Source organism: Geodermatophilus sabuli (genome assembly GCF_010686765.1).
Classification (GTDB): Bacteria; Actinomycetota; Actinomycetes; order Mycobacteriales; family Geodermatophilaceae; genus Geodermatophilus; species Geodermatophilus sabuli_A.
This window is the reverse complement of record NZ_JAAGWF010000005.1, coordinates 1-56,710: the sequence shown is the minus strand read 5'-3', so window position 1 is coordinate 56,710 and position 56,710 is coordinate 1. Positions and strand designations below refer to the sequence as shown.

Sequence of the window (56,710 nt, the reverse complement as noted above, 5' to 3'; positions counted from 1 at the left end):
CACCCGTCGGCGGCGACACGCTCCCGCACCAGGTCGGAGATCGCCTGCGACGTCGTCCGGGGCTCGATGCCGAGTCGACGCAGCGCGTCGGGTCCGACACCGTCGTCCTCCTCGTCGGCGGTCAGGGCCATGCCGAGGATCGAGGCGAGCTCCGGCTTGGCCCGCCGCAGCGCCCGGCTCCCTGCCGCCAGCGCCGGCCGCGGCACGCGGATCCGCCGGAACCGGGTGCCCGTCTCCCTCTCGAAGCCGTCGACCACCTGATGCCGGGTGAGCGCCTCCGACCCGCCGACCTCCACGGTCGACGGCGGATCGCCGGCGAGCGCCAGCCGGACGCAGGCCTCGGCGACGTCGCCGACGGCGACCAATCGCTCCGGCGTCCGGCCGCGCCCGTAGACCACGGCGAGCCGCCGGTCCGGGTGGATGCCGGTCCGCGGGGACAGCCACGTCTCCTGGAACCGGCTCGGCCGGACGACCACCGACGGCATCGGGGAGGCGGCCAGGGCCCGCTCCGTCTGCCGCTTGGCCGCGGCGAAGGGCGAGCGGGCGACCATGGCGGCGCTCAGCCCGGACATCGACACGAACACGAACCGCTCGACGCCGGCTGTCTCCGCCGCGCGCACCAGCGCGAGGTTGCCGACGCGGTCGACGGCGTCGAGGGTCAGGCCGCGCGCCCGCCCGGCGAGCAGCCGCCCGATGGCGTTGGCGGTCGAGACGACCGTGCCCGCATCGGTCACCGCCCGGTCCAGGCTCGCCGGGTCGGTCAGGTCGCCGGTCACGATCTCGGCGCCGAGCGCTCGCAGGGCGCTCTCGTCGCTCCCCGCACGGACCATCACCCGCACACGCACTCCGCGCCCGGCCAGCAGCGTGGCGATCCGCCCGCCGAGGACGCCGGTGCCACCGCACAGCAGCAGCGTGCCCATCGCGCATCTCCCGCTCCGGCCCCGTGCCCGGCCGACGCTAGCCCGCCCCGGGCCCCCACGCCGGGCCGGATGTCCTCAGTCGCCCTTGACGTTGACCACCTGGCGCAGCGTGTGCCGGATCTCCACGAGGTCGGCGGCGTCGGCCATCACGGTGTCGATCGGTTTGTACGCATCCGGGTGCTCGTCGAGGAAGGCGTCCGAGCGGCCCCAGGCGATGCCCGTCATCCGCTTGTCGAGGTCGGCGCGGGAGAACAGCCGCCGAGCCGCGTTCCGCGAGTGGTTGCGGCCCGCGCCGTGCGGCGCCGACATCAGGGCGTCGGCGTTGCCCTTGCCGGCGACGACGTAGGACGCCGCCCCCATCGACCCCGGGATCAGGCCCTCCTGCCCCGCGCGGGCCGAGATCGCGCCCTTGCGGGACAGCCACACCGACCGTCCGGCGTGCGTCTCGCGCTCGGTGTAGTTGTGGTGGCAGCTGATCTCGGTGACCCGCTCCACCTCGGTGCCGAGGAACCGTGAGACCTGCTCGGCGACGCGGTCCATCATCTCCTCGCGGTTGAGGGCGGCGAACCGCTGGGCCCAGCGCAGCGCCTCGATGTAGGCGTCGAACTCCGGCGTCCCTTCCTCCAGGTAGGCGAGGTCGCGGTCGGGCAGGTCGATCCCGCGGCAGCGCTCCTGCGCGATCCGGATGTGCGTGGACGCCAGCCGGTTGCCCACCCCGCGCGAGCCGGAGTGCAGGAACAGCCACACCCGGTCGGCCTCGTCCAGCGAGACCTCGATGAAGTGGTTGCCCGACCCGAGCGAGCCCAGCTGCAGCGGCCAGTTCGAGCTGACGCCGTCGGCCTGGTCCGCGCCGGGCAGCCCGCGCAGCTCGGCGACCCGCGCCGCGGCGGTGTCGCGGACCTTCTTGTTGTACCGGCCGGCCGACAGCGGGACCGCCCGGGAGATCTGCTCGTGCAGCACCGCCAGGTTCCGGCCGCGCAGGTCGGCCGCGGTGAACTGGGTGCGGACGGCGTTCATCCCGCAGCCGATGTCCACCCCGACCGCCGCTGGGATGATCGCGCCGTCGGTCGGGATGACCGAGCCGACGGTGGCGCCCATGCCCAGGTGCGCGTCGGGCATCAGCGCCAGGTGCGGGTGGATGAACGGCATCGACGCGGTGCGCTCGGCCTGCAGGCGGGTGGTCGGCTCGAGGATCGACGCCCAGTTCAGCAGCCGCTCGTTGATGGTCTCCACGGTCGGCCCATACCCCGTCGGGAGGGCGGACACGGCCGTTCCCGCCCCGCGGTCAGTCGCGGCCGCGGCCTCGATCGCGCTCCCGGTCCTCGCGTTCCTCGGCCCGCTCGCGGCGCCGCTCCTCCCGGTCCCCGTCGTCCCCGTCCCCCTCGCCCGCGGTGTCCGGCACCGGCGGGGCGACGACCACGGGCGGGGGCGGCGGAGGCGGGGGAGGGGGTGGCGCGACGGCGTGGGTGACGGTGACCGTGGTGCCGACGGGCACGTCACCCACCGGTTCCAGCGCCGTCACCGCACCCGCCGGCACGTCGGTGGTCTCGACCGCCCGCAGGACGACGACGAGGTCCAGCCCGGTGAGCTCGGCCTGGACCCGGTCCACCGGCCGGCCGACGTGCTCCGCGGCGACCAGCCGGACGCGCGGCACGAGCGGCGCCGGCGGCGCGGCGGCCACCGACGAGGGCGAGGGCGTCGGCACCGCCGACGGCCCGCTGGTCGCTGCCGGGTCGCCGCTCGACCCCAGGAGCAGCCCGGTCGCCACCGCCGCGACCGCCAGCAGCGCGACGACCAGCGGCACGAGCACGCGGGCCCCCCACCGGCGGGAGCCGGAGGCCTCGTCGAGGACGTCGTCGTCCGGCAGCCCGGCACGGTCCTGGGGCGCACCACCGACGTCCCCGAGCGGCACGGCCATGGCACGGGTCTCCGGCTCGGTGCGCACCGCGGGCATCACCAGGGTGTCGAACCGGGCGGGCCCGTCCGGGGCGACCACCTCGTCGATCGCGGCCAGCAGCGCCGCGCCGTCGGCGATCCGGCCGGCCGGGTCCTTGACCAGCGTCCGGTCGACCAGCCGCCGCACCGGCTCGGGGACGTCGTCCGGCAGCGGGGCCGGGGTCTCCCGCAGCTGGAGCACCGCCACGTCGACCGGGTTGTCCCCGTCGAACGCACGCCGGCCGGCCAGGCACTCGTAGGCGACCATGCCCCAGGAGTAGACGTCGCTGGCGGCGGTGGCCTTCGCGCCCTCCACCTGCTCGGGCGCGAGGTACTGGGCGGTGCCGACGACGTGGCCGGTGCGGGTGACCGCCGCGTTCGCCGCCGACCAGGCGATCCCGAAATCGGTGATCTTGACGGTGCCGTCGTCGCCGACCAGGACGTTGCCCGGCTTGACGTCCCGGTGCACGACCCCGGCCGCGTGCGCCGCGGCCAGCCCGGCGGCGGCCTGGCGCAGCACGTCGAGGGCCCGGGTCGGAGACAGCCGCCGCTCCCGCTGCAGCACCGTCGACAGCGGCTCGCCCTCGACGAGCTCCATCACCAGGTAGACCAGCCGGTCCCCGCCGGCGTCCACCTCGCCGTAGTCGTGCAGCACGGCGACGTTGGGGTGCACGAGCCCCGCGGAGAGCCGGGCCTCGGTCCGGAAGCGGGTCAGGAAGACCGCGTCGCCGGTGTACTCGCTGCGCAGCACCTTGACCGCGACCTGCCGGCCGAGGACGAGGTCACGGGCGCGCCACACCTGCCCCATCCCGCCCGTGGCGAGGAGGAGTTGCAGCTCGTACCGGTCCTCGAGGACGCTGCCCGCCTTCTGCATCGGCGCGACGGTCAGACCGGGTCGACCAGGCGCAGCGGCGGGTGCAGGACCAGCCGCTTCTCCAGGGTGACCCGGTGCCGGCCGTCGGGCTCGTGCACGAAGCTCAACCGGTCCACCAGCGCCTGCATGAGCAGCAGCCCGCGGCCGTCGTCCAGCGGGGAGCGCTCCTCGCCGGCGGGCAGCGCGTCGACGTCGAACCCGTCGCCGCCGTCGAACACGCTGATCCGGCAGGTCCCGTCGACGATGTCGACCTGGACCTCGTAGTCCACGTCCCCCGCCGCGTGCTGGACCACGTTGGCGCACGCCTCGGTCAGCGCCAGCGCGACCTCGTCGACCACGGGCGGGTCGACCTGCAGGTGCTCCAGCGCCTGGCGGCAGAGCCCCCGGACGAACGGGACGCTGGTCGAGTCCACCGGCAGACGGACGGTGAACGAGATGTCCACGGGCGGATCACCCTTCGCGGTCGGCGGCAACTACCCTGCGGAGGAGCCAGTGCACACCGACGAGGGGACCGACCCGTGCTGTTCGAGATCGAGCGGACGACGGTGCTCGGACGCCCTGCGGTGAGGGTACGCGGCGAGCTCGACATCGCGACGGCGCCACGGCTGGCCGAGGCGGTCGACGCGCAGCTGGCCACGTCCCCGAGTTCGATGGTCATCGACCTCACGGAGACGACGTTCATGGACTCCTCCGGCGCCCGGCAACTGGCGCGCTCCGCCCGCGCTGCCACCGGCAGCGGCGTGCCCCTCCAGGTGGTCTGCCCGCAGGAGAACCGGCCGGTCCGCTTGGTCATCGACCTCCTGGAGCTGCAGGCGCTGGTCCCCGTCGTGGAGGCGGCCAGGGGCATCGACGGAGTGGTCGGCCCGTAGGGTCGCCGGCGATGACGTCGCCGCCGAGTTCCGCACCGACCGGTGTCCCGGCCCTCGGCGACGAGGCCCTGCAGCGCTGCGCGGACGAGCCGATCGCCGTCCCCGGCGCCATCCAGCCGCACGGCGCCCTGCTCGCGGTCACCGAGCCCGAGCTCGCCGTCGTCGTCGCCTCGGCCAACGCCGCGGAGCTGCTGGGCGAGGGGGACGACCTCTCCGCCGTCCTGGGGGACGCCGATCTCACCCGGCTGCGTGCCGGGCTGGCCGGTGACCTCGCGGAGCTCAACCCGCTGCGGGTGACCGTGCGCGGCGCCGAGTTCGACCTCGTCGTGTCCCGCGCCGACGGGCTGCTGCTCACCGAGTGGGAGCCGGTCGAGGGCGCCGAGGAGGCCGGGGCGGCCTGGCACCGCCGGCTGCCGGCGGTGCTCCAGCGGCTGTCGGCCACCACCGGTCTGGCCGGGCTCGCCGACACCCTCGCCCGCGACGTCCGCACGCTCACCGGGTTCGACCGCGTGATGGTCTACCGCTTCGACCCGGAGTGGAACGGCGAGGTGGTCGCCGAGGCCCGGCGTGCCGACCTCGCCCCCTTCCTCGGCCTGCGCTACCCCGCCAGCGACATCCCGGCCCAGGCCCGCGCGCTCTACACGACCAACTGGCTGCGGCTGATCCCCGACGCCACCTACCGCCCGGTGCCGTTGCGGCCGGCGACGGATCCGCGGACCGGGCGGCCGCTGGACCTCTCCGGGGCCGCGCTGCGCAGCGTCTCGCCGGTGCACCTGGAGTACCTCGCCAACATGGGCGTGATCTCCTCGATGTCGGTGTCGCTGATCGACCGCGGCCGGCTGTGGGGCCTCATCGCCTGCCACCACTACGCCGGCCCGCACCGGCCCTCGGTGGCCGACCGGACGGCGGCGGAGTTCCTCGGCCGCACGGCCTCGCTGCTGCTGCACACCACGGTCGAGGCCGGCGAGCGCGACGACGTCGTCGGGGTGGCCGAGCGCCAGGCGGCGCTGGTGGCGGCGCTGGGCCGCACGCCGCGCGCGCCGGCGCAGGCGCTCACCGAGGGGTCGCCGACCGTGCTCGACCTGCTGCCCGCGGGTGGCGCGGCGCTCCGCCTGGACGGGCGGCTGCACCTGATCGGGACGACGCCGCCCGCCGACCGGGTCGCCGCGCTGGTCCCGGCGTTGCTGGCCACCGGGGCGCCGGCCACCGACGCGCTGGCGCAGGTGCTGCCCGGGGCCGCCGACGTCGCCGCCACGGCCAGCGGCCTGCTCGCCGTCGAGGTCGGTGCCGGGGACTTCCTCGCCTGGTTCCGCCCGGAGACCGTCCGCGAGGTGACCTGGGGCGGCGACCCGCACACGTCGAAGACCGTCGACACCGGCGCCGGCCCGCGGCTGTCCCCCCGGCGGTCCTTCGCCGCCTGGAGCGAGACGGTCCGCGGAACGGCGCCGCCCTGGCGCCCGCACGAGATCGCCGCCGCCCGGGCACTGGCCGGGCACCTCACCGAGTCGGCCCTGCAGCGGGCCGGCGAGGACAACCGGCTGGCCGCCGCCCTGCAGCGCACGCTGCTGCTCGAGCAGCTGCCCGAGGTGCCCGGTCTGGAGCTGGCCGCCCGCTACCGGCCCAGCACGGCCGACGTGGTGGGCGGCGACTGGTACGACCTGGTGCCGCTGCCGAGCGGCCGGATCTCGATCGTGCTCGGCGACGTGGCCGGCCACGGGCTCGCGGCGGCGGCCATCACCGCGCAGCTTCGGCACGCGCTGCGCGCCCACCTGCTCCGCGACCGCGGCCCGGCCGCGGCGCTGCAGGCCCTCAACGAGGTGATCGCCGCGCTGCTGCCCGGCGAGCTCGCCACCGCCGTCATCGCCGAGGTCGACCCCGAGACCGGGGACGTCGCCGTGACCAACGCCGGGCACCTGCCGGCGCTGCACGTGACCGCCGCCGGGGTCTCGCTGCTGCGCGAGGGCCGCGGACCGGCCCTCGGCCTGCTCGACACCGTCGACTACCCCGAGGCCCGGACCCGGCTGGTCGACGCCGACCGGCTGCTGCTCTACAGCGACGGCCTGGTCGAGCGGCGCGACGTCCCGCTGCCCGACCGGCTGGACACCCTCCGCGCCGCCGCGGGGACGGCCGAGGCGGGCCCGGAGGCGCTGCTGGACGCCGTCCTCGCCGCCCTGGACCCCCCGGACGCCGACGACGTCACCCTGGTCGGCCTCGGCCGCACCTGAGCGGCGCCGGACCCGGTCAGCCCGGCACGCGGTCCAGCACGTAGGACCCGGGTGCCGCCTCGAGCGGCGGGTGGTTCCCGCTGCCCAGCTCGCGCGGCGCGGGCACCTCGTCGCCCGAGCGCTCGACCGTCCAGGGCGCCCAGCTCTCCCACCAGCTGCCGGTGTGCCGCTCGGCCGTGGCGCGCCACTCCTCGGGGTCGGGGCCGGTCGCGCTGCCGATCGACCAGTTCATCCGCGGGTTGCCCGGCGGGTTGACCAGGCTCTGGACGTGCCCGCTGGAGCTGAGGACGAACGTGCTCGGGCCCGAGAACAGCTGGGTGGTCCGGTAGCACCCGGTCCAGGGCGTGATGTGGTCGGTGACCGCGCCGGTGACGAACGTCGGCACGGTGATGGAGCCGAGGTCGACCGGGCTGCCGAGCACGGTCTCCGCGCCCGGCCGGACCAGCGTGTGCTCCTGGTAGATCCGCAGGAACTGCTCGTGCAGGGCGGCCGGCAGGTTGGTGCCGTCGGCGTTCCACGCGAGGACGTCGAACGCCGGGGGCGCCTGCCCCATGAGCCACTGGTCGACCAGGTAGTTGAAGATGAGGTCGTCGGGGCGCATCCAGGTGAAGACGCTGCCCATCGTCCGGGCGGGGATGACCCCGCGGGTCCGCGAGATGCGCTTGGACAGGCCGACCATCCGTCGGCCGGAGAAGGCGTTGATCGGTGCGGACCCGCTGAAGTCGAGCAGGGTGACGCCGAACGCGGCGCTGTGCACGCTGGTGTCCTCGACGGCGGCGAGGTGGTTGAGCAGCGTGGTCAGCACGATGCCCCCGGCGCAGAACCCCATCGTGTTGACGTCCGGGGAGCCGGTGACCTGGCGGGCCACGGCGATGGCCCGGCGGATCCGCTCCGCGTAGGTGTCGAGGTCCCAGTGCGCGTGCTGCCGCGACGGGTTGCGCCAGCTGATGAGGAAGACCTGCAGGCCCTGCGCGACCGCGTACTCGACGAAGCTGCGGCCCGGCCGCAGGTCGAGCATGTAGTAGCGGTTGATCATCGGCGGCACCAGGAGCAGCGGCCGCTCCCGGACACGCGCCGTCGTGGGCCGGTACTGGATCAGCTCGATGACCTCGTCCCGGTACACGACCGCGCCCGGGGTGACGGCGACGTCGCGGCCGACGACGAACGCCGAGCGGTCGGTCTGCTGGGGGAGGCCGCCGTTGTGCACCACGTCGGTCACGAGCGCCTTCGCGCCGCGGACGACGCTGCGCCCACCGGTCTCGACGGCCTTCTTCAGCGCGGCCGGGTTGCCGAGCAGGGTGTTCGTCGGTGCGGCCGCGCTGGTCAGTGCGCCGACGGCGAAGCGGGCCCGCTCGACGGCGCGCGGGTCGCCGCCTCCGGCCTGGTACCGGTCGACCAGCCGATCGAGGGCGGCGGACCAGGCGAGGTAGCCCTGCCCCAGCCGCCGGTAGGCCGGGTTGTCCCGCCAGGCCGGGTCGGCGAAGCGCCGGTCCTCCGGGGCCGGCGCGGTGCGGGCGGTGCCCGCCGTGATCGCCGCCAGGTCGCGGCCGAGACCCACCGTCTCGGCGACGACGGCCTTCGCTCCCGCGAGCGCCCCGGCGAGACCGCCCGGCGCGGCGTGGGCCGGCGCGGCGCCACCCTCCGGGACGTGGGGGCGGTCGGCCTCCTGCGAGGTGCGGGGCGGGGGGACGGTCACGGCATCGGACATCGGTGCTCCTCGCTGTGGGCCGGGGAGGTCCACGCTAGGGGCGGTCGCCCCTCCGGCGACCGGGCCCAAGGTCCCGGGTCGGGCGAGAGGCGCCGCACACCTCACACGAGGAAGCGGTAGGCCGTCGTCCCCGGGGCGAGGTGCTGGATCCGGAGCGGGCTGGCCTCGATCCGCGCCAGCAGCGCGGGGAGGGTGTCGGCGCGGCCCAGCTCGATGCCGGTCAGCGCGGCGCCGGTCTCCCGGTTGTCCCGCTTGACGTACTCGAACAGCACGATGTCGTCGTCGGGGCCGAGCACCTCGTCGAGGAAGCGCCGCAGCGCACCCGGCTCCTGCGGGAACTCCACCAGGAAGTAGTGCTTCAGGCCGCGGTGCACCAGCGAGCGCTCGATCACCTCGGCGTACCGGCTGACGTCGTTGTTGCCGCCCGAGAGCAGGCACACCACCGTCTGACCGGGCTCGACGCGGACCACCCCACCCGACAGCGCGGCCGCCGCCAGCGCCCCGGCGGGCTCGGCGATGATCCCGTCCACCTGGTACAGGTCCAGCATCTCGGTGCAGACCTGGCCCTCGGGCACCGGCAGCAGCTCCGCGCCGCAGTCGCGGACCAGCGGCGTGGTGACGCTCCCGGAGCGGCGGACGGCGGCGCCGTCGACGAAGGTGTCGATCTCCGGCAGCTCCACCGGCCGCCCCGCGGCCAGCGCCGCCGCCATGCTCGCGGCCCCGGCCGGCTCGACCCCGACGATCCGGGTGCCCGGGCTGTGCGCGCGCAGCCAGGTGCCGCAGCCGGCCAGCAGGCCTCCGCCGCCGACCGGCAGCACCACGACGTCGGGGGCCTGCGGCAGCTGCTCCAGCAGCTCGACGGCGACCGTCGCCTGCCCGATCACCGTCGACAGCGCGTCGAAGGCCGGCACCAGCGTGGCGCCGGTGGCCCGTGCCCGCGCCTCCGCGGCGGCGGCGGCGTCGTCGTAGGTGTCGCCGGCGACGACCAGCTCGACGGCGTCCCCGCCCAGTGCGGCGATCCGCTCCCGCTTCTGCCGCGGCGTCGTCCCCGGCACGAACACCGAGCCGTGCACCCCCAGCACCCGGCAGGCGTGCGCCACGCCCTGGCCGTGGTTGCCCGCGCTGGCGCACACCACCCCGGCGGCGCGCGCGCCGGCGTCCAGTCCGCTGATCGTGGTGTAGGCGCCGCGGACCTTGTAGGAGCGGCCGACCTGCAGGTCCTCGCGCTTGAGCCACACGTCGGCGCCGGTGGCGGCGGACAGCCGGTCGGCGCGCTGCAGCGGCGTCCGCAGCGCCACGCCGGCCAGCCGGTCGACGGCGGCGCGCACCCGCGCGGCGAACTCGGCGGGGTCGAGGCGCGGTTCCGCGGTCTCCAGGGGCTCTGCCGTCACCCCGCCATCCTCGCCGTCGGCCCGGGCGGGCCCGCGCGCGGGCTCAGCGGGTGCCGGGGCGGCGCCGGTGCCGGCGGGGCGGGCCGTCGTCGGGCTCGCCGCCCTGGCGCCGGGCGAAGGACTCGGCGAGCTCCCGCGGCCAGTCGTCGTCCACCAGGAGCAGCGCCAGCTGCCGGGTCAGGATGCCGTCCACGTCGGCGGCCGGCAGCTCCGCACCGAAGACCACCTCGCGCAGCGCCCAGCCGTTCCCCGCCGTGCCGCCGGTGGCCACGGCGACGGCGAGGCGCTCCACGCCGGCGACGTCCATCCGCAGCGCCGCCCAGCGCAGCACCGGGGGCAGCCCGGAGACCGGCACGGCGGACTCCAGCCGGGTCAGCCAGCCGACGTCGGCGACCAGCAGGTGCCCGAGCAGCGCCCGGTGCTCCTCCTCCCACGCCCCGCCGGCCGCGCGCCACTGGGCGGTGAGCTCGTCGCCGACCACCCGCCGCCGGGTCGCCAGCAGCGCCAGCTCCCACCGGTCGACGGTCAGGTCCAGCAGCGGCAGCGGGACGCCCAGGCTCAGCGTCTGCTCGACCAGCAGCCCGGCCGCCCGGTCCAGCCGGGCGATCCGCCGCCCGCCGGCCACCGCGTCGGCGAAGGCGGTGCACAGGTCGCCCTGGGTCAGGCCGGCCAGCTGCACGGCGGACTCGGCCGGGCCGGCGGCGCCGTCGAACACCTCGTCGAGCAGGGCGGCCAGCACCGCCAGCCGCAGCCGGTCGGCCGCGGCGGGCGACCGGCCGGCCGCCGCCTGCAGGGCGCCGGCGATCACCGCGTCGTCGGCGGCCAGGTCCAGGGCGGCGGCCGCGTTGCGCCCGCGCACCAGCCAGCCCGGCCCGGCGCCGGAGGCCAGCACGCACTCGACCTGGTCGGCGGTCAGCGCGTCGGCGTCCTGCTCGGCCCACGCGTCGGCGAACAGCCAGGCATCCATGCCGCGCAGGTCGGCGACGTCGTCGGGGGGCAGCTCCGCCTTGCTGGCCGCCTCGAGCAGCGTCCGGGCGCGGTCGGTGTCGGCCGGCCCCGCGGCCAGCCGCCGTCCGCCCGCCGACGCCCGCGCCGGGCCGGTGTCGGCCAGCTCGACGACGACGGCCGCGGTGTCCCCGTCGTCCTCCCGCGGGCCGGCGTGCAGCGTCACCGCGGCGGTCAGCGCGCGCGGCAGGACGTCGAAGACCACGTCGGCCACCTCCCGCCCCGACGGCGTCCGGCGGGGCAGCGCGACGACCCCCTCGCCCGCGGCCAGCGCGGCCAGCAGCAGCGCCACCGACGGGGTGAGCGCGTCCACCTCCTCGGGCGGCAGGGCCGGCGACGAGCGGGGAGCCGGCGGCACGCGCAGCGGCGGGGACTCGGCGGTCGGTGCGGCGTCGCCGGGCAGCGCGTCCAGGAACCGGCCGGCACGGCGCAGCGCCAGCAGGTCGCGCACGCCCAGCCTCCCACCGCCGTCCCACAGGAGGTGCACCAGGTAGTTGCCCGGACGGCCGAAGCCGTCGGCGCTGGCGGCCACCTTGCGGTAGAGCACCCGACCGGCGCCCCGTTGCAGCAGCCCGTAGGCCTCCCCGGCGTCCGGGCGGAACCCGACCAGCGCGCCCAGCGCCTTGCGGGTGCGGCCGACCTCCGCGGGCCAGTCGGCCGACAGCGCGAAGACGCCGAACCCGGGACCCTCGAGCGTCCGGCTGGCCGACGTGTACAGCGCCTGGGGGAAGGTCCGCCCGCTCATCCCGACCACTCGCCGCGCAGCGCCGAGCCGGTCTCCTCCGGGTCCAGCCCCTCCTCGGAGACGACGCCGTGCCGGGCCAGCAGCACCAGCAGCGGGTCCAGGCAGCCGACCGGGGAGATCTCGGGATAGCCGCCGTCCTTCGCGTCGACGCCGGTGGCCGACACGGCGTGCACGGTCGGCCGCGGCAGCCGGTTGAGCACCGCGGTCAGCAGGTTCGAGCCGCCGCTGAGCTCGAGGAAGTCGACCAGCCGGGAGCTGTTGCGGCGCACGTCCTCGAACCAGGAGGCCAGCGGGCGGGCGGCCAGGTCGGTGTCGCGCAGGACGTCGGCGGGGAAGTCGGGCACCGACCGCAGCTTGTCGGCCTTGCTGAGCACGACCGCGGTGGACACGTCGGCGAGGTGGCTGTCGGGGTGCACGTTGCGCGCCGTCCGCAGCAGGTTGGCCAGGTTGACCACCATCTGGGTGTGCCGGGCCAGGCCGATCGACTCCTCCCCGGCGTCGGCCAGGTGCCGCAGCCGCGGGAAGACGCCGGGGGAGAGGATCACCAGCAGCGACGTCGCCGCGTACAGGAAGCGGCCGTACTGGCCCATGTCCTCGCTCCGGTAGAGCTGCTCGCCCGAGGCGTCGAAGAAGACCAGGTTGACCGCCCGCTCGGTCCCGCCCCGGCCGGCGCCGCGCAGGACCAGCATGAACGGCTCCGGTGAGCTGCCCTCGCCGAGCAGCGGCAGGGTCAGCGGCAGCTGCCGCTTCTGCACCATCAGCCGGTAGCGGTGGTCGTCGAAGCGGGCGGCGCTCTCCTCGTCCATCTCCACCGAGATGCCCAGCGGCGCCAGCGCCCCCTCGTGCAGCAGGTCGACCAGCACCGTCAGGTAGGTGCTCTTCGACGCGCCGGTGAGCCCGACCAGCCCAACGACGACGGTCGGCCGGTCGAGGTAGTCCGGGGGCAGCCGGTGGCCGTTCGGGCAGGTGGGCGCCACGTTGGCCGCGGCGGCACCGGCGGCGTCCTTCGGGGTGGGCAGCGGCGCGGGCTCCATGCGCAGCGGGTCGAGCAGCTTCTGCCACCGGGTCCGGCGCTCCACCGGTGGGCGCTGCGGGACGCCGGTGGCGTCCCGCCACACCGGGGTGGTCAGGGGTTCCAGGCAGCGGGGGCAGACGCGGCGCCTCATCAGCGGACGAAGAGCGCGAAGAAGACGACGGCGGTCGCGCAGAACACCGCGAGCAGCACCCGCTGGCGCTCGCGGAACCGCTGGCGGCGCGCGTCGAGGCGCTGCTGGGCCAGGGCCCGCTCGTACATGCCAGACACGCAGGTCCCCTCTCAGACGACGACGTGGAAGAGGACGGCCAGCACCAGTCCCGCGACGATGCCCAGCAGCACGGCGACCGCGACCGCCGCGGCGAAGCCCGCCCGGGTGTCGGCGACGGCGCGCTCCAGGCGGGCCAGCTCGTACCGCCCGGCCTCGACGACCGCCCCGAGGGACTGCAGGTCGCGCATCGTCGTCCGCGGGTCGGGGATCTGCGACGTCCCGCCCAGCCAGCGGGTCCGCTGCTCGACCTGCCGGGCCAGCCGGGCCACCGTGGGACGCCGCTCGGGCGCAAACTTCAGCGCCTGGGTGACGCTGTCGAGCAGGTTCGGCGGCACGGGGGAGAGGTCCAGCCGCCCGGCCCGGAGTGCGAGGAAGTAGTCGGAGTCGGGCATGTCGTCGTCGGGGTCCACCGGGTGGACGGCGCCTGCGGCGTAGGCGATCACCAGGCCCCAGCTGTAGACGTCGCTGGCCTCGGTGAGCACCGCCCCCTGCAGCTGCTCGGGGCTGGCGAACAGCTTCGTGCCCAGCGCCGCAATGCCCGTCGTGGCGGTCCCCGACGGTGCCTCCGGGCCGATGTAGCGGCTGATGCCGAAGTCGACCAGCCAGACGTCGGTGCCCGAGATGATGATGTTGCCCGGCTTGACATCGCGGTGGACGACGCCCGCGGCGTGCACGTCGCGCAGCGCCCGCAGCAGGCCGATCGCGATCCGGCGCAGCTCCTCGGCGTTGAGGCCGGCGGAGCGGTGGGCGAGGAACTCGTCCAGCGGCGTCCCCTGCACGTACTCCTGCACGTAGTAGGGGGCGCCCGCGGTGAGGTCCTGGTCGACGATGCGCGCCACCCGTGAGCTCTTCACCCGGGAGGCGTTCTCGACCTCCTTGGCCAGCCGGCGGCGGGCGAGCTCGGGTGCCGCCTCGGGCAGCCGCTTGATGACCACCAGCGGGCCGTCCCCGCCGTCCGGGCCCTCCGGCGCGCGCCGGCCCACGAACACGTCGGCGCCCTGCCCACCGCGGGGCAGGCGGCACAGCAGCGCGTACGGGCCGATCCGGTCGGCGTCGCCGGGCTCCAGTGGGTCCACCTGCCGCGTGTCGGCCAGGTCGGCGACGGCCACGTCGAGAGCCTCGTCCACGGTGGGCGGTCCTCCCCGTCGTCGGCGGCTGGGCTCCGACGCTAGAGCGCGAACCTGTGAACCACCATGCACGTCACCCACATGTGATCTGCATGTATCGCAGCTATCATGCAATCATGCCGGTGTCCATGACCATCCGCGACGTGCCGGACGAGACCCGCGACGTCCTCGCCGCCCGTGCCGCCCGAGCCGGCCAGTCCCTGCAGGAGTACGTGCGAGCAGAACTGACCGCGCTGGCCGCGCGGCCCAGTCCCGACGACCTCTGGGACCGCGTCCGGAGCCGGGTGCGCGCCACCGGCACGCGGGTCCCCGCCGACGTCGTCCTCGAGGCCCGGGACGCCGACCGGCGATGACCGTGGTCGCCGACTCCTCGGCGGTGTTCGCGGCGCTCGTCGACGGGGGGCCGGACGGCGAGTGGGCAGCGCGGACGCTGGCCCGCCGGCCCCTCGCGGCTCCAGGGCACCTGCTCGTCGAGGTGTCCGCCGTCCTGCGGCGCGCCGTGCTGACCGGCCACCTGAGTCGCGACGTCGCCGCCCTGGCCCATCGGGACCTCACCGATCTCCGGGTGGGGACCTTCGCCTTCGAGCCGCTGGCGGACCGGGTGTGGGAGCTGCACCCCACCGTGACCGCCTACGACGCCGCCTACGTGGCCCTGGCCGAGGCGCTGGACGCCCCGCTGGTCACGCTCGACCGCCGGCTCGCCCGCGCGAGTGGCCCCACCTGCGCGTTCCTCCTGCCGGACTGAGGGAGCGGAACACAGAGGTCCGTCCGGGACGTTGGGGTCTCGGAGCACGTGCGGGCGAGATCTCTGGGGTGGCGGATGAGCGGGATGCGGACCGGGTCCCGGCCGCGCCATGCCGTGACTCCTCCGCCGCCCCGCCGGCCCAGGAACGGCCGGCCGGTGGTCCTCGCGGCCGCTGCCGTGGTCGGCCTGCTGGCGGCGCTGGTGCTGGTCGCCGTCGTCGTCCCCGGGGCGCGCCACCTGCTGCCCGGCGAGGCCGCGCCGACGACGTCGGAGGAGGCGAGCCCGACGCCCGAGGACACCACCGACCTGACCAATCCGGCCAAGCGCGACCGCGCGCTGCAGCTGGTCTCCAGCGCGGAGAACTCCACGCTCGACTGGCGGGCGCAGTACGGCTACATCGAGTGGGACGTCGAGGGCGTCCCGGAGGAGAACCGCGGCTACACCGCCGGCCTCATCGGCTTCTGCAGCGGCTGCGGCGACATGACCCGGCTGGTCGAGTACTACGCCAGCACCGCCCCCGGGAACCGGCTGGAGCGCTACCTCCCCGCCCTGCGCGAGCAGGAGGAGCTCGGCATGGGCAACGTGACGCAGGCGGGCCTGGGCCGGGCGTTCGTCGACGACTGGCGCGCCGCCGCCGATGACCCGCTGTTCCAGGCGGCGCAGGACCACGTCCTGGACCTCGTCTACTTCGACCCGGCCGTCGAGCAGGGCCGCGCCGACGGCGTGCACGCGCTCGGCCAGTTCATCTACTTCGACGCCCTGGTCATGCACGGGCCCGGGACGGACGCCCGGAGCTTCGGCGGCATCCGGGACGCCGCGCTGCAGGTGGCCTCCCCGCCCAGCCAGGGCGGCGACGAGGTCGAGTGGCTGGACGCCTTCCTCGACGCCCGCGTCGCGGCGATGCAGGCGGAGCGGGCGCACCGCGACACGAGCCGGGTCGACACCGGGCAGCGGCAGTTCCTGGAGCAGGGCAACCTGCACCTCAACCCCCCGCTGCGCTGGGCGACCTACGGCGACGCCTACCGCATCCCCTGACCAGGGCGCCCCGCGCCGGGCTCTGGACCTCTCCGCGCGGAGTCCTCCGGACTTTCGGCGCCGAGAGTCCGGACCCGGGCTCTGGCGCGGGGGAGTCCCCGGGTCAGACGGCGGTGAGCAGGCCGGACTCCTGGCGGGTGACCCGGCCGGCGCCGAGGACGCCGTCCAGGGCCACCTGCAGCAGCGGCAGCAGGGACGGCGTCCGGCGGCGGTAGCCGAAGACCTCCGCCGTCCGCAGGAACAGCTCGTCCTGCGTCATCCCCGCCCCGGTCCGGCACAGCGCCACCATCGCGTTGCCGACCTCGATCGGGGCCACGTGCTCCAGCGGGCGCTCGGCGCTGGCGGCCTGGCGGCGGAACCCCACCCAGCTGCCGCGGTCGGCGTCCTCGGCCCAGACGAACTCGCCGTCGAGGGTGGCCGGCGGCAGCAGCGCCAGCAGAGCGTCGCGCCGGGCCTCGGTCACCCGGGTCAGCCCGAACGCGGCGGCGGTCAGCCGGGTCAGGCGGTCGCGGTGCACCGGGCCCTCGGCCTTGACCCCGGCGAGCAGCACCCGCTTGACCGTGCGGGCCACCCGCGCGTCGGCCAGGGAGTCCAGGGCCTTGCGGTCGCCGGCGCTCTTGGGCGCCCACGGCACGAACGGTGCCTCGCCGTCCAGCTGCGGCGCCGCGGGCGCCTTGCGCGGCGCCCGCCGGGCCGGCTTCGGCGCGGCGGCGACGGGCTCCGGGTCGGCGACGACCGGCTCCACCACAGCCGGGACGGCGGCCCGCAGCGGCGCCACGACCACGACGTCCGGCTCGACCGGCGGGGCGGGAACGGCCGGCCCTGCCCCTGCGTCGGCCGGGGGCGCCACGAGGGCCGGCTCGTCGGCGGCCATCGTGGCCACGATGGCCGGGAGCGGGGACGGGGCGATCGCCTCGACGGCGGCGACGAGCCGGTCCAGGACGGCGGTGCGGTCGGCCAGCCAGGTCGGCAGCCACACCCGCTCGACGGCGGGCCAGCGCAGCATGCCCGACAGCACCTCGACGGGCAGGCCGTCGCGGTCGCCCACGGTGCGCCGGCCGGCCCAGGCCGGACCGTCGAGCAGCACCGCCATCACCAGCGTCTCGGGCGCGTCCGCCGGGGCCACCGACAGGTCGATCCGGAAGTCCGACAGGCCGACGTCGGTGCGCACGGCCAGCCCGCGCTCGCGCAGCGCGGCCGCGATCTCCTCGCGGTGCCGGTCGGGCACGCCCACCGGCCGGGCGTCCCGCGGCAGCGCGTCGGTGCCCAGCGCGGCCAGGTCGAGGTAGGCGCGCAGGTGCTTGATGCCCACCGACGAGGTCTGCTCGGCGCGCAGCTGGGCGGGCTCGAAGGAGGTGAAGACGACGACCTGCCGCCGGGCGCGGGTGACCGCCACGTTGAGCCGACGCTCGCCGCCCACCCGGTTGAGCGGGCCGAAGTTCAGCGGCAGGAAGCCGCGGTCGTTGACGCTGAAGCCGGTCGAGAAGAGGACGACGTCCCGCTCGTCGCCCTGCACGTTCTCCAGGTTCTTGACGAACAGGCCCTCGCCGTCGGTGCGCTCCAGCGCCTCGGTCAGCCGGTCGTCCCCGGCGTCGCGCAGCAGCCCCTCGATGTAGGCCCGCTGCTGGGCGTTGAAGGTCACCACACCGATGGAGGGCAGCGTGTCCGGCGAGGCGTCGAAGCGGCGGCGGATCTCCGCCACCACCGCCTTGGCCTCCATCGGGTTGGTGCGCAGCAGCCGGCCGGCGCCCGAGCGGTGGAAGGTGCCGTTGACGCGGACCAGCGAGATGCCGCGACCGTCGACGTCGGCCGAGGGGCGGCCGTGGGTCGGCGCCGGGAACGACGAGAGCCGGTTGTCGTAGTAGTTGGCGTTGCTGAACGCGATCAGCGACTCGTCCTGGCTCCGGTAGTGCCAGGACAGCCACTGCCGGGGCACCCGCGCCTGCACGCACTCGGAGAGGATCGACTCCTCGTCCTCGACCGCGGTGCCCAGCAGTTCCATCGCGTCGTCCTCGGCCGAGCCCGACGACGGCTCGGCGAACGAGGTCGGGGGCATCTGCCGGCTGTCGCCGACGACGACCGCCGCCTTCGCCCGGCCGAGCGCGCCCACCGCGTCGGCCACCCGGATCTGCGAGGCCTCGTCGAACACGACCAGGTCGAACAGGCCGGCCTCGGCGGGGAAGAACCGCGCCACCGAGTCCGGGCTGACCAGCACGCACGGCATGACGGCGGTGACCAGCTCGCCGTACCGGGCCAGCAGCCCGCGCACGCCCAGCCCGCGGCGGGACTTCGCCAGCTCCCGCTGCAGCGCGCCGAGCTGTCCCGCGCCGCCGGCCGGCTCGAGCGACCGGGCCGCCAGCACCGACGCCGGCAGCGCGCTGCGCAGGTGCGCGCGGACCGCCCGTGAGGCCGCGGCGAACCGGGCGATGGCCTTCTCGTGGACCTCGGCGTCGAAGGCCTCCAGGCCACTGGCGGCGCGCCGCTCCGGGAGCGAGGCCAGCGCCAGTCCGTGCTCGAAGGCGCGCAGGGCGTCGTCGGCGGGCAGCTCACCCCGGACCAGCCGCGCCCGGGCCTCCGCCAGTCCGGCGACGCGCAGCGGCTCCAGGGTGTCGATGAAGTCGGCCCACCGGCGCAGGGACATCAGCCCGGTGTGCTCCACGCCGCGCTCGGGGCGGGTCATCTGCCAGCGCAGGATCAGCCCGTCGTCCCCGCACCAGCGCGCCAGCTGCCGCGACCCGGTCCGGCACACCCGCGCCAGCGCGACCAGGGCGCCGCGCAGCCGGGCGACGGCGGCGCCGGCGGCGCGGTCGGGACCGGGCCCCTGGACGACGTACCGGCGCAGCGCGACGGCGAACCCGCTGGCGCTGTCGGCGGCGGCACCGGCGGTCGCCAGCCACTCCACCTGGCCGACGAGCAGTTCCGGGTCGAGCATCGGGTTCCACGTCGGGGGCACCGACAGGCCGGGGATCACCGAGGCGCGGGCCACGATGCCCTGGCCCGCGGTCTGCACCCGCCACAGCTGGGCGGTCAGCTCGGCGACGTCCCCCAGCTTGACCGTCACGCCGGGCCGCAGCACCGGCCGCAGCCGGTCGCGGACCGCCCGCAGCCCCGCCCGGCGGGCGAACCAGGTCGCCGCCTGCGCGGTCTGCGCGGCGACGTACAGCTCGGCCAGCGGCAGCTCCAGCGCCGCTGGGGTGGCCCGCTCCATCCCGGGGTGGACGCCGGTGCTGAAGGCGGCGACCTCGCCGAGCACGTCCGTCGTGGCCGTGGTCCAGCGCTGTGTCGGCACCTCGTCGAGCACGTCGAGCGTGGTCGCCGGCCCCGACAGCAGGTGGGCCAGCGCGTCGAGGTCCTCCGGGGTGCGCGCCTCCCGCAGCGCGCGGGCCAGGTGCGGCTCGGCGGGCAGGTCGCGGATGGCCTGGTCGACGGCGGCCGCGGTCTGCTGGGCGGCGACGAGGTCGACGTCGGCGGTCTCGACGAACGCCCAGGCGTGCCGGGGCGAGGGCCGCACCAGGTCGGCGATGTCGGGCAGCAGCGCCAGGGCACGGCGCACCGAGGTCAGCATCTCCTCGGGGACGGCGGCCGCGAACGCCGCGGGCACCGGCATCGAGGGGACGCCGTCGCGCACCGACAGCGTCGCGGTGCGTGCCGAGTAGTAGGACAGCCCGGCGGCGTTGGGCGCGTGCAGCCGGTCGGCGTAGCGGGCCAGGGTGCGCCGGGCCGAGTGCAGGTCCTCGCTGTCGGCGGCCAGCCCCTGCTCGTCGACGGCGACGGCGTGCTGCAGCGCGGCCGTGATCTGCGCCCGGACGACGGAGCTCTTGCTGCCCTTGTCGTGCAGGTCGAGGGCGAACGGGCTCATGCCGACGGCGTCGAGCCGGCGGGCCACCACGTCGAGCGCCGCCCGCTTCTCGGCGACGAAGAGCACCCGCTTGCCGTCGGCGACCGCGCGGGTGAGCAGGTTGGTGATCGTCTGGGACTTGCCGGTGCCGGGCGGGCCCTCGAGCACGAAGGTGCGTCCGGCGGCGGCCTCGGCCACGGCGCGCAGCTGCGAGGCGTCGGCGGGCACCGGGCACTGCGCGGCCAGCTCGTCGAGGTCGGTCCGGCCGGCCGGGTCGGGCGCCGGGTCGTGGAACGCCTCGGTGGGGGAGTGCACGAGGTGGGCCACGAGCGGGTTGGCGGTGAAGTCGGCCCAGTGCTCGTCGAGGTCCTTCCAGAGCCGGTACTTGGCGAACTGGAGGACGGCGAGGTCGGCGGTCGGCTCGACGCGGTAGGGGAGCGCGGCATCGGCCAGGGCCTGGCGCACGGCCTGCACCGCCCGGTCCACGTCGATGCCGGCGCCGCCCGCGTCGTCGTCCGCGGTGCCGGGCCCGGTCAGCCCCGGCACGGTCAGGCCGTGCAGCTGCCGCAGCTTCTCCAGCAGGCAGTGGTTCGGCGTGCTCGTGCCGGTGTCGTCGACGGTGAGCCGGTACACGCCGTTGCGGCTGGTGGCGGTCAGCACGACCGGGACCAGCACCAGCGGTGAGCGCAGCGGCCGGCCGTCGAGTTCCCACACCAGGCTGCCCAGCGCCAGGTGCAGGTTGTTGGCGCCGGTCTCCTCGAGGACGGTCTTGGCCTTGTAGGCGAGGTTGCGCAGCCGGGGCAGGTAGCCGCCCTCGGTGACGTCGGTGTGCACCGACCGGCGCTCGACCAGCAGCTCGGCCAGCTGGTCGGCCGGGAGCTCGACGGCCGACCGCAGCCCGCGCTCCTGCTGGACGGCCGCCAGCCGGTCGCTGGGGAGCAGGGACACCGCCGTCCCGGCGTGCAGCAGGCCGGCCAGCGTCGCCAGGTGCGTGCCCGGGACGGTCAGCGGCAGGCCGGCGCGCTCGGTGTAGTTGATCAGCCGGTTGCGCAGCGAGAGGTCGAGCAGGCTGTTCTTCCACTGCTGGATCCGCGCCGGCTCCTCCGGCCGGGTGCCGGCCGCCGCCGGGGCGACCCGCTCGACCGGCCGCGCCGCGACGCTGTGCACCGCCGGCCGGTACTCGGCGACCTGCACCGTGCCGTCGGCGCCGCGGGTCCGGGCCGGAAGCGGGACGATGCCGTCGCGCCGGGCGCGGTGGACGTCGGTCACACCGAGGACCCGGTCCAGGTCGCCGGCCAGCCAGGCCTCGTAGGCGGCGGCGTGCAGGTCGCCGTCCCCACCGCGGTTGGTCAGCATCGTGGTCTCGACCAGCCGCACCAGCCCGAGGTCGACCAGGTTGACCAGGGGTGCGACGTCGGTGGTGGCGGCGCTCTCGGCACCGCGCTCCTCCCGCCAGTAGCCGAGGAAGGCGTGCCCGTTCCCGGCCCCCTCGGCCAGCCACAGCAGCGGCCGGATGCCGGCCCGTTCCAGCGCGGCGGCGAGGACGACGACGGTGTCCAGGCACGTGCCCACGCGCCCGTCCAGGACGTCGCCGGGGGTGCGGACCTTCTGGCCGACGTCGGCCCAGCTGGCCGGCGGCTGGCTGTACCGCACGGCCCGCCGTCGCATGGCCTCGGCGAGGGCGGCGACGATCTCGTCCACCCGCTCGGGCCCGGACTGGTAGCCCTGCACCGCGCCACTGCCGGTGCGCTCCTCGAGCAGCGCGCCGGCCTCGTCGATGAGCGCGGTGACGGCCGGGTGGTGCGGGAGGACGTGCGCGGCGAGCATCTCCAGCGCCAGGGGGACGGGGGCGGCCAGCCACTGGTTGGCGGCCAGCACCTGCACGGGGACGGCGGTGCCGGCGACGTCCGCGCCGTCCACCAGCAGGTCGATCTCGATCGAGCCCGGCCGCTGCTCCTCGATCTGCAGCATCGCGGCGGGGTCCATGACCAGCCCGACGTCGCTGAGCACCGTCGTCTGGCCCGCGTCGAGGTCGACCAGCAGCTCGACGGCGGTGCCGATCGGGCCCTCCGCGTCGCACACGCCCAGTCGCACCGTCGCCCCGTGGACGGGACCGCCGTGGTTGGTGAACGCCAGCCGGGAGACCACCGGGACACGGTTGTGCGCCAGGGCGTAGCTGAGCACCGGGGTCGACGTCGCCGCGACCGCCACGGCCGGACGGGCGCCGGTGTCGCTCGCGCTCGGCCGCAGATCCGTGGTGGTGCCCATGGGTCCCTGTCTACCGGTCCGGACGGACCGGTCCGGTCAGGCGCGGGCGGCGGCTGGGACGGGTGGGGCGGGAGCGTCGGATCTGACCACGGAGGACCCCTGCGACGCCTCCGGAGGGTCACGACCCGGGCGTCGCGTGCCGATGGCCGGCCGCCGCTGGCGCGCGCGGCCGGAGGCCGTAACACGGCCGGAACGAAGAACTTCCACGGGGTTCACGAGAACCCCTTCCCCTGACCACGAGACAGCGCTACCTTCTGGATCCCGGACCTTGGATCCGGGATCCGAGACGTGAACGTGCAGGTCAGCGGCCCTATCGCGGAGGTGGCGTGTGCCCAGAACAGCCGAGATAGCCGGCGCCGGACTGTCCGGCCTCGTCCTCGCCACGCGGCTGGCGCAGCTCGGCTGGCAGGTGCGGCTGCACGAGCGCAACCCCGAGCTGCGGATGTTCGGGGCCGGCATCTGGATCTGGGAGAGCGGGCTCCGGACGCTCGAGACGATCGGCGCCTTCGACCAGGCGACGGCCCGGGCCCGGAGCATCGCCGAGTGGCGGATCGCCGACCGGGACGGCGGTGTCCTCATGTCCCGCCGCACGACTCCGGACGACCGGCTCCTGCTGCCGCCGCGGGCGGACCTCTACGAGGCGCTCATCGCGCAGGCACAGCACTTCGGGGTGCAGATCGAGACCTCGTCGCTCGCGGTCGGTGCGTCGCCGGAGGGCCGGCTGCAGATGGAGGACGGCCGGGAGTACGCGGCCGACCTGGTGGTCGCCGCCGACGGCGCCTACTCCCGGCTGCGCGAGTCGATCTTCTCGACCGCGTGGATGGACTTCGGCACCGAGGCCGGCATCCGGATGATGATCGAGCGCGACGAGGGCGATCCCGAGGACACCATCATCGAGTACTGGCACGGCCGGCGCCGGTTGCTCTACAACCCGTGCACCGACGGCCAGGACTACATCTTCCTGAGCGCACCGGTGTCCGACGAGCGGGCCAGCCGGATGCCCGTCGACCGGGACCTGTGGCGGACGGAGTTCCCGGCCGCGGCCCACCTGGTCGATCGGTTCGCCGAGGCCAGCCGCTGGGACCGCCTGGTCAACGTCCGCTGCCGCTACTGGTCGAAGGGGCACGTCGCCGTCGTCGGGGACGCCGCCCACGCCATGCCCCCCAACCTCGGTCAGGCCGCCAACACCGCGTTCATCAACGCGATGGCGCTGGCGATGACCCTCGAGCACGAGAAGGACGTCCCGACCGCGCTCGCCCAGTGGGAGCGCGAGAACCGGGCGCTGACCGACCACGTGCAGTGGTGGTCCTACCTCTACGGGTTCGTCGTCGCCAAGGTGCCCGAGCGGATGGACGGCGTGCGGGCACGCCTCCTGCGCTCGGTGTCCGGCACCCGGCCCTTCCAGAACGGTCTGAACAAGGGAGCCCGGCACGTGCCCGCCGGCGCCCGGACCACGTCGCTCTCGTCCGCCTGAACCCGGAACCGCCCCGTTGCCGTGCCCACGAACCTGGAGGCTCTCTCGTGAAGTACGTGTCGTTCCTCAGCGACACCGGTCCCGGCGTCGGGGTGGTGCTCGGTGAGAACGTGTTCCCCGTCCCGCACGGGTACGCGGTCAGCGCCGACGGCGATCCCCTCGGGCTGCTCGAGCTGATCCAGCGGGGAGCACCGCACTCGGTGCCCTGCTCGACCAGCCCGGTGCCGTTGACCGACGTCCACCTGCTGGCACCGATCCCGCGCCCGCCGCGCAACGTGATCTGCGTCGGCCAGAACTACCACCAGCACTCGCTGGAGTTCGACGCCTCGGGGTACAACTCGACCCCCAGCAACGGGGTCCCGGACCGCCCGGTGGTCTTCACCAAGGCGCCCAGCTCGGTCATCGGGCCCGGTGACGTCATCCCGCTGCACGACGCGCTGACCACCGAGCTGGACTACGAGGCCGAGCTCGCCGTCATCATCGGCCGCGGGGGGCGGGGCATCCCGGCCGAGGAGGCCCTCGACCACGTCTGGGGCTACACGATCGTCAACGACGTCACCGCCCGGGACGTGCAGCGCGACCACCGCCAGTGGTTCCTCGGCAAGTCGCTGGACGGGTCCTGCCCGATGGGACCGTTCGCGGTCACCGCCGACGAGGTGGACCTCACCGACCTGCTGGTCGAGACCCGCGTGAACGGGGAGCTGCGGCAGAGCGCGAAGACCTCCGACCTGATCTTCGACGTCCCCACGCTCATCGCCACGATCAGCGCCGGCATGACCCTGCAGGCCGGCGACGTCATCGCGACCGGCACTCCGGCGGGGGTCGGGATCGGGTTCGACCCGCCGCGGTTCCTGCGGTCGGGCGACACTGTCGAGATCAGCATCACCGGGCTGGGCACGCTGACCAACACGGTCGGCGGGGCCGCCGGGACCGACCACGGAGCGTCCGGATGAGCCCTGACCCCACAGCCGCCGGTGCCCTGGCCGGGTTCTCGCCCATCCAGCGCGGCACGATCCGCGACGCCACCCGCGACGCGCTCCGCGACCTGATCATCAGCGGCGGCGTCGAGGTCGACACCCCACTGCGCCAGGACGAGCTCGCCGCCCGGCTCGGCATCAGCCGGACCCCACTGCGCGAGGCGCTGCACGCCCTGGCCAGCGAGGGACTGGTCACCTTCGACGCGCACCGGGGCGCGGTGGTCACCCGCCCGTCGGTCGCGCAGCTGCTCGACCTCTACGAGATCCGCGAGCAGCTCGAGGTGCTGGCCGGCCGCAAGGTGGTCGCCGGCACCACGGACGCCCACATCCGCGCCGTGCACGACCTGCACGACTCGATGCAGGGCGTCACCGACCCGGTGGCCTGGGCGCAGCTCAACCAGCAGTTCCACGCCACGCTCTACGCGCCCTGTGAGAACCGGGAACTGATCGCGCTGATCAGCACGCTGTCGGCCCGGGCCAAGTTCTACGTCCGCATCCTCGTCTCCACGGGTCCCTCCGCGGCAGTGGCGCACGGCGAGCACGGGGAGATGCTCGCCGCGCTCACCCGGCGAGATCCCGACGCGATGGAGGCGGCGATCCGCTCGCACCTGCAGGGCACCGCCGCGCACGTCGCCCCCGCCCTCGCCGCCGACGGCGGCTGACCAGCACTCCACCACCGCACACGCACCACGACACCCCTCCACCCGGCGCCGGACGCCGGCGAGGAGGGCGTGCCGTGGTCCCGCACACCCTTCGACAGCCAGGAGAGGAGTCCCCGTGTACGAGGACTGGACCCTGATCACCGGTGGCACCGTCATCGACGCCACCGGCGCCGACCCCCGCCGCGACACCGACGTGGTCCTGCACGGCGACACGATCGTCGCCGTCGGTGAGGACAGCACCGGCATCCCCATGCCGCCCAAGGAGCAGATGCGGCGGATCGACGCCACCGGGCGGACGGTGATGCCCGGCCTCATCGACGTGCACTGCCACATGACCTACGGCGAGGCCCGGTACGAGGAGGAGATCGACCTCTACACCAGCGCGGAGATGCGCACGCTGATCGCGGCCGCCAACGCCCGCAAGGTGCTGCGGGCCGGCGTCACGAGCATCTCCCAGCCCGGCGGCAGCTACTACATCGGCGTCGGCATCCGCGAGGGCATCAAGGCCGGACTGGTGCAGGGGCCACGGATGAGCGCGGCCGGCCGCTACCTGACGACCAGCAACGGCCTGACCGACTGGTTCCCCGACTCCGTCGGCGTCCCGGACGGCAACATCGGCACGCTGACCAACACCGCCGACGCGATGAAGAACGAGATCCGGCACCAGGTCAAGAACGGCGTCGACCTCATCAAGCTGGCCGACAGCCCCTACGGCGACTACCAGGCCTTCACCAACGACGAGATGAAGCTCGTCGCCGACCTGGTGCACCAGCTGGGGAAGAAGGTCACCATCCACGCCCGCGGCCCGGGCGAGGTGCGGGCCGCCGCGGACGCCGGCTTCGACTGGATCATGCACGGCAACGTCATGACCGACGAGGGCATCGAGAAGCTCGTCGAGAACGACGTCACCCTGGTGCCCACGCTGCTCCTGCTGGCCAACCTCGGCGACTGGCCCGAGCTCACCGGCGCCCCCTACCCGCAGTACCACGGGGCCCGCCGGATGCTCGAGAAGAGCGTCGAGAGCCTGCACAAGGCGCACGCGGCCGGCGTCCAGTTCGCCATGGGGACCGACACCGGTTTCGCCGTCACCCCCTACGGCGAGTGGCACGCCCGCGAACTGGAGCTGCTGCGGGTCTACGCCGGCATGTCGAACATGGACTGCATCCTCGCGGCCACCGCCAACGGCGCGAAGATGCTGGACCTGGAGGGCAGGCTCGGCAAGCTGCTCCCCGGCTACCTCGCCGACGTCATCGTGGTGAAGGGCAACCCGGCCGACGACCTGCACGTCCTGGTGGACAAGCGCAACGTCGAGATCGTCATCAAGGACGGCGTCGTCCAGGAGTTCCCCGACGACCTGGACATGGTCCGGTACCACAACGACCGGGACCCGCTGATCTACAGCCAGACCGAGCTGACCTACGACATGGTCACCGGCGACAACCCGGACAAGCCCTACAGCGTGCTGCCGTGGTCGATGACCGACGGCCTCGAGATCGCCCACGAGATCGACCGCAGCCAGCAGGCCCTCGTCCCCGAGGACGGCGCCGTCCACGACTGACGGCCCCACCCCCCGCGCACCGACCGCCGGCCGTCGCCGGCCCACCGATCCCGCGCTGCCCGGACCCGGGCGGCCGACCGAAGGGAGCACCTCCGTGACCGTCAACCTGCACCGCAAGCCCAAGGGTCTCGGCGAGCCGCTGGGCCGCTACTCCCACGTGGCCGTCGTCGCCGACGGCGACCCCGTGCTGATCGCCGGGCAGGTCGGCATGACCGAGGACGGCGAGCTCTACGGCGACGGCAGCTTCGCCGACCAGGTCCGCGGTGCCTACGCCAACCTCGGCACCGCCCTCGCCGCCGTCGGGGGCACGTTCGCCGACATCGCCAAGATGACCACCTACCTGGTCGGCGGCGGCACCCACCTGCCGGAGTTCATGAGCGTGCGCGGCGAGGTCTTCGCCGACATCTACCCCGACGGGGGCTACCCGCCCAACACGCTGCTGTTCGTCGAGCGCCTGGTCGAGGAACCGCTGTTGATCGAGGTGGAGGCCATCGCCGCCGTCCCCGGCGCCGCCCAGGTGGGGGTCGACGATGCCTGAGGTGGTCATCAACGGCCACACCACCACCTGGTGGGAGGCCGGCACCGGCGAGCCGCTGCTGCTCATCATGGGCACCGGGATGAGCGGCCGGGCCTGGGCCCACGAGGTCGAGGAGCTGTCCGCCCGGTACCGCTGCATCACCTACGACATGCGCGGCGTCGGCACCGCCGACTGCACCGACTCGGACTACACCCCCGCGCTGCTCGCCGAGGACGCCGTCGCCCTGCTCGACGCGCTCGGCATCGACGCCGCGCACGTCATGGGCTTCAGCCTCGGCTCGTGCACCGCGCAGGAGCTGGTGCTGGCCCACCCCGATCGGGTGCGCTCGGTGGTGCTGCTGTCCACCTGGTCCAGGACGGCGGACGAGAACCACGTCCGGCGCCACTACGAGTCACGCCGGTACGCGCTGCAGCACGGGCCCATGGACGTGTTCGGCAAGTTCGCGTTCTGGATGTGGTCGCCGACGCTGCTGGAGGAGGAGCACGACCGCATCTGCGCGCTGGAGGCCGAGCTGCGGGGGTGGACCGGGTCGAAGGACGTCTCCGGTTTCATCGGGCACTTCACCGCCGACCTCGCGCACGACGCCATCGACCGGCTGCCGTCGATCTCGGTGCCGGTGCTCGTCGTGCACGGTGACGAGGACCGGATCACCCTCCCGCGCTACAACCGGCGGGTCGCCGCCGCGATCCCCGGCGCGGAGTACGTCGAGATCCCCCGCGCCGGGCACCTGGCGTTCCTCGAGCAGCCGGCCGCGCTGAACAAGGCCGTCGAGGAGTTCCTCAGCAGGTCGGCGGGCTGAGCGCCATGGCCGCGACCACGGGCGCGACGCGCTTCGGCGTCCGCGCCGCCGTCCACGACTACTCGGGGGTCGTCGTGCTCCGCGAGGTCGACTTCGAGCTGCGCGGCGGGGAGATCCATGCGCTGCTCGGGGAGAACGGCTCGGGGAAGAGCACGCTGATCAAGGTGCTCACCGGGGCGGTGCGGCCGACCGGCGGCACGCTCCTCCTCGACGGCGAGCCGATCCACCTCGCCACCCCCCAGCAGGCGCAGGCGGCCGGGGTCGCGGTCGTGCACCAGAACTACAACCTGTTCCCCGACCTCTCGGTCGAGAAGACCCTGCTCGCCAGTGCCGCGGACGTCCCACGGCGGGTCACCGGCCTCGGTGCCGTCGACCACCGCGCCTGGCGGCGCCGGGTGCGCGAGCTGCTGCACCGGCTCGGCGTCGACCTCGACCCCCGGGCGCTGGTCGGCACGCTCGGCCCCGCCGAGCGCAAGTTCGTCGAGATCGCCCGGGCGATGGTGACCGAGCCGCGGTTCCTGGTCCTCGACGAGCCGACCGCCTCGCTCGAGCCGGCCGCCGCCGACCGGGTGCTCACCCTCATGCGCACCCTGCGGACGCACGGCGTCGGGCTGGCCTTCGTCTCCCACCGGCTGGACGAGGTGGCGGCCACCGCCGACCGGGTGACCGTGCTGCGGGACGGGCAGCGGGTGGCCGAGCGTCCCAGCGCCGGGCTGACCACCGCCGAGATGGCCCGCCTGATGGTGGGCGACCGGCCGCAGGAGTCCCTGCGCCCTGCGGTGCCGACGGTCCGCCCGGAGGTGCTGCTCCGGGTCCACGAGGTCCGGGTCTCCGACGACGGCGGCGCCTTCGACCTCGACGTGCACGTGGGCGAGATCCTCGCGGTCACCGGGCTGGTCGGCTCCGGGGCGGCGCGGTTCGTCGCCATGGTCGGCGGCGACGTGCCCCTGCGTGGCCGCGCGGAGATCGACGGTCGCCCGGTGCCGCTGCGGACCGCGCGGGACGCGCAGGCCCAGGGGATCGGCTTCATCCCCGAGGACCGCAAGGCGCGGGGCCTGGTCCTCGAGCACTCGTGCGCGGTCAACATCTCGCTCGCGTCGCTCGGCCAGGTCGCCACCGCCGGACGGGTGTCCCGGCGCCGGCTGCTGCGCCGGGCCGAGGACTTCCGGACCCGGCTGGACATCCGGATGCCGTCCCTCGACGCCCCGGCGTCGACCCTCTCGGGCGGCAACCAGCAGAAGGTGCTGGTCGCCAAGTGGCTCGCCTCCGGCGTCCGGCTGCTCGCCGTGGAGGAGCCCACCCAGGGCGTCGACATCGGCGGGCGGGCGCAGATCCACGACCTGCTGCACGAGTTCACGGCCGGCGGGGGCGCGGTGGTGCTGTTCTCCACCGACGTCCGCGAGGTCCTCGGGCTCGCCGACCGGGTCGCGGTCTTCCGCCACGGCGGACTGTCGCGGGTCCACCCCGTCGGCGACCTCGACCAGGCCCGGCTCACCGCCCTCACCGCAGGCGAGGAGGACGGTCCCCGCGGCCACGGTCCCTCGCCCGCGGACGGCGCGTTCCCGGCTTCCCCCGCCCCGCCGTCCTCCTCGATCCCGTCCGCTCGCCCGACCCTCCGGATGGAGAGCTCCCGATGACCGCGATGCGTGAACGCCCTGTCCGCAGTGACCCCACGGGGGAGGGAACCCCCCGGCCGCAGGTGCGGGTCCGTGGTGCCCTCTTCGACCGGCTGTTCGTCCCGGTCGTCCTGCTGGCGCTGATCGCCTACCTGTCCGCGACCAACGACGCGTTCTTCTCCCGGATCAACGTCACGAACGTGCTCATGCAGGCGTCGATCCTGGCGATCGTCTCCTTCGGCGCCACGTTCGTGATCATGGCGGGGCAGCTGGACCTGTCGATGGGCACCGGCTCGGCGCTGATCAGCGTCATCGGCGCGACCGTGATGGTCGACACCGGCTCGATCCTGCTCGGGGTCGCGGTGTGCCTGCTGGCCGGGCTGCTGCTGGGCCTGGTCAACGGCCTGGTGGTCACCGCGCTCCAGGTGCCCTCGTTCATCGCGACCCTCGGCACGATGATCATCTGCGGTGGCGTCGCGCTCGCCCTGACCAACGGCGGCGTGGTCAGCGGGCTCCCCTCCGGCTTCCGCGAGGTGGCCACGCTGCGCCTGTTCGGCCTGCCGGTGCTGGTCTGGGGGACCGCCGCGGTCTTCCTGCTCCTGTGGTGGCTGCAGCGCCAGACGGTCTTCGGCTACCAGGTGCTCGCGGTCGGCGGCAATGCCGAGGCCGCCCGGCTCTCGGGCATCTCGCTGGGTCGCGTCCGGCTGCTGGTGTTCGTCCTGGCCGGCGCCGCGACGGCGCTGGCCGCGCTGGCGCTGCTCGTCCGCGTGCAGTCCGGGCAGCCCAACGCCAACGGCACGCTGGCCCTCGAGGCGATCGCGGCCGTCGTCGTCGGCGGCACCAGCCTCAACGGCGGCCGCGGCTCGGTCGTGCGCACCCTCTGGGGCGTGCTGCTCATCGCGGTCCTGCGCAACGGACTGGACCTCAGCGGCATCAGCGAGGACTACAAGCAGGTGGTCCTCGGGACGGTGTTCATCCTCGCCGCGTCGGTGGACTTCCTCCGCCGACGCCTGGTCCGCCGTCGGGTCACCCCGTCCTCCGCCGGTCCCGCGCTGTCCACCCCCGCGCCGCCGGATCCGGCACCCGGCGAGGTCGCCGCCGGCACCGACGTCCCCCCGCCGTCAGCGGCCGCCCCACCCCGCTGACCCCAGCCCGCGCCTGGCCCGATCGTGCCGCGCGCGTCCGCAGGTCCCCCCGCCTGCACGTACCGCTCCGGTCCCGGACAGCGCCGTCCCCCGGCCGATGTCCACCACCCCTCCAGGAGGCACCCGTGCGCACCTCGACCCTGCCCCTCTCCACCCGCTCGGCCACCCGCCGGCGTACCGCCGGCGCGCTGACCGCCGCCGGGCTCGTCCTCTCCCTCGCCGCCTGCTCCGGTGGCAGCGACGAGGCAGCCGCCGCCGGGGGCGGGGGTGGCGACGACGACCTGACCGTCGAGATGAACCTCTACTCGCGGTCCCTGCCCTACTTCCAGGACTTCGTGGCGGGAGCCCAGGAGCGGGCCGACGCCGAGGGCGTGACCCTCAACGTCACCTACGGCGAGACCGATCCGCAGCTGCAGTACGACCAGGTGCAGAACGCGCTCACCCAGTCGCCGGACGGCGTGATCGTCGTCCCCGTCGACCCGGCTGCCCTGATCCCCGTCTTCCAGCAGGCGTCGGACGGCGGCATCCCGGTGCTCACGGCGATCAACGACATCGAGGAGGACGGCTGGGCGTCGGTCGTCGGCCACGTCGGCAAGGAGTACACCGAGGTCGGCCGGGAGAAGGCGCAGTACCTCGTCGACACCCTCGGCGGGCAGGGGACGGTCGCGATCATCCACGGCATCCGCGGCCTGCTGTTCAGCGAGCTGCAGGCGGAGGGGGCGAGGGAGGTCTTCGCCGAGAACCCCGGCATCACCGTCATCGAGGGCCCCTACACCGGTGAGTTCAGCTCCGACGCCGGCCTGGCCGCCGCGGAGAACGTGCTCACCGCCAACCCCGACGTCGACGCCCTCTACTTCGACAACGACGACATCGCCCTGGGCGGGGTGCTCGCCGCCCAGCAGCGGGGGATCGCCATGGAGGACATCGTCATCATCGGCACCGACGGGGGCGAGCCGGCCCGGCAGGCGGTGGCCGCCGGTGAGCTGGACATGACCATCACGCTGTGCGGGTTCCTGAACGGCAAGCAGGCGATGGACACCCTGGTGACCTTCATCCGGGACGGCGAGGAGCCCTCCGGGCGCACCGTCGACGTGACCAGCCAGATGGTGACCCCGGACACCTACGAGGACGTCGAGGCGCTCATCGCCTCCGGCGACTGCTGAGACCCGCTCCCGGTCCGGCACCCACCCTGCCGGACCGGGAGCGGGCCACTCGTGAGACCGACCGACCAGGAGCCCGAGATGTCCGACGCCCGTCCCTTCACCTCCGGCCGCGACCAGGTCATCAGCTATCCGGTCACCGCCGCCGGCATCCGCACCCGCGTCGTCGAGTCCGTCGGCGGCGGGACGCCGCTGGTCTGCCTGCACGGCGCGGGCTCGCGGGCCGACCGGTTCGTACCGGCCGTCCCGGGGCTGGTCGACGCCGGCTACCACGTCTACGCGATCGACTCGCCGGGACACGGGCTCGCCGACAAGGGTGCCGGCCCCGAGTACACCGCCGCGGGGTTCGCCTCCTTCGTCACCGGTGTCCTGGACCAGCTCGGGCTCTCCGCCGTCACCGTCGCGGGCACCTCACTGGGCGCGCACGTGGCGGCGCACCTGGCGCTCACCCGGCCGGACCTCGTCTCGTCACTGGTGCTGATCGGTGCCATCGGCCTGGCACCGCTGCCGGAGGAGAACATGACGCCGCGCGAGGTGCTGGCCGACGCCAGCGACGCGGGCGTCCGCCGCAAGCTGGACCTGCTCGTCGCGGACCCGGCGATGGTGACCGACGCGTGGGTCCGCGAGGAGTCGATGATCAACTCGTCGCTGGGTGCCCGCGAGTCGCTCACCGCGACGGCGGACTTCCTGCTCGGCCCCTGCAACGACGACCTCCTCGCCGACGCGCTGCGCGCCGCGGGTCTGGGCACCCGCACGCTGCTGGTCTGGGGCGAGGACGACCGCTGGACGCCGCTGTCCATGGGCGAGGCGGCGCACGCCGCCCTGCCGGGGTCGGAGCTCGCCGTGATGACCGGCTGCGGCCACGCCCCGTACTTCGAGGACCCCGACCGCTTCGCCGAGATCATGGCCGGCTGGCGGCGCCGCCAGCTCGGGTGACCGCGCCGGACGGGGCGCCGGGGCTCGGGCACCCTCCGGCGGCGCCGGCAGGGGCCGCCCCGGCCGCGGTGTCGCTCTGGCGCCTGCCGGCCATGCAGGCCCTGGTGGCGGTCAGCCTGGCCGGCTTCACCAGCTTCTGCCTGACGCTCAGCGCCCTCCCCTCGTGGGCGGCGGCCGGCGGCGCGACGCCGGCCGCCGCCGGCCTGGTGATCGCCGTGCTGCTCGGTTGCACGGTGCTCACGCAGGCCGTGGTCCCGGTGCTCGTCGCCCGGCTCGGGCCGCCCCGGCTCTTCGCCCTCGGCCTGGTGGCCCTCGGCCTGCCGGCGCTGGGCTACCTGGTCAGCGACGCGCTGTGGTGGTTGATGGCCGTCTCCGCCCTCCGCGGGGCCGGGTTCGCCGTGGTGACGGTGGTGGGCGCGACCGTGACCGCAGGCATCGCGCCCCCGGGGCGGCACGGGGAGGCCGTCGGCATCTACAGCCTGTCCAGCTCACTGCCCAACCTGCTCGCCGTGCCGGCCGGCGTGGCGCTCACCCTCGCCGGGCACTTCGAGTGGGTCGCCGTCCTGGCCGCCGCACCCGTTCTCGCGGTGCCGCTCGTGCGGGCGCTCGGTCGGGGTCACCCCGCGCCGGGGCGGAGCAGTGCACCGGCGCCCGGGGCGCCGCGCCGCGCGCTCCTCGCCGCGGCCGGTCCCGCCGTCGTGCTGCTGGTGGCCGCGCTGGCGTGCAGCGGGCTGGTCACCTTCCTGCCGATCGGTCGTCCGGACGGCGTGCTCGCCACGGTGTCCCTGCTGTTCTTCGGTGGGACGGCCGCCCTCACCCGGTGGCGGGCCGGGGCGCTCGCGGACCGGACCGGGAGCCGGCTGCTGCTGCCGGCGGCGCTGTGCCTGTGCGCGGCCGGGCTCGTCCTGGTCGCCGGCGGGCTGGCTGCCGGCCGGGGGCCGGGCCGGGATGCGGTGGTCCTCCTCGGCGCCACGGTCTTCGGCGTCGGCTGGGGTGCGGTGCAGAACCTGACCCTGGTGGCCGCGTTCGGCCGGGTGGGTCCGGACCGGGCAGCCACCGCCAGCGCCGTGTGGAACGCCGCGTTCGACACCGGGCTCGCCGTGGGTGCGCTGGTGGTCGGGGCGGTCGCCGGCACGGCCCTCGGCCTGCCGTGGACCTACGTGCTGTGTGCGCTGCTCGTCGCGGGCAGCCTGCCGCTGGCGGTCGCGACCGCACCGGGCCGGCGCCCGCCGCGGCCGCGCTGAGCCAGACCCCGTCAGGACCGGTGGACATGGCCGCCGGGGTCCCTGGGGCGGGAGAGGAACGGGACGGCGTTTCGGAACGGTGGTGGTGCACGGCGACGGGCACCCGTTCGTACGGTCCGGCGGTCCGCGCACGCGTCACGGGGGAGTCCCGATGAACGACACCATGCTCATGCCGCAGCTCCCGCCGGAGCCGCAGCCGGCCCCGGCCACACCGTTCTGGAAGCGCCGCTGGGTCGTCGTGACGGCGAGCATCTTGCTCGGGCTCTTCCTGATCGGCAGCATCGCGGGGCCGCCCGAGACCGAGCCCGCCGCCAGCACCACACCCACGGCGGAGACCTCCGCACCGGCGACGTCGCCGTCCTCCTCGCCGGCCGCCCGGTCGTCGGCCAGCGGGCTGGTGGCCCCGCCCTCGGCCGCCTCCACGGTTCCGCAGCCGGCGGTCAGCCCCCCGCCGGCCACCGTGGTGCCGACGCCCCCCGCGTCGACCGCCCCCGCGCCCCGGCCGGCCCCGGCCCCGGCGCCCGCACCCCGCCCTGCGCCGGCTCCTGCCCCTGCCCCTGCCCCGGCACCTGCACCAGCACCAGCACCAGCACCCGCGCCGGCACCCGCGCCGGCCCCGGCCCCGGCCCCGGCTCCGGCTCCCTCGAGCGTCTCCTACGCCAACTGCGACGCGGTCAGGGCCGCCGGCGCCGCCCCCATCCGCAGCGGCGAGCCCGGCTACAGCTCGAAGCTGGACCGCGACGGCGACGGCGTGGGCTGCGAGAACTGATCCCTCGCGGCTGCGGTTTGCGCTCCCCGGCGGAGGTGGCGCAGGTTGGCCGGCATGAGTGCAGCGCAGCGCCATGAGTCGGGACTGGTCGTCGAGGACCGCGGGCACGTCCGCCTGCTCACCCTCGACCGACCCGAGCGGCGCAACGCGCTGTCGTCGGCGATCCAGGCCGACCTCGTCGAGGAGCTGCTGCGCTGCGCCGAGGACCGGGAGGTGCGGGCGATCGTGCTCACCGGCACCGGTCCGGCCTTCTGCGCCGGCTTCGACCTCAAGGAGATCCGCGAGGGCGACCGCCGCGGCGAGCACTTCCGCCCGCCGATGAACCGGCCCACCCGGGCGCTGTTCGAGGTGGTCACCGAGACACCGGTCCCGATCGTCGCGGCGCTGAACGGAGCGGCGGTCGCCGGCGGGTTCGAGCTTGCCCTGGCCTGTGATCTGCGGGTCGCCGCGCCCGGCATCCCGATGGGCCTGCCCGAGGCCAAGATCGGGATGGGCGCCAACTTCGGCTCCGTCGTCCTGCCCAAGCGCATCCCGATGGGCATCGCGCTGGAACTGCTCTACACCGGCGAGTACGTCACGAGCGAGGTCGCCGAGCGGTGGGGGCTGGTCAACCGCCTCGTCCCGGCCGACGACGTGCTGCCCACGGCGCTGCGGCTGGCCGAGGCGATCGCGGCCAACGCCCCGCTGTCGGTCCGGCGGATGAAGGAGACCGCGGTCAAGGCGCTCGAGCTCCCGCTGTGGCAGGCGCTGCGGCTCGACGTGGGCCCCAACCCCTACCTGTCCGAGGACCGCGAGGAGGGCATCGCCGCGCAGCTGGACAAGCGGCCGCCGCGCTGGCGGGGCCGCTAGGGCGCGCCTCCAGACGTGAGCGGCCCATCCGGCGCTCGGTCACCGGGTCGTCTCGGCGTTGTACGCCAGGACGGCGTCGATCCAGAACCGCAGGTCGCCGTCGTCGCTGAGCGCCTCCTCGTCGACGGTGATCCAGCCCTCGCCCATCGACCGGCCCGTGCCCATCTCGGCCCGGCGGGCCCCGGGGACCCCCAGGTACTCGGCATCGCGATCGCGGGACACGCGCACGAGCAGGGCGCCGCCGCCACCGGAGACGCAGGCCACCATCTGCTCACGGACCATGAACGCGAGGCCGCCGAACATCGTCACCTCACGCACGTCCTCCTCGTCGGAGAGCGCGGCGCGAACGCGGCCGGCGAGCTCGGTGTCGTAGGCCACTCGCGTGTCCTTCCTGGTCGGTCGACGAACCCGTCACGGGTTCGAGGCTCCGCTCGGAACCGGGTCAGGCCAGTCGGCTCCGCAACGTCGGCACGCCGTCGCCGCTGAGGTGGCTCAGAGCGGTCGCCCGGCCGGTGATCGCCAGCAGGAGCGCCTCTGCGTTGCCGCGCACGGTCGGACCGCCGCCGTGCGCCCAGTCGATGTCGTCCGCCTCGAACCGCAACCCGTCCAGGGTGCCCTTGGCGACGATGCCCCCCGCGGAGCCGGCGGTCAGGAAGGTCAGCGACGTGCGCACGCGCTCCTCGGGGACCTCGCGCGGCAGTCCCAGCGGCCAGCGGATGTCCAGGCCGTGGACCAGGAGGTCGGTGAGGGGCGCCTCGGGACCTGACCCGGGCGGGGTGAACCGCGAGTCGGCTCTCCGGCGCAACACCTCGGTGAGCTCGCTGACGGGCCGTCGTGCCTGCTCGCGGGTCAGCCGGACGTTGGCCCGGTCGAAGTTCCCGCGGCACACCAGCATGGCCAGCGCGAACTTCGGGATGCCCACCTCCAGCGGCACGACCAGGTGGGCGAGCACGTCGTGGACGCTCCACTCGCTGCACAGGCTCCGCGTCGCCAGCTGCTCGTCCGTCAGTCCCGACACCAGGGCAGCCAGACCGCGCCGCTCGTCGGCGATCTCCGCGAACGTGTCCACGAGGCGATCCTGGCATGGCCGGAGGCCCGTCCGTCCGTGCAGATCCGGGACCCCGACCTGGGGCGGGCACACTGGCCGCCGTGGCCAGGACCAGCGCGGGGGTGCTGCTGTACCGCCGTCGCCCGGACGGCGGGTGCGAGGTCCTGCTCGGGCACATGGGCGGGCCGTTCTGGGCGCGCAAGGACGACGGTGCCTGGTCGATCCCGAAGGGCGAGTACGCCGACGGCGAGGACCCGTTCGCCGTCGCCCGCCGGGAGTTCGAGGAGGAGCTCGGGTCCCCGGTGCCCGCGGAGGGCTTCGCCGCCCTCGGCCCGCTGCGGGCCGGCGCGAAACTGCTCACCGTCTGGGCGGCCGAGGGCGACCTCGATGCCGCGACCTGCCGCAGCAACACCTTCGAGCTGGAGTGGCCGCCCCGGTCCGGCCGCGTCCACGAGTTCCCGGAGATCGACCGGGCGGCGTGGTTCGCGGTCGACGATGCCCGGGTCAAGCTGGTCCCGGGCCAGGTGCCCTTCCTCGACCGGCTGCTCGACGTGGTCGCCGGACCCGGCACATGACGTTCCGGTGACGTGACGTCCCACCCATCCCGGAACGGCTGGTCGAGGGCGTCGGCCCTGGCAGGGTGCGCAGACGGACGGGGTCGACGGGACTCCCGGTGTCGAGGAGGTACCCCATGTCGTGCACCGAGTGCGGAGCGCAGGACCAGCGCGGCCGGTTCTGCGTCGGGTGCGGACGCTCCGTGCGGCGCTTCGCGGTCACCGCCGCCCCCCGCCCCCGGACGCCGCTGTCCGACGAGCTGACCCAGCCGGTGCTGCGGCTCGACCGCCCGTCGCGGCCCGCCGTCCCGACCCGCTGACCCGCTCGGGGACTCCCGGTACCGGGAGTCCCCGGGGCGTCAGCGGGTGGGGACCAGCTCCGGGACCTCGGCCACCGGCTCGCCGTCGGACTCGCGGATGCCGTAGCGCGCGTACAGCCGGCCCAGCGGCCCCGGCGCCCACCAGTTGGCCCGGCCGAGCAGCCGCATCGTGGCCGGCACGAGCAGGATCCGGACGACGGTCGCGTCCACCACGATCGCGATGAGCATCGCGACGCCGATCATCTTGATGAAGGTGATCCCCGACAGCGAGAACGCACCGATCACGACGAGCAGCAGGAGCGCGGCGCTGGTGATGATCCCGCCGGTGCGCTGAAGCCCGGTCGCCACCGCCGTCGTGTTGTCGCCGGTCAGGTCGTACTGCTCCCGGATCCGGGACATGAGGAACACCTCGTAGTCCATCGAGAGCCCGAACACGATGGCCAGCACCAGGATCGGCTGGGTGGCCTCGACGAACCCGGTCGGGGTGAAGTCCAGCAGCCCCGACAGGTTGCCCTCCTGGAAGATCCAGACCAGCGCCCCGAACGAGGCGCCCAGCGACAGCACGTTCATCACGACCGCCTTCACCGGCAGCACCAGCGAGCCGAAGGCCAGGAACAGCAGCACGAACGTCGTCGCGACGACGAACACCGCCATCCACGGCAGCAGCGAGGCGAGGCTGTCGAGCAGGTCCTCCAGGGCCGCGGTCTGGCCGCCGACCAGCACATCGCCGCCGTCGGGAGCCGGGACGGACCGGACCTCGCCGACCAGGTCGCGCGCCTCGGTGGACAGCGGGTCGCCGGCGTAGGCGACGTCGACCCGGGCGGTGTCCCCGGCCGCGCCGGCCACCGTCGCGCCGTCCACCCCGGGGACCGCCGCCACCGCCTCGACGTAGCCCTGCAGGGCGGCGCCGCCGGCGGGGGAGTCGACCGGGTCGGCCAGCGTCACGATCGCGGCGATGGGCCCGCGCTCGGACGGCGGGAAGTCCGCCTGGATCGTCTCGGCGACCACCCGGCTCTCGGTTCCCTCCGGCAGCGCGCGCTCGTCGACCCCGCCGAACTGCACCCGCAGGAACGGCAGTGCGAGGACGACCAGCACCGCGGTGACGACGACGGTGTAGACCACCGGCCGGCGCATGACGCTGTGCGCGATCCGTGCCCAGGCGCCGTGGTCGCCGGTGGTCGCCGTCGGCACGCGGTGGAACACCCGGCGCAGCCACGGCCGCACCGACAGCGCGTCCACCCTGGGGCCGAGCATCGCCAGCAGCGCGGGCAGCAGGGTGAGCGCGGCCAGCATCGCGATGAGGACGGCGCTCATCCCGCCGAACCCCATCGAGCGGAGGAACACCTGCGGGAAGATCAGCAGCCCGGCCAGCGAGATCGCCACGGTGGCGCCGGAGACCGCGACCGTGCGGCCGGCCGTCGCCATCGTCCGGGCCAGGGCCGTCTCGGTGTCGGGCTGGCGGCGGATCTCCTCGCGGAACCGGCTCACCATGAACAGGCCGTAGTCGATGGCCAGCCCGAGGCCGGTGATCGTGACGACGTTGACGGCGAAGATCGAGACGTCGGCGACCGTGGAGAACCCGCGCAGTGCCGCGAAGGCTCCGAGGATCGCCACGACGCCGATCGCCAGAGGCAGCCCGGCCGCGGCGACGCTGCCGAAGATGAGCACGAGCAGCACGGCCAGGATCGGCAGCGAGATCATCTCCGCGCGGGCGATGTCGGCGCTGACCCGCTCGTTGATGTCGCGGTTGATCGTCGTCCCGCCGCCGATCTGCGTCTCCAGGCCGGGGGCCGACAGCCGGTCCTCGACCAGCTCGAGGCCCTCGGTGCGCTCGTCCTCGTCGCCGGTCAGGGTGAGCAGGGCGTAGGTGGCGGAGCGGTCCTCGCTGACCAGCTGGGGCGCTCCGGTCGCGAAGAAGGTCACCGACTCCTCGACGACGTCGTCCGGGAGGGCGGCGAGGCTCTGCTCGACGGCCGCGGCGAAGGCCGGGTCGTCCACGGTCAGCTCGTCGCTGGAGTACAGGACGACGACGTCGCCGCCGGCGCGGCCGAGCTCACGCTCGGCGACCTCGCTCGCGAGGGAGCTCTCGCTGTCGGGGTCCTCGAACCCGCCGCCGGTCATGGCGCCGAAGACGCCGGTGCCCCAGACGCCGGCGAAGGCGACGAACGCCAGCGCCAGTGCCACCACCCAGCGACGGCGGCGGTACACGATCCGGCCGAGGCTCTCGAACACGGTGTCTCCCGGTGCTAGCGTCGGTTCCAGTGAACGGTGTTAGCTAACGGCGGTCACTCTGCTTACACCGTTCACCGCTGTCAAGGGGATTGCCGAGGAGCCATGACGGAACTGGTCGACGAGCCGCTGAGCCGGCGTGACCGCGCGCGCGCCGACACGGTCCGTGAGATCAAGCAGACCGCCCGGCGGGTGCTGGTGGACCAGGGCGTCGACGGACTCGCCCTGCGCGCGGTCGCCCGTGAGATGGGCATGACCGCGCCGGGCCTGTACCGCTACTTCAGCAGTCGCGAGGACCTGGTCGAGAACGTCGTCGCCGACCTCTACGACGAGCTCACCGACGTGCTGGAGGCGGTCCGCGACGCCGCCGACCCGGCCACGCCGGGCTTCCAGCTGCTGTCCGTGGCCCGCGCGTTCCGGCAGTGGGCGACCACCCACCGCGCCGAGTTCGGGCTGCTGTTCGGCAGCTCCGCCCAGGGGGTCTTCCGGCCCGACGACGTGCACGGCGACGGTGACCGCCCGGTGCAGCTGGCCGGCCAGCGGTTCGGAGCCGTCTTCGCCGCCTTGGTCGCGCAGGTCCACCTCGAGCGGCACTTCCCGGTGCCGGCGGAGGAGGACATCGAGCCGGCGCTGCAGGTCCAGCTGCGGAACTGGTGCGCCAAGCTCCCGGTCGCGCTGCCACTGGGCGTGGTGCACGTGTTCCTGTCCTGCTGGATCCGGCTCTACGGGCTGGTCTGCATGGAGGTCTTCGGCCATCTGCGGTTCGCCCTCGACGACGCCGGGCCCATGTTCGAGGCCGAGCTCCGGGCGCTGAGCCTGGTGCTCGGGGTGCCCGAGGAGTACCGCCCGCCGGCCGCCTGAGGCCGACTGCGCCGGAGTCGTGGGACGAGTCGGGGTGTCGTGATCAGCCTCACTGCTAGCAATGTGCTTGCAGGAGTTAGCGATGCGACCGCAGCGGGCATGCTGAGTCCATGGCCGACAACAGCAAGATCATCAATCAGCTGCGCGCCCTCGTCCTGCTCACGCAGACCGAGGAGCAGGTCGCACGCACCCGCGTCTCCCAGGCCCGCACCGACGCCGTGCGCCGGGAGCTCACCCAGAACGCCGACCACGCCGCCGAGCGGACTCGGGCCATCACCGACCAGCTGCGCGCCATCGGTGGCGTGCCGGACGTCGTGACGCCCGCGCTGGGCCGGCTCTCCGCCGTCCTCAAGGCCACCTTCGAGCAGGCCGAGCCGCTCGAGGAGGCCCTGCTGCAGGACCTGCAGCTCGAGCACCAGCTGCTCGACCGCGCGACCTACGTCAAGGTCCTGGCCGAGACCGCCGAGCTGCCCCGGGTCAAGCAGCTGGCCGAGCGTCTGATCACCGCCCACTCGGCGACGGTCGAGTGGCTGACCGTGGTCCTGGCCGAGGAGGCCCTCGGTGGCCCCGCGGCCCTGCAGCCGACCGCCTTCCAGCGGGTCGCCGGCACCGCGGCGCGCGCGGCCAACGCCCCGGTCCGCTTCGTGGCCAACCGGGTCAACGAGGTCGCCGACTCGGCGCAGCAGCGTCGCGAGGAGGTCGGCCAGAAGCTCGGTGAGGTCGCCGACAAGGCCACCTCGTTCAGCGACGCCGTCCGCGAGACCCTCGTCGTCGGCCGCAGCGCCGCGCTCCGGCGGGCCGAGCGGATCGCCCGCCGCGAGGGCAACAAGGAGGCCGCGAAGACGGCCAAGGCCGCCCGCGAGGAGCTGGGCGACGTGAACGCCGACGAGCTGCCGATCAAGGGCTACGACTCGCTGTCCACCCAGGACGCGGTCAAGGCCGTCAAGGGCCTCACCTCGCCGCACGACCTGCGCGTGGTCATCCGGTACGAGGAGACCCACAAGAACCGGTCGGGCATCGTCAGTGCCACCCAGACCCGCCTGGCCGACCTGGCCAAGGAGGCCGTGGGCGTCGACGCCTGACAGAGGACCCTGCCCTCCTCACCCCTCGCACGCTCGGGGTGAGCCTCGGGACGGGGCCTGACTGCGAGGGCCCGCACCCCCCAGGGGTGCGGGCCCTCCGTCGTCATCGGGTTGAGATCTGCGCGACACGACCGTTTGACCCGCCGACCAGGGAGGGGATGCACTGACGCATGAGCATCACACCCGAGGCCCTGGAGCAGGAGTTCACCCTGCCGACGGCCGTCACCCGGCTGGACTTCCTGAGCCGCCGGGACAGCGGGGCCACCACCCTGAACACCGCCGCCGAGGTCGACGTCGACGACTGGAGCTCCTTCAAGGAGGCGGCCACCTCGCTCGACGTCGCCGAGTCCCTGGAGCTGCTGGCCCTGGGCGAGGTCGTCGCCCGCAAGGCCCACGACAGCCAGCTGGTGGGCTTCCGTGCCGCCCTGCGCGGCGGGGCGTCGTGGCCGCAGATCGCCGCCGCCCTCGACGTCTCACCGGAGGAGGCGTGGGCGCTGTTCCACCGGCTCATCGAGCGTCAGGAGCGGGCCCGCGTTCTCGACGCGGATGCCGCCGCGGCCGCCCGCGAGCTGGCCGGCGCGCAGCCCGGCCGCTGAGCCGTCAGCGGACCTCGACGCCCTTCCAGAACGCCACGCGCCCGGTGATCTCCCGGGCCGCGTCCTTGGGTGCCGGGTAGTACCAGACGGCGTCGGGGTTGGTCGCCCCGTCCACCTCGAGGGTGTAGTAGGACGCCGTCCCCTTCCACGGGCACACCGAGGTGGTGTCCGAGGGGCGCAGGACGTCGTCGCGCACCGCCTGGCGGGGGAAGTAGGCGTTCCCCTCGACGGTGACGATGTCGTCGGACTCGGCGATGACGGTGCCGTTCCAGCTCGCAGTGGCCATGTGACGGCGAACACGCCGCCACATGGCCACATTCCCCGCGGACGCCGGTCAGCCGCCGCGGATGTGCCGGACCACCGCCTCCAGCTCCTCCGACGGCGAGAAGTCCACGTACTCGCAGTCGGTCAGCGCCTCGGGCGCGTGGCCCGGCCCCCAGTAGAAGGCCTGACCCGCCTCGTAGGTCGACGCGCCGTCCGCGCCGTGCATGACCAGTTCTCCGCTGATCAGGTAACCCCAGTGGGGGCACGGGCACAGGTCGCCCGGGAGGCCGGCCACCGCCGGGCGGAGGTCCGCCCCGGCGGGCAGCCGCATCCAGCCGATGCTCATGTCCCCGACCCGGGCGGTCCGGAACTCCACGCCGTTCCCCTCGACCGCGACGGGCAGGTCGGTCCGGTCGATGGCCTGCATCGTGCGCGTCGACGCCTCCGAGGCGCTCATGGCCGGATGTTCTGGTTGAGGTGGAACAGGTTGCCGGGGTCGTAGGTGCGCTTGACCGCGCGCAACCGCTCGTAGTTCGCGCCGTAGTTCTCCGGCGCCTTGTGGCCGTCGTCCCCGGAGGCGAAGTTGGTGTAGCCGCCGGCCGCCGAGTGCGGGGTGATCGCCGCGTAGTAGTCGCGCACCCACTGGGTGTTCGCCTCGTTGTCGGCCGGGTCGGGCCAGAACCCGGCGATGTTGGCCGCCCAGGTGGCGTCCCGGTGCCCGAAGGCCGTCGCGTCCGGTGCCACGTCGTGCACCGCGCCGTTGATCGGGTACAGGTGCATCGTCGACTGCGTGTTCGGGACGCGGGACCCGTGCTCGACGTGCGCGGCGATCGCCTCGTCGGTCAGCTCGGTGGCGTAGGCGGCCTTCCAGTAGTTCTGCAGCCCCGGCGGGAGCAGCGGGTCGAAGGCGCTGTTGAGCGCCGCGTAGGGCATCGGGCCGACGTGCTCGGCCACCACCGGTGCCACCTGGCGGATCCGGTCGACCAGCCGCTCACCCTCCGCCTGCGACCCGGTCCAGCAGGGCACCACGAGCACGAACGTGTCGCCGACCCGGTCCTCGGGGACGAAGGGCAGCGGTGGGGCCATCTGGAATGCGGGGAACCCGCCGAACTCGCGCGGGGCCTCCCGGACCAGCTCGCGGAACATCTGGAACACCGCGGTGGCGTCGGAGAGCTCGAAGAACATCGGTCCGCCGTAGATGGTCTCCACCGGGTGCAGCCGGTAGGTGAACCGGGTGACCACGCCGAAGTTGCCGCCACCGCCGCGCAGTGCCCAGAACAGGTCGCTGTTGTCGTTCTCGTCGGCGGTGACCACCGTGCCGTCGGCGGTCACGACCTCCGCGGCCAGCAGGTTGTCGCAGGAGAGGCCGTAGCCGCGGCACAGGTAGCCGATCCCGCCGCCGAGGGTCAGCCCGCCGATCCCGGTGGTCGAGATGATGCCGCCCGTCGTGGCCAACCCGGAGGCGCCGGTCGCGTCGTTGAACCGGCCCCAGGTGGTGCCGCCGCCGGCGGTGGCGGTGCGGGACGCCGGGTCGACGTCGACCGCCTGCATCAGCGACAGGTCCGCGACGACGGCGCCGTCGCCCGTGCCGAAGCCGGGCACGCTGTGCCCGCCGCCCCGCACGGCGAGGTCCCGGCCGTTCTCCGCCGCGTACCGCAGCACGGCGGCCACGTCGTCGGGTCCGGTGCAGCGCACGACCAGGTCGGGATGCGCGTCGATCATGCCGTTGTAGACCCTGCGGGCCTGCTCGTAGTCGTCGTCCCCCGGGCGGATCACCTGGCCCCTGATCCGGTCGGCCAGTGTTCCCGGCAGCTGTGTGGTCACGGTCCCTCCTCGGGGTTCCCAGTGCTCGATGACCGACGACGCTAGGGACGGCGCCGGGCGTGGCACATGACCAGAAGTGCGCGGATCTCGGCGACGGCGGGGGTGGTCACTTCTGGCCATCGACAGCCGCGCGCGGGCAGGGCTACCGTCCGGGAGCGTGTCCGGCCGGACGGCGCCGTCCCTCCCGGCGCGCTGGACGGGATCCGCGCGCCCGCTGTTCGTCGGCCGCCGCGCGGAGCTGGCCGCCCTCGAGCAGCTGTGGACGGCGGTCACCGCCGGGGCCCGCCAGGTCGCGTTCCTCGGCGGTGAGCCGGGCGCCGGCAAGTCGCGGCTGCTCGCCGAGTTCTGCGGCGTGCTGCACGCCCGCGGGGCGACGGTCCTGCTCGGCACCTGCGCGGCCGAGTTCGGCCCGCCCTACCAGCCGTTCGTCGAGCCGGTCGAGGCGCTGCTCGCCGGTGCCGCGGACCCGGCCGGGCCGCTGTCCCGGCTGGCCGGCCGGGGCGCCGCCGACACACCGGGCCCCGACACCCGCCGCGAGCTCTACGACGCCGCCGTCGACGCGGTCCGGGAGCTGGCGGCGTCCGGACCGGTCGTGCTCGCGCTGGAGGACGTGCACTGGGCGGGTCCCGCGGGGCTGCAGCTGCTCGCCCACCTGGTCGAGCGGACGGCGGAGTGCCCGGTGCTGGTCCTCGCCACCCACCGGACGACGGCGCCCGAGCGGTCGCCGGCCCTGACCGGGACGATCGCGCAGCTCTACCGGCTCGACGGTGTCCGGCGGGTGGACCTGGCCGGCCTGGCGACCGAGGAGATCGCCGAGTACCTGGCGGCGGAGGCACGGCTGTCCCCGCACCGGGCCCGGGTCACCGCGGCGCTGCTGCGCGACCGGACCGGAGGCAACCCGTTCCTCCTCCGGGAGCTGGTGCGGGAGGCGGCGGGGCGCGGGAACGCGCCGGACACCGTGTCGACCACGCCCCTGTCGGTGCGGGACATGGTCGCCGCCCGGCTGACGCGGCTGACCGATCCCGAGCGGCAGACCCTCGAGCTGACGGCGGTCGTGGGGGAGGAGGCGGACCTCACGACGGTGCTCGCCGTCTCCGCCTGGGGCCCGGACACGACGCTGGCCGCGCTCGACACCGCGGTGGAGTTCGGCCTCCTGGAGTCCGGCGGACCGGCCTTCCGGTTCCCGCACAGTCTCGCGCGCCAGGCCGTGCTCGACCTGATGCCGGCGACCCGCCGGGCCCGCGAGCACCTGCGGGTCGCCGCCGTCCTGGAGGCCTCGGGGGTGCCCTCGGACCGGCGCACCCAGCGGCTGGCCCACCACTACGCCCAGGGCGCGGTCCTCGGCCACGCCGACCAGGCCGTCCACCACCTCACCGAGGCCGCCCGGGCGGCCTCGCGGGACCTCGCGCACGAGGACGCCGCCCGGTGGTTCGAGCAGGCCGCCGCGCTCTGCGGCGACGACGCGCCCCGCCGCGCGGAGCTGCTGCTGGCCGCGGCCGGCGCCACCCTGCTCGCCGGGGACGCCACCCGCGCGCGGACGCTGTTCGACACGGTGGCCGGCGGCTCCCACGGCCGCATCCGCCTGGAGGCGGCGATCGGGTTCGAGGCGGCGTCCTGGCGTCCCGGGTTGCCCGGTGGGCGCGCGGTCGAGCTGCTCACCGGGGCGCTGCGGGAGGTGCCGGCCGACCCGGCGGACCCGCTCTACGTGCGTGGCCTGGCCGGCCTCGGCCGGGCGCTGGCGTTCACCGGGGCGACCGAGCAGGCCGGCGTCCTGGGCCGCCGGTCGCTCGAGATGGCCCGGGCGCTGGGGGACGACGGACTGCTGGCCGCGACCCTGCAGGCCAGCCTGTGGAACGGGCTGCGCCCCACCGACGCCTCCGCCAAGCTGGCCCGGGCCACCGAGCTCTCCCAGCTCGCGCGCCGCACCGGCGACCTCGGGCACCTCGGTCCGGCGGCGTTCTGGCGGGCCGCGATCTCCTACCAGCGGGGCGAGCCGCAAGGAGTCGCCGACGCCTACGAGGACGAGCTGTACATGGCCAGCGCCACCGGTGAGCCGTACTTCGAGTACGTCGCCGGGTGCATCCGGTACGGCCGTCAGTTCGCCGCGGGCGACCTCGCCGGCGCGGGGGCGACCTGCGCGGCGCTGCTGGAGCTGGGCGAGTCCTTCGGTACCGACGACACCGAGGGGTCCTCGGCGGTACAGACCTTCATGGTGCGGCGCGAGACCGGCGCGGTCGCGGCGGTGCGGTCACTGGTGAGCGGGCAGGAGTCGCCCGAGGCGCACTGGGCGCCCGGGCTGCTCGCGCTCTACACCGAGCTGGGGCTCGACGTCCCCGCCGGCCGGGTGCTGAGGTGGCTGCTCGAGGGGCGGCTGGACCGGTACGCGGACTCCGCGCAGTGGCCCTGCGTGCTCGCCTTCCTCGTCGAGGGCGCCCTGCACCTGCACGACGACGCCGCGCTCCAGGCGCTGCGGCCGCGGCTGGCCGAGTACGCCGGGGTCAACCTGGTGGCCGGCCAGTTCGTCGCCGTCTTCGGCAGTGCCGACCGGTACCTCGGTGCCCTGGACTCGCGGCTCGGCCGGCCCGCGGCGGAGGAGCAGCTGGCGGCGGCCCTGGAGATGGACACCCGGATGGACGCGTCGGTGCACCGGGCGCAGAGCCTGGTCGCCCTCGCCGCGCACCTGCGTCGCGTCGGCGCGGCGCCGCGCCGGGCGGGGGAGCTGGTCGAGGAGGCCCGCGACCTGGCCCAGGGCCTCGGGTTGCGGCGGGTCCTCGCGGCGCTCGGGCCCGCGGCCGCACCGATGGCCGTCCCCAGCCGGCGCACGCCCCGGCCGGCCGGGCTGACCGCGCGGGAGGAGGAGGTGCTCCGCCTGGTCGGCGCCGGCCTGCTCAACCGGGAGATCTCCGCCCGCCTGGTGATCAGCGAGAACACCGTCGCCAACCACGTGCGCGCCATCCTGGCCAAGACCGGCGCCGGGAACCGGACTCAGGCCGCGATGTACGCGGCCGCGCACGGGCTGCTCGAGGGGTCAGACCGGGGCCAGTGAACCGTCGGGCTGCACGGTCGAGGAGAGCTCGACGACCACGTCGGCGGGCAGCCCGGCCCGCTGGGCGGCACGGCGGATGGCGTCGCTCGACGGTGCCTCGTAGAGGCAGTAGGTCTTGCGCTTGTCGGCGGAGAGGAAGGAGTACAGCCAGCGGACGCCCTCGTCGTCGTTGATCTGGTTGACCCCGTCGGCCACGTCGGCGCTGAGTTCGAGGACGTCGGCGTACCGGCGCTCCACCATGAAGACGGGCATGGGGCATCCTCCTCCGAGGAACCGGGCGGCCGGGTCGACCGTACCGGCGGCGCGCTGCCGGTACCAGGGACCAGGGCCCCTCCCGCCGGGCCGGCCCGCTCACCGCGGGGCCGGCCCGCGGGCTCACCAGCGCAGCGGGTGCGTCTCGCGCGAGTGGGCGGTGCGGCAGGCGCGGCAGTTGCCCCAGCTGACGATGCTCAGTGCCGTCGTCGAGGCGCCGCACTCGGGGCACTCGACGGGTTCGCCGGCCTGGGCCCGGGCGTCGGCGATCTCCTGCGAGCGCTCCTCGTGGATGGTCTGGTCGCCCCGGCAGGGGCAGCCCAGATGGGCTTCGGTGCAGAGTCCGCGTGGTCTGTCGACGGGGTGCCTCCCGGTGGGTGTCACCCCCAGACGGTAGTTCCCGGCGCCAGCCCCACCCCGGCGACCGCGCCGACGAGCGCGGGATCGGCGGTCAGTGGTGCAGCAGGGCGAAGGTGGCGAGGGCGTGGGCGAGCGCCCGCCCGTCCTGTTCCACCTCCGCCTCGCAGACGGTCAGGTGCTCACCCCGGGTGCGGACCCGTGCCGTGACGACCAACCGCCCGGGCCGGCCGGGCCGCAGGTACGTGACGGTCAGCTGGCTGGTCGCCGGGACCTCGCCCTCGTCGGTCGTGCTGCGGACCGCCTGGCCCATGGCGGTGTCCACCAGCGTAGCCAGGACGCCGCCGTGCAGCGTGCCGGCGGGGTTGAGGTGCTCCTCAGTGACGGTGAACTCGATCCGCGCGCCGCCGTCGTCGGCGCCGGCGACCTCGGCACCGAGCCGTTCCGCGAACCCGCCCGGTCCCTCCTGGCCTGCCATGCCGCCGCCCTACCCGGGCGGGGGGTGCGCAACCGCACGCGTCGCCTGGCAGCACAGCGAACCCACGGCGTTCGACATAGCGGAACTTCGGCGCCGCCATGGAGCGCAGGGCGCTACATCGGATAACGTGCGTCAACGACAACGGGCGGGGGCCACATCGCGCCGACCCGCCGCGGCCCGGCCGAGAGAAGGACACCCATGAGAACCTGGACCAGAACCGGGGCCGCGCTGGCCGCGACCGCCCTGCTCGCCACCGGCTGCGGCGGCGGGTCGGACGCCGAGTCGTCCCCGGAGACGGGTGGCGGCGAGAGCGGACCGACCACGGTCACCGTCGCCGACACCGCCGGCGCGCCGCTGTACTTCCTGACCTACGGCCAGCAGCAGGGCTTCTTCGAGGACGCCGGCGTCACCCTCGACATCACCGCCTCCACCGGTGGCGCCACGGTCATCCCGCAGCTCGTCGGCGGGGACCTGGACGTGGCCGGTTCCAACGTCGTCTCGGTGCTGATCGCCGCCGGCGAGGGGCTGCCGGTGCGCATGGTCGCCGGCGGGACGAGCACCTCGGAGGAGTCCGAGCAGGACTTCTCCGGCCTCGTCGTCCGGGCGGACAACCCGGCGACCAGCATCGCCGACCTGGAGGGTCAGCGGATCGCGGTCAACACCCTCCGCAACATCAACGACATCGTCCTCGGCGCCATGCTGGAGGAGGCCGGCCTCGCCCGCGACAGCGTCACGTTCGTCGAGCTGCCCTTCCCCGACATGGCCGCCGCCATCGAGGGCGGGGACGTCGCCGGCGCGCTGCTCATCGAGCCGTTCCTCACCATCGCCGAGCAGCAGGGCATGAAGATCATCGGCCGCCCGTACACCGAGCTCAAGCCCGGGCTACAGATCGGCACCTACGTCATGAGCGAGCAGTTCATCGGGGAGAACCCGGACGTCGTCGAGGCCTTCCAGGAGGGCGTGCAGGCCACCGCCGACTCGATCCGCGAGGACCCCGATGCCTTCCGGGCGGCGCTGCCCGAGATCGGTGACGTCTCCCCGGAGCTGGCCGAGCAGGTCCGGATCAACCTCTGGCAGGGGGCGAGCGACGAGGAGTCCCTCGAGCTGATCCAGGACCTGATGGTCGACTACGAGCTGCTCGACGAGCCGGTCGACCTCGACGAGATCGTCGTCGGCTGACTGCCGGCCGTGGTCCGGTGCCTGGGCACCGGACCACGGCGGCCCCGATCACTCCCGGCCGGCGGTCCGTCGGCACCATCGCGAGACAGCGCTGCCCGGCGGCGCGGAATGGACTGACGTGAGCAGCACCGACGACGCGCGGGCGGCGGCCGCCCGGGAGCGCGGGTACGAGCGGATCGCGACCGAGGAGGCCTGGGCCCCCGAGGAGTTCCTGAAGCTGTGGCTCGAGACCGCGGCGAACGGCAGCAACGACGACCCCGGCTTCCTCAGCATGTGGGGCGGGTTCTACGGCAACAGCCCGAGCGCGCGGGCCACGTTCATCCGCGAGGGCCTGACCAGCCTCGGCGAGCGGCGGCTGGCGCACATGGACGAGAGCGGCATCGACCGCCAGGTCATCGCGCTGACCGCGCCGGGCACCCAGGCCTTCGACCGGGACACCGGCGTCGCCATGGCCACGCTGGCCAACGACCAGCTGGCCGAGGCCTGCCGGACGCACCCCACCCGGTTCACCGGGCTCACCGCGGTCGCCCCGCAGGCGCCGGACCTCGCGGCGAAGGAGATCGAGCGCGGCCACGGGCTCGGGCTCAAGGGCGTCATCATCAACTCGCACACCCACAGCGAGTACCTCGACGACAAGAAGTACTGGCCGATCTTCGAGGCCGCGCAGGCGCTGGACACCCCCGTCTACCTGCACCCGACGACGCCGTCCCGCGGGCTGATCCAGCCGATGATGGACGTCGGGCTCGAGGGCGCCATCTACGGGTTCTCCGTCGAGGTCGCCCTGCACACGCTGCGAATGATCGTCGCCGGCGTGTTCGACGAGTTCCCGCGGCTGAAGCTGGTCGTCGGCCACCTCGGTGAGGCCCTGCCGTTCTGGCTGTACCGGCTGGACTACATGCACGCGGCCAGCGTGCGGTCGGGCCGCTACGAGACCATGAAGCCGCTGCAGCGCAAGGTCAGCGAGTACCTGCGCGAGAACGTCTGGGTCACCACCAGCGGGATGCCGGCCGCGCCGACGATCATGTACTGCCGCGAGGTGCTGGGCGCGGAGCGGGTGCTGTACGCGATGGACTACCCGTACCAGTACGAGCCCGACGAGGTCACCATGCAGGACGAGCTCCCGCTGGACGCCGCCGCCAAGAAGCAGTTCTTCCAGACCAACGCGGAGCACGTGTTCGGTCTCTGAGCACGCCCGGAGGCGGCGGCCGGTCCCCGGCACCGAGGGGCGGCCGCCGCCTCCCGCCCTCCCCGAGCAGACCGCGCCCACGGTCGCGAGGGTGCCTGCGGCAGAGTGGGCAGAGGTTCGGGACCGGCCGCCCCCCGGCCGGAGTCGGAGTCGGAGGTCCGTGGATGACCGTGTTGCCCGCCACCGAGGCGGATCTCGCCCTCGAGGCGCTCTACCGCGACCTGGCCGCGGTCGACCTGCGCCCGCTGTGGACGATCACCGAGCAGCTGCTCACCCCGACGCCGCGGCCTCGGGCCGTGCCGTGGCTGTGGTCCGCGGCGACGATGAAGCCGCTGGCCCGCCGCGCGATCGAGCTGGTGCCCGTGGAGCGGGGCGGCGAGCGGCGGGTGCTGAGCCTGCAGAACCCCGGTCTGGGTGGCCGCCCCTACGCGGCGGGCACCCTGTGGGGGGCGCTGCAGTGCCTGGGCCCGCGGGAGACCGCCCCGGCGCACCGGCACACCCCCGGCGCCATCCGCTGGGTGCTCGAGGGCGAGGGCGTCTGGACGACGGTCGACGGCGACGCCTGCGACATGCACCCCGGCGACCTCGTGCTCACGCCGTCGATGAACTGGCACGACCACGTCAACGGCGGCGACTCGGAGATGTTCTGGTTCGACGGCCTGGACCTGCCGATGATCGAGGCCCTGGACAGCATCTTCTTCGAGCAGTACCCGGGGCCGGGGGAGAACCAGCCCGAGCCGGCCGAGCACAACGTCTCCGAGCGCGCCCACCCGCCGGGCACCCGCTACGTGCGGGGCGCGGTCGACGGCCCGCTCACCCCGGCGCCGTCCCCCCTGCTGGTCTACCGCTGGGCCGACACCGCCGCCGAGCTCGACGAGCTGGCCGCCGGGTCCGACGAGCCGCTGCTCGCCCTGGAGTACGTCAACCCGGCCACCGGGGCCAGCGTGCTGCCGACCCTCTCCTGCGGCGTGCTCCGGATCCGCGCCGGCGGGCACAGCCGCCCGGTCCGCCGGACCGGGAACGCGGTGTTCGTCGCCTTCCAGGGCCACGGGACGACGGTCATCGACGGCCAGCGCTTCGAGTGGGGCCCGGGGGACATGTTCGTCGCGCCGTCCTGGTCCGCGGTCGAGCACGCCGCCGACGAGCAGGCCGACGTCTTCGTGGTGACCGACGCCCCCGTGCTGCGCGCCCTCGGGGTGTACCGCGAGCAGCAGTTGCCCGGGCCGCAGACGGTCACCGGCACCTTCCGCCCCCGCTGACCAGGGAGTCCCGTGAAGCTCGCCCTGTTCGACGACGCCCGGCTGGGCGTGGTCACCGCCGACGACGCCGACCCGGCCGGCGCCACGCTGGTCGACGTCACCGACGCGCTGCCCTGGCCGCACGACCCGGACCCGGTGACCGCGGGCTGGTGGCGGGCGCTGTGCCGGGACTTCGCGGCGGTGGCACCCCGGCTGGCGGAGGCCGCCGCGGTCGGCGCGCCGCGGCCGGTGGCCGGGGTGACCCTGCGGGCGCCGGTGCTCGGGCCCTCCAAGGTGATCGCCGCGGCCAGCAACTACGGCGACCACGTGGCCGAGATGCACGGCGTCCAGCAGCGCACCCTGGGCCGGGTCGAGGCCTGGATGATGGAGTTCGACGTCTTCCTCAAGGCGCCGTCGTCGATCATCGGGCCGGGCTCGGCCGTCGTGCTGCCCCCGGACGTGGTCGCCGCCGGGCACGAGGTGCACCACGAGTCGGAGCTGGTCGTGGTCGTCGGGACCGGTGGCCGGGACATCCCCGTGGCGTCCGCCATGGACGCCGTCCTCGGGTTCACCGCCGGCCTGGACATCACCGTGCGCTCGGCGGCCGACCGCTCCCGGCGCAAGAGCTACGACACCTTCAGCCCGCTGGGGCCGTGGCTGGTCACCGCCGACGAGATCGGCGACGGCTCGGGTCTGGACATCCGCCTGACCAGCGGCGGGCAGGTACGACAGGCGGTGAACACCAGCGACCTGCTCACGCCGGTGCCGCAGATCGTCGCCTACGCCTCGACGATCATGACCCTGCTGCCCGGGGACGTGATCTTCACCGGCGCGCCGCCCGGGGTCGGCCCGATCGCCGCCGGCGAGGAGCTGGAGATGACCGTCAGCCGGATCGGGGCGATGTCGGTGCCGGTGCGCTGACGTCGGCGAGGCTCGCCGAGCCGGGCGCGCGTCAGACGGCGTGCGCCCCCAGGGTGTCCCGCAGCTGCTGGAGGGCGGCCAGCGCCTGCGCGTGGTTGCCGTCGCCGACGTGGTCGTGAGCCTCCCAGAGCAGCTCCAGCCACTCCTGCGCGCCAGGCCGGCCGGCCTTGACGGCCATGTCGGCGAGCGTCCACAGCGCGTCGATCTCCGACTCGCGGTAGGCGAGCTGGTCGGCCTGTGGCGACACCTCGACCTGTCCGATGACGGCCGACACCGTGACGGCGTCCAGTGTCTGCACGTCGACGATGCGCCACGGGTCGGCCTCCTCGATGGGGGTCGGCGGTGGCTCGGCACCCTCGACCGCGTCCGCGGTGTCCATCCGGTCCTCCTCGGGCACTCCTCGCTCCTCCGCTCGCGTTCCGTCCGCCGGGCCGGGTGCGGATGCACCCGGCCCGACGGCTGCGCTAGACCGGCTCGGCCGACCGCTGCCCGTCGCTCGGGACGTCGGCGGGGCGACCGGCCGCTCCGTCGCGGGGCGGCATGATCTCGTCGGCGCAGTCCTCGACCGCCGTGTTGAAGTCCCCGTGCGTCGAGACGACGTCGAAGCCACGGGTGCGGAAGGCACCGGGCAGCGAGGCCAGCGGTGGCTCGATGCCCTTCTGCAGGTCCTTGGCCAGCCGGAGCAGGCGGCGGCGCATGGCGATAATGGCGACGTCGCTGGTGCCCAGGTGCTCCTTGCTGCGATCGAGGACCGGCTCCATCGTCTCGGTCATCGCCCGGTCCTCCTCCGGCGGCGTGCCGTAGATGCCGCTGAACCTCTTGGTCTTCTGCACCTTGCGGTCGATCTTGAAGTCGTTCTCCTTGGTCAGCGACGACCGGCGGGTGTCGATGATGTAGCCGTCGGCGAGCTGGAAGGGCGCGAGTGGCTGGTTCAGGGTGCGGTCGTTGGCGATGGCCTCCTCCGCCGACAGCGGCCGATGGGGGTGCCACACGAACGAGAACGAGGTGGTGTTGAAGTCGTCGATCGGCACGACGATGCGTCCGGGCCGTTCCACCGAGCCGGGGGTCTCCGAGGTCGACGGGATCAGCCAGTGCGAGAAGCGCCAGTAGTAGTCGTCCTCTCCGCCGACCCGCCGGCCGCCGTAGACGAACCCGTAGTCGGTCTCCTTGACCGTGAGCGACGGGGCCTTGTCCTTGGCCACGTACTCGCCGAAGTTCGGGACGAACCGCGCCCACTTGAGCGCCTTGCCCGCTTCCAGGGGCCGGTGGAGGAACGAGACGTGGGCGGTGTCGATGTCGCCCTCGAGCGTCTGCAGCCAGTTGCACTCGACCAGGCTGGAGTTGATCACCCGGTGCTTGTCGGGGACATCGGCCCACTCGTACTCGGGGAAGGCGGGCTGGAGTTCCGGCGGGCCCATGTAGGTCCAGACCAGACCGCCCTTCTCCACGGTCGGGTAGGAGGCGATGCGGACCTTGGTCTTGAAGTTCGACGTCGGCGGCTCCGAGGGCAGGTCGACGCAGTTGCCGTCCACGTCGAACTTCCAGCCGTGGTAGACGCAGCGCAGCCCGCACTCCTCGTTGCGGCCGAAGAACAGGTTCGCGCGACGGTGCGGGCACCAGGTGCTGAGCAGGCCGACCCTGCCCTGGGTGTCGCGGAAGGCGATCAGGTCCTCGCCCAGGACGCGTAGCCGCACCGGGGCCCCGTCGATCTCCTCGATGTCGGCACTGGTGACCACCGGCAGCCAGAACCGGCGGAAGAGCTCGCCCATCGGGGTTCCGCGCCCCACCTGGGTCAGCAGCATGTTGTCCTCGGGACGCAGCACGTCGCTCACCGTCTCTCAGTCGTCGTGGATACCTCGTCGGTCGCCGGGCGAGGGTTCGCCGAGGGCGTGTCTCAGAAGGGGTGGAGCTGCGCCGGGCGCCGCCCGACACGGATGACCAGTGACAGCCGCCGGCGGACGGCCCGCTTCCCGCGGGCGGCCCGTGCCCCCTGGGCCGGGCCGCCCACCCGGGCGCTCACCGGCCGAAGACCTGCTTGAACTGCTGCAGGAGCGCGGTCTGGGCGTCCAGCTCGTCGAAGCTGGCCGGCTTCTGCTCGGCCACGGCAGGCAGCTCGTCGAGGGGCGGGACCCCCTCCGGGGGAGCAACGCCCTCCCGGACCGGCATCTCGGTCTCCTTCTCCGCGAGGCAGGTCTGCCCCTCCTCGCTGACCAGCCAGCTGGTCAGCAGCCGGGCCGCGTTGGGGTGCGGCGCTTTGGTGATGACCCCGGTGTAGTGCTTGGTGAGCGGCGTGGCGCCCTCCACGGGAAACACGTACCGGAGGTCGGTTCCCTGCTCCAGCGCGGGGCCGGTGATCTGGTCCAGGCCGCCGAGCATCACGTCGTACTCGCCGGTCTTGAGCGCCTCGATGGCCGGCTGGACGCCCTGGATCAGGGCCGGCTCGTTGGCCGCGAGTGCCTCGAGCCACTCCTCGTCCACCGCGCCGGTGTCGAGCAGGGACTGCAGGATGCTCAGACCCGCGCCCGGCACCGTGGGGTCGGGCATGACGATGCGGCCCCGGAACTTCGGGTCCACCAGGTCTTCCCAACTCTGCGGCGCATCCGCGTCGGGCACGTTGGCCGAGTTGTAGGCGATGCCCGACAGCCGCTGCGAGTCGTTGATCATCGCGTTCTCCGGCCCGTAGGCGGCGTCCGGGATGCCCTCGACGTCGGCCGGCACGTACTCGGTGAGGATCCCGTCCTGGATCAGCGCCAGCATCGAGGTGTTCCCCGTGCGCAGGACGTCGCCGACGTTCTGCCCGCTGACGTGCTCCTGCTGCAGCCGGGCCTGGGTCTCACCGACCATGTACTGGGTCTGGACCGTGATGTCCGAGTAGGTCTCGGAGAACTGGTCGTAGCAGGCAGTGCCGGTCTTGATGCCGTAGACCACGACGGTGTCCTCCCCGGCCTCCTGCGCGGCCGCGTACAGGTCGTCCATCGACTCGCCGCCGCCGCCGGAGGGCTCGGCACCCCCGCCGCCGCCGCTGCCGCCGGCCGCAGCGTCGTCGCCACCGCCACAGGACGTGAGGAGGAGGCAGAGACCTGCCGCCGCCGCCATCGCCCGAGCAGGAGTTCTCCTCATGCCTGTCATGCACTCTCCTCCATCGAACCGTTGATCTCGATGAGCTCGTCCGGGGCGATCCGCAGGTGGATCCGGTCGCCCGCCGCGGGGGCGGCGACGGTGCCGGCGCTCCTGACCTCTGCGTCGCTGATCCGCGCGATCAGGCCGTTCTGGCCCACGCGGACGCGGAACTCGACATCGTCACCGAGGTATGTGACCCCTTCGACCTCGGCGGCGAAGCACTGTTCGTCGGCCACCTGGGGCACGAGGTGGAAGGCGTTCGCACGCGCAGCCACCTCGATGACGGCTCCCGGCGGGTGGCTGGCGACCGTGGTGTAGCGCAACAGTGGGCCGTCACCGCCCAGCCGGAGGAGCGCCCCGCTCGCCGAGGACTCCACCACTTCCGCCTTGAGGATGTTGTCGAAACCGATGAAGTCAGCGACGAAGCGATTGGCGGGCT

53 protein-coding genes (1 of these 53 cut by a window edge) are annotated in these 56,710 nt (G+C 74.4%); 28 read left to right on the top strand and 25 right to left on the bottom strand.

Going from position 1 to position 56,710, the window contains the following annotated elements; translation table 11 throughout:
• The 4 genes from GCU56_RS03890 to GCU56_RS03875 all read right to left on the bottom strand — a co-directional run.
• On the bottom strand, positions 1–920 hold the 5' portion of the coding sequence (locus tag GCU56_RS03890) for an SDR family oxidoreductase (protein WP_163480208.1). Its footprint begins 1 nt before the window's first position; the window shows 920 of its 921 coding nt (coding positions 1–920); the start codon lies at positions 918–920; only part of the stop codon is in view: it crosses the left edge, with 2 bases visible at positions 1–2.
• Between the two features lie 75 nt (positions 921–995).
• Positions 996–2,153, bottom strand: a complete 1,158-nt coding sequence (locus GCU56_RS03885; protein WP_163480207.1) for an RtcB family protein — start codon at positions 2,151–2,153, stop codon at positions 996–998.
• Positions 2,154–2,205: 52 nt separating this feature from the next.
• Positions 2,206–3,729, bottom strand: coding sequence for a serine/threonine-protein kinase (locus GCU56_RS03880; RefSeq protein ID WP_163480206.1), 1,524 nt, complete (start codon positions 3,727–3,729; stop codon positions 2,206–2,208).
• A gap of 11 nt (positions 3,730–3,740) precedes the next feature.
• Positions 3,741–4,172: an ATP-binding protein gene (locus GCU56_RS03875; RefSeq protein WP_163480205.1), complete on the bottom strand. Its 432-nt coding sequence runs from the start codon at positions 4,170–4,172 to the stop codon at positions 3,741–3,743.
• 75 nt (positions 4,173–4,247) lie between these two features.
• Between GCU56_RS03875 and GCU56_RS03870 the strand changes: the two genes are divergently transcribed.
• Positions 4,248–4,598, top strand: coding sequence for an anti-sigma factor antagonist (locus tag GCU56_RS03870; RefSeq protein WP_163480204.1), 351 nt, complete (start codon positions 4,248–4,250; stop codon positions 4,596–4,598).
• An 11-nt stretch (positions 4,599–4,609) separates the two neighbouring features.
• On the top strand, positions 4,610–6,823 hold the full coding sequence (locus GCU56_RS03865) for a SpoIIE family protein phosphatase (RefSeq protein ID WP_163480203.1): 2,214 nt from the start codon (positions 4,610–4,612) through the stop codon (positions 6,821–6,823).
• 16 nt (positions 6,824–6,839) lie between these two features.
• Here the strand turns inward: GCU56_RS03865 and GCU56_RS03860 are convergent, their stop codons facing one another.
• The 6 genes from GCU56_RS03860 to GCU56_RS03835 all read right to left on the bottom strand — a co-directional run bounded on the left by GCU56_RS03860 (position 6,840) and on the right by GCU56_RS03835 (position 14,103).
• Positions 6,840–8,531: a PHA/PHB synthase family protein gene (locus tag GCU56_RS03860; RefSeq protein ID WP_163480202.1), complete on the bottom strand. Its 1,692-nt coding sequence runs from the start codon at positions 8,529–8,531 to the stop codon at positions 6,840–6,842.
• Positions 8,532–8,632: 101 nt separating this feature from the next.
• On the bottom strand, positions 8,633–9,922 hold the full coding sequence (gene ilvA / locus GCU56_RS03855) for a threonine ammonia-lyase IlvA (RefSeq protein ID WP_345771617.1): 1,290 nt from the start codon (positions 9,920–9,922) through the stop codon (positions 8,633–8,635).
• A 43-nt stretch (positions 9,923–9,965) separates the two neighbouring features.
• Positions 9,966–11,672 carry a GAP1-N2 domain-containing protein gene (locus GCU56_RS03850; RefSeq protein ID WP_163480201.1) on the bottom strand — a complete coding sequence of 569 codons (1,707 nt, stop codon included), beginning with the start codon at positions 11,670–11,672 and terminating at the stop codon, positions 9,966–9,968.
• Positions 11,669–12,838 (bottom strand): TRAFAC clade GTPase domain-containing protein, encoded by a 1,170-nt coding sequence (locus GCU56_RS03845; protein WP_163480200.1) that lies wholly within the window; start codon positions 12,836–12,838, stop codon positions 11,669–11,671. The genes GCU56_RS03850 and GCU56_RS03845 overlap by 4 nt, the downstream gene beginning before the upstream one ends.
• Positions 12,838–12,975 carry a hypothetical protein gene (locus GCU56_RS03840; RefSeq protein ID WP_163480199.1) on the bottom strand — a complete coding sequence of 46 codons (138 nt, stop codon included), beginning with the start codon at positions 12,973–12,975 and terminating at the stop codon, positions 12,838–12,840. The genes GCU56_RS03845 and GCU56_RS03840 overlap by 1 nt, the downstream gene beginning before the upstream one ends.
• 12 nt (positions 12,976–12,987) lie before the next feature.
• Positions 12,988–14,103 (bottom strand): protein kinase domain-containing protein, encoded by a 1,116-nt coding sequence (locus GCU56_RS03835; RefSeq protein ID WP_163480198.1) that lies wholly within the window; start codon positions 14,101–14,103, stop codon positions 12,988–12,990.
• 116 nt (positions 14,104–14,219) lie between these two features.
• Here GCU56_RS03835 and GCU56_RS03830 point away from each other — a divergent pair, with 116 nt between their 5' ends.
• The 3 genes from GCU56_RS03830 (at position 14,220) to GCU56_RS03820 (ending at position 15,883) form a co-directional block, all read left to right on the top strand.
• Positions 14,220–14,456, top strand: coding sequence for a FitA-like ribbon-helix-helix domain-containing protein (locus GCU56_RS03830; RefSeq protein ID WP_163480197.1), 237 nt, complete (start codon positions 14,220–14,222; stop codon positions 14,454–14,456).
• Entirely contained in the window at positions 14,453–14,848 is a 396-nt protein-coding gene (locus GCU56_RS03825; protein ID WP_163480196.1) for a type II toxin-antitoxin system VapC family toxin, read from the top strand. The genes GCU56_RS03830 and GCU56_RS03825 overlap by 4 nt, the downstream gene beginning before the upstream one ends.
• Positions 14,849–15,004: 156 nt before the next feature.
• Positions 15,005–15,883 carry a chitosanase gene (locus GCU56_RS03820; protein WP_345771616.1) on the top strand — a complete coding sequence of 293 codons (879 nt, stop codon included), beginning with the start codon at positions 15,005–15,007 and terminating at the stop codon, positions 15,881–15,883.
• Positions 15,884–15,986: 103 nt separating this feature from the next.
• Here the strand turns inward: GCU56_RS03820 and GCU56_RS03815 are convergent, their stop codons facing one another.
• Positions 15,987–21,989: a DUF4011 domain-containing protein gene (locus GCU56_RS03815; protein ID WP_163480195.1), complete on the bottom strand. Its 6,003-nt coding sequence runs from the start codon at positions 21,987–21,989 to the stop codon at positions 15,987–15,989.
• Between the two features lie 328 nt (positions 21,990–22,317).
• Between GCU56_RS03815 and GCU56_RS03810 the strand changes: the two genes are divergently transcribed.
• The 11 genes from GCU56_RS03810 to GCU56_RS03760 all read left to right on the top strand — a co-directional run bounded on the left by GCU56_RS03810 (position 22,318) and on the right by GCU56_RS03760 (position 34,098).
• A complete protein-coding gene (locus GCU56_RS03810; protein ID WP_163480194.1) occupies positions 22,318–23,463 on the top strand; it encodes an FAD-dependent monooxygenase in 1,146 nt (381 codons plus the stop codon).
• Positions 23,464–23,510: 47 nt separating this feature from the next.
• Positions 23,511–24,416, top strand: a complete 906-nt coding sequence (locus tag GCU56_RS03805; protein ID WP_204331424.1) for a fumarylacetoacetate hydrolase family protein — start codon at positions 23,511–23,513, stop codon at positions 24,414–24,416.
• The gene (locus tag GCU56_RS03800; RefSeq protein ID WP_163480193.1) at positions 24,413–25,102 is read left to right on the top strand and encodes a GntR family transcriptional regulator; all 690 of its coding nucleotides are present in this window, start codon (positions 24,413–24,415) and stop codon (positions 25,100–25,102) included. The genes GCU56_RS03805 and GCU56_RS03800 overlap by 4 nt, the downstream gene beginning before the upstream one ends.
• A 115-nt stretch (positions 25,103–25,217) precedes the next feature.
• Positions 25,218–26,660 carry an amidohydrolase family protein gene (locus GCU56_RS03795; protein ID WP_163480192.1) on the top strand — a complete coding sequence of 481 codons (1,443 nt, stop codon included), beginning with the start codon at positions 25,218–25,220 and terminating at the stop codon, positions 26,658–26,660.
• Between the two features lie 94 nt (positions 26,661–26,754).
• Complete coding sequence (locus GCU56_RS03790) at positions 26,755–27,198, top strand: Rid family hydrolase (RefSeq protein WP_163480191.1); 444 nt, start codon at positions 26,755–26,757, stop codon at positions 27,196–27,198.
• Positions 27,191–27,997, top strand: coding sequence for an alpha/beta fold hydrolase (locus GCU56_RS03785; protein WP_163480190.1), 807 nt, complete (start codon positions 27,191–27,193; stop codon positions 27,995–27,997). The genes GCU56_RS03790 and GCU56_RS03785 overlap by 8 nt, the downstream gene beginning before the upstream one ends.
• A gap of 5 nt (positions 27,998–28,002) precedes the next feature.
• Positions 28,003–29,634: a sugar ABC transporter ATP-binding protein gene (locus GCU56_RS03780; protein ID WP_163480189.1), complete on the top strand. Its 1,632-nt coding sequence runs from the start codon at positions 28,003–28,005 to the stop codon at positions 29,632–29,634.
• The gene (locus GCU56_RS03775; RefSeq protein WP_163480188.1) at positions 29,631–30,758 is read left to right on the top strand and encodes an ABC transporter permease; all 1,128 of its coding nucleotides are present in this window, start codon (positions 29,631–29,633) and stop codon (positions 30,756–30,758) included. The genes GCU56_RS03780 and GCU56_RS03775 overlap by 4 nt, the downstream gene beginning before the upstream one ends.
• Positions 30,759–30,883: 125 nt before the next feature.
• Complete coding sequence (locus GCU56_RS03770; protein WP_163480187.1) at positions 30,884–31,921, top strand: substrate-binding domain-containing protein; 1,038 nt, start codon at positions 30,884–30,886, stop codon at positions 31,919–31,921.
• 78 nt (positions 31,922–31,999) lie between these two features.
• Complete coding sequence (locus GCU56_RS03765; protein ID WP_163480186.1) at positions 32,000–32,854, top strand: alpha/beta fold hydrolase; 855 nt, start codon at positions 32,000–32,002, stop codon at positions 32,852–32,854.
• A gap of 68 nt (positions 32,855–32,922) precedes the next feature.
• Positions 32,923–34,098 carry an MFS transporter gene (locus tag GCU56_RS03760; RefSeq protein ID WP_345771615.1) on the top strand — a complete coding sequence of 392 codons (1,176 nt, stop codon included), beginning with the start codon at positions 32,923–32,925 and terminating at the stop codon, positions 34,096–34,098.
• 135 nt (positions 34,099–34,233) lie between these two features.
• Here the strand turns inward: GCU56_RS03760 and GCU56_RS25000 are convergent, their stop codons facing one another.
• Entirely contained in the window at positions 34,234–34,521 is a 288-nt protein-coding gene (locus tag GCU56_RS25000; protein ID WP_163480163.1) for a hypothetical protein, read from the bottom strand.
• On the opposite strand from GCU56_RS25000, the gene GCU56_RS24995 reads away from it, so the two are divergent.
• Both GCU56_RS24995 and GCU56_RS03745 read left to right on the top strand, forming a co-directional pair.
• Complete coding sequence (locus tag GCU56_RS24995; RefSeq protein ID WP_345771640.1) at positions 34,496–34,867, top strand: excalibur calcium-binding domain-containing protein; 372 nt, start codon at positions 34,496–34,498, stop codon at positions 34,865–34,867. The genes GCU56_RS25000 and GCU56_RS24995 overlap by 26 nt on opposite strands.
• 54 nt (positions 34,868–34,921) lie before the next feature.
• On the top strand, positions 34,922–35,716 hold the full coding sequence (locus GCU56_RS03745; protein WP_163480185.1) for an enoyl-CoA hydratase/isomerase family protein: 795 nt from the start codon (positions 34,922–34,924) through the stop codon (positions 35,714–35,716).
• A gap of 39 nt (positions 35,717–35,755) precedes the next feature.
• On the opposite strand, the gene GCU56_RS03740 is transcribed toward GCU56_RS03745, so the two are convergent.
• Positions 35,756–36,094: a TfoX/Sxy family protein gene (locus GCU56_RS03740; RefSeq protein ID WP_204331423.1), complete on the bottom strand. Its 339-nt coding sequence runs from the start codon at positions 36,092–36,094 to the stop codon at positions 35,756–35,758.
• 64 nt (positions 36,095–36,158) lie between these two features.
• On the bottom strand, positions 36,159–36,785 hold the full coding sequence (locus GCU56_RS03735; RefSeq protein WP_163480184.1) for a maleylpyruvate isomerase family mycothiol-dependent enzyme: 627 nt from the start codon (positions 36,783–36,785) through the stop codon (positions 36,159–36,161).
• Between the two features lie 80 nt (positions 36,786–36,865).
• On the opposite strand from GCU56_RS03735, the gene GCU56_RS03730 reads away from it, so the two are divergent.
• Both GCU56_RS03730 and GCU56_RS03725 read left to right on the top strand, forming a co-directional pair.
• Positions 36,866–37,339 carry an NUDIX domain-containing protein gene (locus tag GCU56_RS03730; protein WP_163480183.1) on the top strand — a complete coding sequence of 158 codons (474 nt, stop codon included), beginning with the start codon at positions 36,866–36,868 and terminating at the stop codon, positions 37,337–37,339.
• A 116-nt stretch (positions 37,340–37,455) separates the two neighbouring features.
• A complete protein-coding gene (locus GCU56_RS03725) occupies positions 37,456–37,638 on the top strand; it encodes a hypothetical protein (RefSeq protein WP_163480182.1) in 183 nt (60 codons plus the stop codon).
• Between the two features lie 39 nt (positions 37,639–37,677).
• On the opposite strand, the gene GCU56_RS03720 is transcribed toward GCU56_RS03725, so the two are convergent.
• Positions 37,678–39,870 (bottom strand): MMPL family transporter, encoded by a 2,193-nt coding sequence (locus GCU56_RS03720; protein WP_163480181.1) that lies wholly within the window; start codon positions 39,868–39,870, stop codon positions 37,678–37,680.
• A gap of 102 nt (positions 39,871–39,972) precedes the next feature.
• Between GCU56_RS03720 and GCU56_RS03715 the strand changes: the two genes are divergently transcribed.
• The 3 genes from GCU56_RS03715 (at position 39,973) to GCU56_RS03705 (ending at position 42,406) form a co-directional block, all read left to right on the top strand.
• Positions 39,973–40,728, top strand: coding sequence for a TetR/AcrR family transcriptional regulator (locus tag GCU56_RS03715; protein WP_163480180.1), 756 nt, complete (start codon positions 39,973–39,975; stop codon positions 40,726–40,728).
• A 110-nt stretch (positions 40,729–40,838) separates the two neighbouring features.
• The gene (locus GCU56_RS03710; protein WP_163480179.1) at positions 40,839–41,810 is read left to right on the top strand and encodes a ferritin-like domain-containing protein; all 972 of its coding nucleotides are present in this window, start codon (positions 40,839–40,841) and stop codon (positions 41,808–41,810) included.
• A 170-nt stretch (positions 41,811–41,980) separates the two neighbouring features.
• Positions 41,981–42,406 (top strand): hypothetical protein, encoded by a 426-nt coding sequence (locus tag GCU56_RS03705; RefSeq protein ID WP_163480178.1) that lies wholly within the window; start codon positions 41,981–41,983, stop codon positions 42,404–42,406.
• Positions 42,407–42,410: 4 nt separating this feature from the next.
• On the opposite strand, the gene GCU56_RS03700 is transcribed toward GCU56_RS03705, so the two are convergent.
• The 3 genes from GCU56_RS03700 to GCU56_RS03690 are packed head-to-tail and all read right to left on the bottom strand — an operon-like array spanning position 42,411 to position 44,494.
• The gene (locus GCU56_RS03700; RefSeq protein ID WP_163480177.1) at positions 42,411–42,692 is read right to left on the bottom strand and encodes a DUF427 domain-containing protein; all 282 of its coding nucleotides are present in this window, start codon (positions 42,690–42,692) and stop codon (positions 42,411–42,413) included.
• Positions 42,693–42,740: 48 nt separating this feature from the next.
• Complete coding sequence (locus tag GCU56_RS03695; RefSeq protein WP_239521738.1) at positions 42,741–43,127, bottom strand: hypothetical protein; 387 nt, start codon at positions 43,125–43,127, stop codon at positions 42,741–42,743.
• Entirely contained in the window at positions 43,124–44,494 is a 1,371-nt protein-coding gene (locus GCU56_RS03690) for an FAD-binding oxidoreductase (protein WP_345771614.1), read from the bottom strand. The genes GCU56_RS03695 and GCU56_RS03690 overlap by 4 nt, the downstream gene beginning before the upstream one ends.
• 157 nt (positions 44,495–44,651) lie before the next feature.
• Between GCU56_RS03690 and GCU56_RS03685 the strand changes: the two genes are divergently transcribed.
• Positions 44,652–47,540 (top strand): AAA family ATPase, encoded by a 2,889-nt coding sequence (locus GCU56_RS03685; protein ID WP_163480175.1) that lies wholly within the window; start codon positions 44,652–44,654, stop codon positions 47,538–47,540.
• Here GCU56_RS03685 and GCU56_RS03680 read toward each other — a convergent pair.
• The 3 genes from GCU56_RS03680 to GCU56_RS03670 form a co-directional block, all read right to left on the bottom strand.
• Positions 47,523–47,792 (bottom strand): DUF4242 domain-containing protein, encoded by a 270-nt coding sequence (locus GCU56_RS03680; protein ID WP_163480174.1) that lies wholly within the window; start codon positions 47,790–47,792, stop codon positions 47,523–47,525. The genes GCU56_RS03685 and GCU56_RS03680 overlap by 18 nt on opposite strands.
• A 123-nt stretch (positions 47,793–47,915) precedes the next feature.
• Positions 47,916–48,176: a hypothetical protein gene (locus GCU56_RS03675; protein ID WP_163480173.1), complete on the bottom strand. Its 261-nt coding sequence runs from the start codon at positions 48,174–48,176 to the stop codon at positions 47,916–47,918.
• A 67-nt stretch (positions 48,177–48,243) separates the two neighbouring features.
• Complete coding sequence (locus tag GCU56_RS03670) at positions 48,244–48,627, bottom strand: PaaI family thioesterase (RefSeq protein WP_163480172.1); 384 nt, start codon at positions 48,625–48,627, stop codon at positions 48,244–48,246.
• Positions 48,628–48,825: 198 nt separating this feature from the next.
• On the opposite strand from GCU56_RS03670, the gene GCU56_RS03665 reads away from it, so the two are divergent.
• The 4 genes from GCU56_RS03665 to GCU56_RS03650 all read left to right on the top strand — a co-directional run bounded on the left by GCU56_RS03665 (position 48,826) and on the right by GCU56_RS03650 (position 53,151).
• Positions 48,826–49,806: an ABC transporter substrate-binding protein gene (locus GCU56_RS03665; RefSeq protein WP_163480171.1), complete on the top strand. Its 981-nt coding sequence runs from the start codon at positions 48,826–48,828 to the stop codon at positions 49,804–49,806.
• Between the two features lie 118 nt (positions 49,807–49,924).
• Positions 49,925–50,992 (top strand): amidohydrolase family protein, encoded by a 1,068-nt coding sequence (locus GCU56_RS03660; RefSeq protein ID WP_163480170.1) that lies wholly within the window; start codon positions 49,925–49,927, stop codon positions 50,990–50,992.
• A gap of 164 nt (positions 50,993–51,156) precedes the next feature.
• The gene (locus GCU56_RS03655; RefSeq protein WP_163480169.1) at positions 51,157–52,251 is read left to right on the top strand and encodes a cupin domain-containing protein; all 1,095 of its coding nucleotides are present in this window, start codon (positions 51,157–51,159) and stop codon (positions 52,249–52,251) included.
• Between the two features lie 12 nt (positions 52,252–52,263).
• The gene (locus GCU56_RS03650; protein ID WP_163480168.1) at positions 52,264–53,151 is read left to right on the top strand and encodes a fumarylacetoacetate hydrolase family protein; all 888 of its coding nucleotides are present in this window, start codon (positions 52,264–52,266) and stop codon (positions 53,149–53,151) included.
• A gap of 31 nt (positions 53,152–53,182) precedes the next feature.
• On the opposite strand, the gene GCU56_RS03645 is transcribed toward GCU56_RS03650, so the two are convergent.
• From GCU56_RS03645 to GCU56_RS03630, 4 genes are all read right to left on the bottom strand, one after another.
• The gene (locus GCU56_RS03645; protein WP_163480167.1) at positions 53,183–53,530 is read right to left on the bottom strand and encodes a hypothetical protein; all 348 of its coding nucleotides are present in this window, start codon (positions 53,528–53,530) and stop codon (positions 53,183–53,185) included.
• 85 nt (positions 53,531–53,615) lie between these two features.
• Positions 53,616–54,983 (bottom strand): Rieske 2Fe-2S domain-containing protein, encoded by a 1,368-nt coding sequence (locus GCU56_RS03640; protein ID WP_163480166.1) that lies wholly within the window; start codon positions 54,981–54,983, stop codon positions 53,616–53,618.
• A 184-nt stretch (positions 54,984–55,167) separates the two neighbouring features.
• Entirely contained in the window at positions 55,168–56,280 is a 1,113-nt protein-coding gene (locus GCU56_RS03635; RefSeq protein ID WP_163480165.1) for an ABC transporter substrate-binding protein, read from the bottom strand.
• Positions 56,277–56,710: TOBE domain-containing protein (locus tag GCU56_RS03630; protein ID WP_163480164.1), on the bottom strand; the 434-nt coding region annotated here is incomplete at its 5' end. The genes GCU56_RS03635 and GCU56_RS03630, both read right to left, overlap by 4 nt.

What these genes read in the sequence shown, in the direction of transcription:
- GCU56_RS03800 (WP_163480193.1), top strand. Translation starts at nt 24,413, where the DNA reads ATGAGCCCTGACCCCACAGCCGCCGGTGCCCTGGCCGGGTTCTCGCCC.
- GCU56_RS03830 (WP_163480197.1), top strand. Translation starts at nt 14,220, where the DNA reads ATGCCGGTGTCCATGACCATCCGCGACGTGCCGGACGAGACCCGCGAC.
- GCU56_RS03775 (WP_163480188.1), top strand. Translation starts at nt 29,631, where the DNA reads ATGACCGCGATGCGTGAACGCCCTGTCCGCAGTGACCCCACGGGGGAG.
- GCU56_RS03665 (WP_163480171.1), top strand. Translation starts at nt 48,826, where the DNA reads ATGAGAACCTGGACCAGAACCGGGGCCGCGCTGGCCGCGACCGCCCTG.
- GCU56_RS03780 (WP_163480189.1), top strand. Translation starts at nt 28,003, where the DNA reads ATGGCCGCGACCACGGGCGCGACGCGCTTCGGCGTCCGCGCCGCCGTC.
- GCU56_RS03860 (WP_163480202.1), bottom strand. Translation starts at nt 8,531, where the DNA reads ATGTCCGATGCCGTGACCGTCCCCCCGCCCCGCACCTCGCAGGAGGCC.
- GCU56_RS03710 (WP_163480179.1), top strand. Translation starts at nt 40,839, where the DNA reads ATGGCCGACAACAGCAAGATCATCAATCAGCTGCGCGCCCTCGTCCTG.
- GCU56_RS03635 (WP_163480165.1), bottom strand. Translation starts at nt 56,280, where the DNA reads ATGACAGGCATGAGGAGAACTCCTGCTCGGGCGATGGCGGCGGCGGCA.
- GCU56_RS03670 (WP_163480172.1), bottom strand. Translation starts at nt 48,627, where the DNA reads ATGGCAGGCCAGGAGGGACCGGGCGGGTTCGCGGAACGGCTCGGTGCC.
- GCU56_RS03865 (WP_163480203.1), top strand. Translation starts at nt 4,610, where the DNA reads ATGACGTCGCCGCCGAGTTCCGCACCGACCGGTGTCCCGGCCCTCGGC.
- GCU56_RS03695 (WP_239521738.1), bottom strand. Translation starts at nt 43,127, where the DNA reads ATGAGCGCCTCGGAGGCGTCGACGCGCACGATGCAGGCCATCGACCGG.
- GCU56_RS03765 (WP_163480186.1), top strand. Translation starts at nt 32,000, where the DNA reads ATGTCCGACGCCCGTCCCTTCACCTCCGGCCGCGACCAGGTCATCAGC.
- GCU56_RS03645 (WP_163480167.1), bottom strand. Translation starts at nt 53,530, where the DNA reads ATGGACACCGCGGACGCGGTCGAGGGTGCCGAGCCACCGCCGACCCCC.
- GCU56_RS03715 (WP_163480180.1), top strand. Translation starts at nt 39,973, where the DNA reads ATGACGGAACTGGTCGACGAGCCGCTGAGCCGGCGTGACCGCGCGCGC.
- GCU56_RS03700 (WP_163480177.1), bottom strand. Translation starts at nt 42,692, where the DNA reads ATGGCCACTGCGAGCTGGAACGGCACCGTCATCGCCGAGTCCGACGAC.
- GCU56_RS03785 (WP_163480190.1), top strand. Translation starts at nt 27,191, where the DNA reads ATGCCTGAGGTGGTCATCAACGGCCACACCACCACCTGGTGGGAGGCC.
- GCU56_RS03850 (WP_163480201.1), bottom strand. Translation starts at nt 11,672, where the DNA reads ATGAGCGGGCGGACCTTCCCCCAGGCGCTGTACACGTCGGCCAGCCGG.
- GCU56_RS03745 (WP_163480185.1), top strand. Translation starts at nt 34,922, where the DNA reads ATGAGTGCAGCGCAGCGCCATGAGTCGGGACTGGTCGTCGAGGACCGC.
- GCU56_RS03705 (WP_163480178.1), top strand. Translation starts at nt 41,981, where the DNA reads ATGAGCATCACACCCGAGGCCCTGGAGCAGGAGTTCACCCTGCCGACG.
- GCU56_RS03725 (WP_163480182.1), top strand. Translation starts at nt 37,456, where the DNA reads ATGTCGTGCACCGAGTGCGGAGCGCAGGACCAGCGCGGCCGGTTCTGC.
- GCU56_RS03680 (WP_163480174.1), bottom strand. Translation starts at nt 47,792, where the DNA reads ATGCCCGTCTTCATGGTGGAGCGCCGGTACGCCGACGTCCTCGAACTC.
- GCU56_RS03845 (WP_163480200.1), bottom strand. Translation starts at nt 12,838, where the DNA reads ATGAGGCGCCGCGTCTGCCCCCGCTGCCTGGAACCCCTGACCACCCCG.
- GCU56_RS03825 (WP_163480196.1), top strand. Translation starts at nt 14,453, where the DNA reads ATGACCGTGGTCGCCGACTCCTCGGCGGTGTTCGCGGCGCTCGTCGAC.
- GCU56_RS03655 (WP_163480169.1), top strand. Translation starts at nt 51,157, where the DNA reads ATGACCGTGTTGCCCGCCACCGAGGCGGATCTCGCCCTCGAGGCGCTC.
- GCU56_RS03880 (WP_163480206.1), bottom strand. Translation starts at nt 3,729, where the DNA reads ATGCAGAAGGCGGGCAGCGTCCTCGAGGACCGGTACGAGCTGCAACTC.
- GCU56_RS03815 (WP_163480195.1), bottom strand. Translation starts at nt 21,989, where the DNA reads ATGGGCACCACCACGGATCTGCGGCCGAGCGCGAGCGACACCGGCGCC.